General features: G+C 63.8%; 48 protein-coding genes and 4 pseudogenes (1 of these 52 running past the window's edge). 25 read left to right on the top strand and 27 right to left on the bottom strand.

All coding sequences use genetic code 11. The features are described from left to right. Window positions 1–926, top strand: partial view of a MobF family relaxase gene (gene mobF / locus ACH0AE_RS15710; RefSeq protein ID WP_406875903.1) — the 3' portion only. 2,122 nt of this gene lie to the left of the window's left edge; only the last 926 of its 3,048 coding nucleotides appear in the window; its start codon lies beyond the left edge, outside the window; the stop codon is at window positions 924–926. Between the two features lie 54 nt (window positions 927–980). Here the strand turns inward: mobF and ACH0AE_RS15705 are convergent. Further along, window positions 981–1,829: pseudogene (locus ACH0AE_RS15705) on the bottom strand (IS3 family transposase); the annotation flags it as partial. Window positions 1,830–2,108: 279 nt separating this feature from the next. Between ACH0AE_RS15705 and ACH0AE_RS15700 the strand changes: the two are divergent. The 11 genes and pseudogenes from ACH0AE_RS15700 (at window position 2,109) to zwf (ending at window position 16,872) form a co-directional block, all read left to right on the top strand. Further along, complete coding sequence (locus ACH0AE_RS15700; protein WP_125990341.1) at window positions 2,109–3,137, top strand: IS110 family transposase; 1,029 nt, start codon at window positions 2,109–2,111, stop codon at window positions 3,135–3,137. A 203-nt stretch (window positions 3,138–3,340) separates the two neighbouring features. Beyond that, a pseudogene (locus tag ACH0AE_RS15695) lies at window positions 3,341–3,979 on the top strand (IS3 family transposase); the annotation flags it as partial. Between the two features lie 70 nt (window positions 3,980–4,049). Further along, window positions 4,050–5,192, top strand: a complete 1,143-nt coding sequence (locus tag ACH0AE_RS15690; RefSeq protein ID WP_047867147.1) for a hypothetical protein — start codon at window positions 4,050–4,052, stop codon at window positions 5,190–5,192. A gap of 25 nt (window positions 5,193–5,217) precedes the next feature. Beyond that, window positions 5,218–5,865, top strand: coding sequence for an HdeD family acid-resistance protein (locus tag ACH0AE_RS15685; protein WP_047100254.1), 648 nt, complete (start codon window positions 5,218–5,220; stop codon window positions 5,863–5,865). A gap of 208 nt (window positions 5,866–6,073) precedes the next feature. After that, a complete protein-coding gene (locus tag ACH0AE_RS15680) occupies window positions 6,074–6,706 on the top strand; it encodes a hypothetical protein (RefSeq protein ID WP_047100255.1) in 633 nt (210 codons plus the stop codon). Between the two features lie 153 nt (window positions 6,707–6,859). Continuing rightward, on the top strand, window positions 6,860–7,876 hold the full coding sequence (locus tag ACH0AE_RS15675) for an IS110 family transposase (protein WP_047100256.1): 1,017 nt from the start codon (window positions 6,860–6,862) through the stop codon (window positions 7,874–7,876). Window positions 7,877–8,506: 630 nt separating this feature from the next. After that, window positions 8,507–9,439, top strand: a complete 933-nt coding sequence (locus ACH0AE_RS15670; RefSeq protein ID WP_084718397.1) for a YfdX family protein — start codon at window positions 8,507–8,509, stop codon at window positions 9,437–9,439. Between the two features lie 93 nt (window positions 9,440–9,532). Then, window positions 9,533–11,605 (top strand): transketolase, encoded by a 2,073-nt coding sequence (gene tkt, locus ACH0AE_RS15665; protein WP_047100257.1) that lies wholly within the window; start codon window positions 9,533–9,535, stop codon window positions 11,603–11,605. A 2-nt stretch (window positions 11,606–11,607) separates the two neighbouring features. Beyond that, on the top strand, window positions 11,608–14,412 hold the full coding sequence (locus ACH0AE_RS15660) for a bifunctional transaldolase/phosoglucose isomerase (protein WP_406875902.1): 2,805 nt from the start codon (window positions 11,608–11,610) through the stop codon (window positions 14,410–14,412). 16 nt (window positions 14,413–14,428) lie between these two features. After that, window positions 14,429–15,415 carry a phosphogluconate dehydrogenase (NAD(+)-dependent, decarboxylating) gene (gnd, locus tag ACH0AE_RS15655; RefSeq protein ID WP_037486173.1) on the top strand — a complete coding sequence of 329 codons (987 nt, stop codon included), beginning with the start codon at window positions 14,429–14,431 and terminating at the stop codon, window positions 15,413–15,415. A gap of 11 nt (window positions 15,416–15,426) precedes the next feature. Next, window positions 15,427–16,872, top strand: coding sequence for a glucose-6-phosphate dehydrogenase (gene zwf, locus ACH0AE_RS15650; protein WP_406875901.1), 1,446 nt, complete (start codon window positions 15,427–15,429; stop codon window positions 16,870–16,872). Window positions 16,873–17,030: 158 nt separating this feature from the next. Here the strand turns inward: zwf and gpmA are convergent. From gpmA to ACH0AE_RS15625, 5 genes and pseudogenes are all read right to left on the bottom strand, one after another. Further along, window positions 17,031–17,716 (bottom strand): annotated as a pseudogene (gene gpmA / locus ACH0AE_RS15645) (2,3-diphosphoglycerate-dependent phosphoglycerate mutase). A 70-nt stretch (window positions 17,717–17,786) separates the two neighbouring features. Continuing rightward, the gene (locus ACH0AE_RS15640) at window positions 17,787–18,908 is read right to left on the bottom strand and encodes a putative zinc-binding metallopeptidase (RefSeq protein WP_406875900.1); all 1,122 of its coding nucleotides are present in this window, start codon (window positions 18,906–18,908) and stop codon (window positions 17,787–17,789) included. Window positions 18,909–18,947: 39 nt separating this feature from the next. Further along, on the bottom strand, window positions 18,948–19,481 hold the full coding sequence (locus ACH0AE_RS15635) for an NADH dehydrogenase ubiquinone Fe-S protein 4 (protein WP_406875899.1): 534 nt from the start codon (window positions 19,479–19,481) through the stop codon (window positions 18,948–18,950). A gap of 49 nt (window positions 19,482–19,530) precedes the next feature. Then, window positions 19,531–20,037 carry an Hsp20/alpha crystallin family protein gene (locus ACH0AE_RS15630; RefSeq protein ID WP_125964350.1) on the bottom strand — a complete coding sequence of 169 codons (507 nt, stop codon included), beginning with the start codon at window positions 20,035–20,037 and terminating at the stop codon, window positions 19,531–19,533. Window positions 20,038–20,130: 93 nt separating this feature from the next. Next, window positions 20,131–20,604, bottom strand: a complete 474-nt coding sequence (locus ACH0AE_RS15625; RefSeq protein ID WP_047100262.1) for an Hsp20 family protein — start codon at window positions 20,602–20,604, stop codon at window positions 20,131–20,133. A gap of 357 nt (window positions 20,605–20,961) precedes the next feature. Here ACH0AE_RS15625 and ACH0AE_RS15620 point away from each other — a divergent pair, with 357 nt between their 5' ends. The 5 genes from ACH0AE_RS15620 to ACH0AE_RS15600 all read left to right on the top strand — a co-directional run bounded on the left by ACH0AE_RS15620 (window position 20,962) and on the right by ACH0AE_RS15600 (window position 27,967). Then, a complete protein-coding gene (locus ACH0AE_RS15620; protein WP_047100263.1) occupies window positions 20,962–21,684 on the top strand; it encodes a Bax inhibitor-1/YccA family protein in 723 nt (240 codons plus the stop codon). 279 nt (window positions 21,685–21,963) lie between these two features. After that, on the top strand, window positions 21,964–22,938 hold the full coding sequence (locus tag ACH0AE_RS15615) for a tyrosine-type recombinase/integrase (RefSeq protein ID WP_075153413.1): 975 nt from the start codon (window positions 21,964–21,966) through the stop codon (window positions 22,936–22,938). Window positions 22,939–23,155: 217 nt separating this feature from the next. Continuing rightward, window positions 23,156–24,268 carry a mannose-1-phosphate guanylyltransferase/mannose-6-phosphate isomerase gene (locus tag ACH0AE_RS15610; protein ID WP_406875898.1) on the top strand — a complete coding sequence of 371 codons (1,113 nt, stop codon included), beginning with the start codon at window positions 23,156–23,158 and terminating at the stop codon, window positions 24,266–24,268. Window positions 24,269–24,323: 55 nt separating this feature from the next. Continuing rightward, a complete protein-coding gene (locus tag ACH0AE_RS15605) occupies window positions 24,324–26,633 on the top strand; it encodes a glycosyltransferase (protein WP_406875897.1) in 2,310 nt (769 codons plus the stop codon). Then, on the top strand, window positions 26,624–27,967 hold the full coding sequence (locus ACH0AE_RS15600; protein ID WP_075153416.1) for a glycoside hydrolase family 130 protein: 1,344 nt from the start codon (window positions 26,624–26,626) through the stop codon (window positions 27,965–27,967). The genes ACH0AE_RS15605 and ACH0AE_RS15600 overlap by 10 nt, the downstream gene beginning before the upstream one ends. A gap of 57 nt (window positions 27,968–28,024) precedes the next feature. On the opposite strand, the gene ACH0AE_RS15595 is transcribed toward ACH0AE_RS15600, so the two are convergent. The 8 genes from ACH0AE_RS15595 to ACH0AE_RS15560 form a co-directional block, all read right to left on the bottom strand. After that, a complete protein-coding gene (locus ACH0AE_RS15595) occupies window positions 28,025–28,264 on the bottom strand; it encodes a hypothetical protein (protein ID WP_047867096.1) in 240 nt (79 codons plus the stop codon). 693 nt (window positions 28,265–28,957) lie between these two features. After that, window positions 28,958–29,497, bottom strand: a complete 540-nt coding sequence (locus ACH0AE_RS15590; protein WP_075153418.1) for a nucleotide exchange factor GrpE — start codon at window positions 29,495–29,497, stop codon at window positions 28,958–28,960. A gap of 75 nt (window positions 29,498–29,572) precedes the next feature. Next, entirely contained in the window at window positions 29,573–31,447 is a 1,875-nt protein-coding gene (dnaK, locus tag ACH0AE_RS15585; protein WP_047867094.1) for a molecular chaperone DnaK, read from the bottom strand. 91 nt (window positions 31,448–31,538) lie between these two features. Beyond that, the gene (locus ACH0AE_RS15580; RefSeq protein ID WP_010339436.1) at window positions 31,539–32,483 is read right to left on the bottom strand and encodes a DnaJ C-terminal domain-containing protein; all 945 of its coding nucleotides are present in this window, start codon (window positions 32,481–32,483) and stop codon (window positions 31,539–31,541) included. A gap of 150 nt (window positions 32,484–32,633) precedes the next feature. Next, window positions 32,634–33,380, bottom strand: a complete 747-nt coding sequence (locus tag ACH0AE_RS15575; RefSeq protein ID WP_126053274.1) for an HAD-IIB family hydrolase — start codon at window positions 33,378–33,380, stop codon at window positions 32,634–32,636. A 46-nt stretch (window positions 33,381–33,426) separates the two neighbouring features. Further along, complete coding sequence (locus tag ACH0AE_RS15570; protein ID WP_125458957.1) at window positions 33,427–33,636, bottom strand: hypothetical protein; 210 nt, start codon at window positions 33,634–33,636, stop codon at window positions 33,427–33,429. Between the two features lie 137 nt (window positions 33,637–33,773). Next, window positions 33,774–34,586: a universal stress protein gene (locus ACH0AE_RS15565; protein ID WP_126053275.1), complete on the bottom strand. Its 813-nt coding sequence runs from the start codon at window positions 34,584–34,586 to the stop codon at window positions 33,774–33,776. Between the two features lie 149 nt (window positions 34,587–34,735). Beyond that, on the bottom strand, window positions 34,736–35,209 hold the full coding sequence (locus tag ACH0AE_RS15560; RefSeq protein WP_406875896.1) for a Dps family protein: 474 nt from the start codon (window positions 35,207–35,209) through the stop codon (window positions 34,736–34,738). A 292-nt stretch (window positions 35,210–35,501) separates the two neighbouring features. Here ACH0AE_RS15560 and ACH0AE_RS15555 point away from each other — a divergent pair, with 292 nt between their 5' ends. Then, a complete protein-coding gene (locus tag ACH0AE_RS15555) occupies window positions 35,502–36,164 on the top strand; it encodes a BON domain-containing protein (RefSeq protein WP_010339440.1) in 663 nt (220 codons plus the stop codon). A 115-nt stretch (window positions 36,165–36,279) separates the two neighbouring features. Here the strand turns inward: ACH0AE_RS15555 and ACH0AE_RS15550 are convergent, their stop codons facing one another. Beyond that, window positions 36,280–36,603, bottom strand: a complete 324-nt coding sequence (locus tag ACH0AE_RS15550) for a hypothetical protein (RefSeq protein ID WP_237241406.1) — start codon at window positions 36,601–36,603, stop codon at window positions 36,280–36,282. Between the two features lie 385 nt (window positions 36,604–36,988). On the opposite strand from ACH0AE_RS15550, the gene ACH0AE_RS15545 reads away from it, so the two are divergent. Both ACH0AE_RS15545 and ACH0AE_RS15540 read left to right on the top strand, forming a co-directional pair. Beyond that, a complete protein-coding gene (locus ACH0AE_RS15545) occupies window positions 36,989–37,735 on the top strand; it encodes a redoxin domain-containing protein (protein WP_126053278.1) in 747 nt (248 codons plus the stop codon). Next, the gene (locus ACH0AE_RS15540; RefSeq protein WP_047867088.1) at window positions 37,735–38,016 is read left to right on the top strand and encodes a glutaredoxin family protein; all 282 of its coding nucleotides are present in this window, start codon (window positions 37,735–37,737) and stop codon (window positions 38,014–38,016) included. The genes ACH0AE_RS15545 and ACH0AE_RS15540 overlap by 1 nt, the downstream gene beginning before the upstream one ends. 282 nt (window positions 38,017–38,298) lie before the next feature. Here ACH0AE_RS15540 and ACH0AE_RS15535 read toward each other — a convergent pair whose 3' ends face one another. Continuing rightward, complete coding sequence (locus ACH0AE_RS15535) at window positions 38,299–38,949, bottom strand: hypothetical protein (RefSeq protein WP_062770711.1); 651 nt, start codon at window positions 38,947–38,949, stop codon at window positions 38,299–38,301. Between the two features lie 113 nt (window positions 38,950–39,062). Between ACH0AE_RS15535 and ACH0AE_RS15530 the strand changes: the two genes are divergently transcribed. Then, window positions 39,063–39,569 (top strand): NADH dehydrogenase ubiquinone Fe-S protein 4, encoded by a 507-nt coding sequence (locus ACH0AE_RS15530; protein WP_082132073.1) that lies wholly within the window; start codon window positions 39,063–39,065, stop codon window positions 39,567–39,569. Between the two features lie 92 nt (window positions 39,570–39,661). On the opposite strand, the gene trxC is transcribed toward ACH0AE_RS15530, so the two are convergent. The 9 genes and pseudogenes from trxC to ACH0AE_RS15485 form a co-directional block, all read right to left on the bottom strand. Continuing rightward, complete coding sequence (gene trxC, locus ACH0AE_RS15525) at window positions 39,662–40,099, bottom strand: thioredoxin TrxC (protein ID WP_010339445.1); 438 nt, start codon at window positions 40,097–40,099, stop codon at window positions 39,662–39,664. Between the two features lie 60 nt (window positions 40,100–40,159). Further along, window positions 40,160–42,769 carry an ATP-dependent chaperone ClpB gene (gene clpB, locus ACH0AE_RS15520; RefSeq protein ID WP_075153425.1) on the bottom strand — a complete coding sequence of 870 codons (2,610 nt, stop codon included), beginning with the start codon at window positions 42,767–42,769 and terminating at the stop codon, window positions 40,160–40,162. Beyond that, window positions 42,766–43,200 (bottom strand): S1C family serine protease, encoded by a 435-nt coding sequence (locus ACH0AE_RS15515; RefSeq protein WP_406875895.1) that lies wholly within the window; start codon window positions 43,198–43,200, stop codon window positions 42,766–42,768. The genes clpB and ACH0AE_RS15515 overlap by 4 nt, the downstream gene beginning before the upstream one ends. Before the next feature lie 457 nt (window positions 43,201–43,657). After that, window positions 43,658–44,320, bottom strand: a complete 663-nt coding sequence (locus ACH0AE_RS15510; RefSeq protein ID WP_232252453.1) for a 6-phosphogluconolactonase — start codon at window positions 44,318–44,320, stop codon at window positions 43,658–43,660. Window positions 44,321–44,389: 69 nt separating this feature from the next. Beyond that, window positions 44,390–44,815 carry a glycine zipper 2TM domain-containing protein gene (locus tag ACH0AE_RS15505; protein ID WP_047867081.1) on the bottom strand — a complete coding sequence of 142 codons (426 nt, stop codon included), beginning with the start codon at window positions 44,813–44,815 and terminating at the stop codon, window positions 44,390–44,392. A 322-nt stretch (window positions 44,816–45,137) separates the two neighbouring features. Then, the gene (locus ACH0AE_RS15500; protein WP_075153426.1) at window positions 45,138–45,989 is read right to left on the bottom strand and encodes a class I mannose-6-phosphate isomerase; all 852 of its coding nucleotides are present in this window, start codon (window positions 45,987–45,989) and stop codon (window positions 45,138–45,140) included. A gap of 486 nt (window positions 45,990–46,475) precedes the next feature. Further along, on the bottom strand, window positions 46,476–47,384 hold the full coding sequence (locus ACH0AE_RS15495) for a YfdX family protein (RefSeq protein ID WP_047867079.1): 909 nt from the start codon (window positions 47,382–47,384) through the stop codon (window positions 46,476–46,478). 31 nt (window positions 47,385–47,415) lie between these two features. Further along, on the bottom strand, window positions 47,416–47,751 hold the full coding sequence (locus tag ACH0AE_RS15490) for a DUF5335 domain-containing protein (RefSeq protein ID WP_010339455.1): 336 nt from the start codon (window positions 47,749–47,751) through the stop codon (window positions 47,416–47,418). Window positions 47,752–48,401: 650 nt separating this feature from the next. Beyond that, window positions 48,402–48,579, bottom strand: a pseudogene (locus ACH0AE_RS15485) (transposase); the annotation flags it as partial. A 195-nt stretch (window positions 48,580–48,774) separates the two neighbouring features. Here ACH0AE_RS15485 and ACH0AE_RS15480 point away from each other — a divergent pair. Then, the gene (locus tag ACH0AE_RS15480) at window positions 48,775–49,506 is read left to right on the top strand and encodes a helix-turn-helix domain-containing protein (protein ID WP_100206990.1); all 732 of its coding nucleotides are present in this window, start codon (window positions 48,775–48,777) and stop codon (window positions 49,504–49,506) included. Window positions 49,507–49,618: 112 nt separating this feature from the next. On the opposite strand, the gene ACH0AE_RS15475 is transcribed toward ACH0AE_RS15480, so the two are convergent. After that, window positions 49,619–50,131, bottom strand: a complete 513-nt coding sequence (locus ACH0AE_RS15475) for an Hsp20/alpha crystallin family protein (RefSeq protein ID WP_406875894.1) — start codon at window positions 50,129–50,131, stop codon at window positions 49,619–49,621. A gap of 323 nt (window positions 50,132–50,454) precedes the next feature. Here ACH0AE_RS15475 and ACH0AE_RS15470 point away from each other — a divergent pair, with 323 nt between their 5' ends. Next, the gene (locus ACH0AE_RS15470) at window positions 50,455–51,195 is read left to right on the top strand and encodes a sensor histidine kinase (protein WP_406875893.1); all 741 of its coding nucleotides are present in this window, start codon (window positions 50,455–50,457) and stop codon (window positions 51,193–51,195) included. Window positions 51,196–51,284: 89 nt separating this feature from the next. Here ACH0AE_RS15470 and ACH0AE_RS15465 read toward each other — a convergent pair whose 3' ends face one another. Then, window positions 51,285–53,744 (bottom strand): NAD-dependent epimerase/dehydratase family protein, encoded by a 2,460-nt coding sequence (locus ACH0AE_RS15465; protein ID WP_406875892.1) that lies wholly within the window; start codon window positions 53,742–53,744, stop codon window positions 51,285–51,287. Window positions 53,745–54,287: 543 nt separating this feature from the next. Between ACH0AE_RS15465 and cls the strand changes: the two genes are divergently transcribed. Both cls and ybaL read left to right on the top strand, forming a co-directional pair. Then, entirely contained in the window at window positions 54,288–55,811 is a 1,524-nt protein-coding gene (cls, locus tag ACH0AE_RS15460) for a cardiolipin synthase (protein WP_406875891.1), read from the top strand. A 58-nt stretch (window positions 55,812–55,869) separates the two neighbouring features. Continuing rightward, a complete protein-coding gene (gene ybaL, locus ACH0AE_RS15455; RefSeq protein WP_406875890.1) occupies window positions 55,870–57,369 on the top strand; it encodes a YbaL family putative K(+) efflux transporter in 1,500 nt (499 codons plus the stop codon). Window positions 57,370–57,428: the final 59 nt, after the last annotated feature.

Here is a 57,428-nt window from a genome sequence, read left to right as displayed (position 1 = left end):
GCAGCGTGCGAGGGGAGGGCATCCACCTCACGGTGTACGAGCGCGTCAACACCACGCGCGAGGAGCTGCGCTATGCGGCCACCTATCAGGCCGGGCAGACGCTCGAGGTCGGCCGCGGCGGCGGCCAGGACGTCGGCCTGGCCGCTGGCCGCTATGACGTCGCCAGGGTCCACCCGAACGGCAAGGTCGACCTGAAGCTCGGCAACCGGTCCATACGCTTTGATCCGCAGAAGCTGTCGCCGACCGAAAAGCGCGACCGGCTGCAGCTCAGCGAGAAAAAGGATCTCCACCTGCGTGAGGGCGACCGCATCCGCTGGACCGCCAACGACAAGGAACGCGGGCTCCACAACTCGGCGCTGGCGCGGGTGCTCGCGGTCGACGCCGGCGGCGTGACCGTCGAGACCGCCGGCAAGGAGCGGCTGACGCTCGATCTCGGCGACCCGATGCTGTCGCGGCTCGACCTTGCCTACTCACTTAACATGCACATGGCGCAGGGCATCACGACCGACAAGGCGATCACCGTCATGTCGAGCCAGGAGCGCAATCTCTCCAACCAGCGCCTGTTCAATGTCGGAGTCACGCGCGTGCGCGATGAGCTCACGATGGTGGTCGACGACAAGGAGAAGCTCGAGCGCCAGCTCGACAACAATCCGGGCAACAAGACGTCGGCACTCGAAACCGTCGGTCGCCTCGACGTTGATCACGAACGCACACGCGGCAAGAGCAGCGGACCCCGCGAGAAGCTTCATGTCGGTCCGGTCGACCTGGCGGACCTGCCGCCGTTGCCGGGTGAGCTGCCGTCCCCGGCCCACACGCAAGGCGCCGCCGCCGCTGCCGGCGCTTCCAAGTCACCGCCCGACCTCAAGCCGGACCGTGGCGACGCTCTGCCGCCGCTGCCGGAACGGAGCCTGGGGCTCGACCTGTGAAGACCGGCCGGCTGGACGCCGGAGCTTGATGATGGATGACCTGCCACGGGACTTTCATCCAGCTCTGATTAGAGCCTCGGCGATAGTGGTTATGCCTTTCGGTGGCTTGTTTGCAATGGGGTCAGGCATGCCTGACCCCATTGCAAAGATCGTTTCGGCGTAGCCGGCCGGGGTCTGGTATCCGATCGAGGAGTGAGGTCGGCAGGTGTTGTAATCCTCTGCCCACTCCCGGATCACGGCGCGGGCGTGGTCGAGGCCATGGAACAACGTCTCGTTCAACAGCTCGTCGCGCATCCGCCCGTTGAAGGATTCCACGTAGCCGTTCTGCATCGGCTTTCCCGGAGCGATGTAGTGCCACTCGATCCCGTAATCCTTGCACCAAGTCAGGATCGCATTGGCGGTGAACTCGGTCCCATTGTCGCTGACGATCAGCCCCGGCTTGCCGCGCCAGGCGATGATGTCGGTCAGCTCGCGCGCCACGCGGCGTCCCGAGATCGATGTGTCGGGGATCGCTGCAAGGCACTCCCGGGTCACGTCATCGACGATGTTGAGCACCCGGAACCGCCTGCCGCAGGCGAACTGGTCGTGGATGAAGTCCAGGCTCCAGCGGGCATTAGGCCGAGCCTCCACGAGGAGCGGTGCTCGTGTGCCAACGGCCCGGCGCCGGGCCCGACGCTTGCGCACGCCGAGCCCCTCTTCCCGATAGAGACGGTAGACGCGGTTGATGCCCGAAGGCTCGCCCTCCCGCCGCAACAGGATGTGCAGCCGGCGACAACCGAAACGGCGCCGCTCGTTGGCAAGCTCGCGCAAGCGGGCGCGCAGCTCCACCTCCGGCGGTCGCCGGGACTGGTAGTGAACGCTCTTGCGATCCGCTTCGATGACACGGCACGCCCGCCGCTCAGCGGAAGGCTGTTGAGAATGCTCGGCAGCTGTTCGGCATCAGCGAGCGTCGGGCATGTACCATCTTTGGCGTGGATAGGACGTCGGTGCGCTACGCGCCCCGGCGTAGTGATGATGGCGACCTGCGGTCGCGGTTACGGGAGATCGCGGCCGAGCGTCGGCGCTTTGGCTACCGTCGGCTTGGGATCATGCTGGCCCGCGAGGGGCTGGTCATGAACCACATGGCGTAAACGGGAGCGGTGCTTCTGAGATAGCCTGTTGTCCCCTGAAGGAGGACGGAAGATGACTTGCTATGTTGGCCTGGACGTGTCGATGAAGGAAACTGCGATCTGCGTTGTGGACGAGATGGGCAATCGCGTATGGGACGGGAAGACGCGAACGGATCCGGATGCCATTGCGGCCGTGCTGGCGCGGAGGGCAGCCGGAGCCGTGAAGATCGGCATCGAGACGGGGCCGATGACAGTGTGGCTGTGGCATGCGCTGACTGAGCGAGAGCTGCCGGTCGTGTGCCTTCATGCCAGGCATGCTGCGGCAGCGCTGAAACTGCAGATGAACAAGACGGACCGCAACGACGCTTTTGGGCTGGCAAGGCTGGTCCGCTCAGGCTGGTACCGGCCGGTCGCTGTTCGCTCGATGGAGACGCACCGTTTGCGTGCGCTCCTGATCACGCGAGATCAGCTGGTCGGTATGAGCACCGCTCTCATCAACAAGATACGCGGTCTAGCGAAGACTTTCGGTATTTTGGTCGGACCTGGCAAGGGGGGCACCTTCGAGCGCCAGGTCCGGGCGACCCTACCGGACGATCCGGTCGTCGCCGCCTTGTTCGAGAGCCTGCTGGCGATGCTGGGGACGTTGCGGGAGCGACAGCATGCCATCGCCAAACAGCTCGGCCGGGTTGCTCGACAGAGTGGCGCCTGCCGCTTGATGATGACGATGCCGGGAGTTGGTCCACTGACGGCCGTCAGCTTCATGACCACCATCGAGGATCCTCACCGGTTCCGGCGCTCGCAGGATGTCGGCGCCTATCTTGGTCTTACCCCGCGTCGCTATCAGTCGGGCGAGGTCGACATCAACGGCCGCATCTCCAAGTGCGGAGATCGCCTCACCCGCAAACTGCTGTTCGAAGCGGCCAATGTCATGCTGTCGCGGACCTCGCAGGCGTTAGCGTTGAAGGACTGGGGGGCCGCCGTTGGCCGCAGATCGGGCTTCTGGAAGGCGCGCGTTGCGCTGGCCCGCAAGCTGGCGGTGATCCTGCACCGGATGTGGATCGACGGCCGGGACTTTGAGCCGAAGGTAACTGCCATGGCCTGATATCAGCTTTTCTAGGTGCCGCCCCGCCAAGGTGCGGCCACGGCCATCTCGTGACCCGCTTCGTGACCATTTGGAACACGGGAACCACATCGAGAGGCCGGCGATCTAGCGCCATACTGAGGCTGCACCCGTGCTGACCTCGAAGACGACAACGATGCGCAAAGCAGATCGACTACGAGCACCTTGGCAAACGGCTTGACCGATTAGACGACAAGAAGCTGCTGCGGCTGTACCGCGAGGAGAACCTGCGGGTCAGGCGCCGGCGTGGCCGCAAGCGAGCGATGGGCACCCGAGCGCCTATGACGCTGCCCCAGGGACCGAACCAGCGGTGGAGCCTCGACTTCGTCAGCGACACGCTGATCAGCGGCCGGCGCATCCGCACCCTGGCGGTGGTCGACGACTTCACGCGCGAGTGCCTGGCGCTGGTGGTCGACACCTCGCTGTCAGGTGCGCGGGTCGCCCGCGAGCTCGACGCCGTCATCGCTGTGCGCGGTGTGCCGCCGCTGATGATCGTCAGCGACAACGGCACCGAGCTGACCAGCCTGGCGATCCTGAGATGGACGCAGGAGCGACCTGTCGAGTGGCACTACATCGCGCCGGGCAAGCCGCAGCAGAACGGCTACGTCGAGAGCTTCAACGGTCGTCTGCGCGACGAATGCCTCAACGAGACGCTGTTCGTGTCGCTCGGCCACGCCCGCTCGGTGCTGCGGCTCTGGCGAGACGACTACAACCATGTGCGCCCGCATAGCGGTGTTGGCGGGCTGACGCCCGCCGATGCTGCCAGGCGGGTTGCGCAACCCCGCCCCGAGGGGCACCATAACAACCCCGGACTCCAGTTATGACTGGTAGAGCTTTGGGGAGCATGTCACACTCAACTTAATTTCGGATCAGACTCTAAAGAAAATGACGAAAATGAAGATACGAACCGCATTGCGCAATCTGGACAAGCATGGCCAGCAGCGCGCGCCGGAGGTGATTGCAGAAGAGGGCCGGCAACTTGAAAACCATCTTAAGCGGTTTCGTTCTGAGTTGGTCCGGCTTGAGGTCGTCGCCTCGCAGACGAAGGGCAAGACGCGAATCCAGGTCAGACTGCGGCTGCAACTGCCCTCAAGCGTGATCGCGGCGCAGGAAGAGGGGTTCGAGATCGAGCCTACCTTGCGCAAGGCCTTTGCCGACCTGCGCCACCGCGTCGACCGGCATGTGGCGCGCCTCAAGCACGAGTCGGAGTTCAAGCGTCCCGCCCGCCGGCGCCGGATTGGCGCCCCACTCCCGCCCGCGCGGGATGCGGCGGAGGCGGGGCGGCGCCAGCTTTTCTTCGGCCTGATCGAGGACCACCTCGATACGGTCTATGACGCGGTCCGGCGCGAATTGACCTATTTCGAATGCAGTGGATCGGTGCCCCAAGGATACCTGAGTGTTCGCGATCTCGTCGATGCGACGATCCTCAAGGGGCTCGAGCGGTTCGAGCGGCGGCCGATGCGGTTCTCGGTGGGCGACTGGCTCACCCAACTCGCCTTCGAGACCATCGGCGAAGAGGCCCGCGCCGCCCGCCGGGTTGTGCCGGAAAACGCCGCCTCGCTCGATGCCGCGCCCGAACAGCCGGCACAGGATCCGACTGAGACTGATCAGGAGCTGTTCGAATTTCACCAGCCTGACGAAGTGCTGCGGCTGGAGGATCTGGTCGGCGACGGCACGGCGACCGATCCCGAATCGGCCCTCGACCGCCACGAAACGGCGCTGTGCCTGCACCGCGCACTTTCCGCACTGCCCGCGCTCTGGCGACAGGTCCTCTATCGGACCTGCATCGAGGACGAGGCGGCGGCAGACACGGCGGCGCTTATCGGCATACGAGAGGACGAGGTGGCGACCATCGCCGCGGCCGCCCGCGGTTTCCTGCGCGCGAGACTGCGCGAAGCGGGGCTGGCGGTCCCGATCGCAGAGGATGATTGCGTTGACTCCGAGATCGCCCGCGCAATGCGCCTGCCCCTGCCGATCGACGAGCGCCGCCGCGTGGCTGCCGCCCTGAGCGAAGGCTCCACCGGCACAACGGCCTGACGAAACCTGTAGGGGAGATGAGACGATGACGACAACCTCGGAAACTGCTTCGAACTCGATACAGGACATGCTGTTCACCCTTTCGCGCAACTGGTGGCTGTTCGGTCTGCGTGGGGTGCTGGCGCTGATGATTGCTGGGCTCGCTTTCCTGATGCCGGCCGAGTCGCTTCTGGCCCTGACGCTGGTGTTCGGCGCCTTCTCTTTTGCCGACGGAGTGTTCGGTCTGGTCGCCGGGATACGCAACATCCGCAAGGGCGAACGCTGGGGCTGGCTGATGTTCAGCGGCCTCCTGGGGATCGCCACGGGCGTGGTCGTGGTCGTCTCGCCCTTCGTCGCAACGCTGGTCCTCGCTACATTCCTCTGGGCCAGCATCGCGTTCTGGTCGGTGTTTTCGGGCGTCCTAGAAATCGCGGCGGCGATCCGCCTGCGCAAGGAAATCAAGGGAGAGGTCTGGCTCATCCTGAGCGGCCTCATCTCGGTCGTGCTGGGTATCATCGTGACCTGGATGCTGCTGACGCGCCCGCTCGAAAGCTTCCTTGCCCTCGGCTGGCTGCTCGGCTTCTACGCCGCCCTTTTCGGAGCAATGATGATCCTGCTGGGCCTGCGGCTGCAGCGCGCAAATCAGGCAGGGCACGACAAAACTCCCGGCGTCAACCTGGCGGCTGGCACATGACGCGCGTGGGGAAAGCCGGGCGGCCTGTCGGCGATGAAGACGATCTCACCCATTGGGACGAGACGATCTTCGAACGCTGCTTAAGGACCGGCTTCAATCCCTTCGGCAGCGGACCGACACCGGTCTTTCTTCGACAGGAAGACCAAGGACAATGCTCCGGGAAGCCCAACGTTCGGCGGAAGGACGGTTGCGACGGGACAATTCGTCAATGACTTACAGGTCGCGCGATCTTGCCTATCTAGTTGTCGCCGTCGTGTGCGGGATCGGTATCTACTTCATGTTCCGCACCATGTATATGGCGGAAGAGCCCCTGCCCTTCGCCCAGGAGATGACGCTGGTCTTTCTGGGTGGCGCCGTCACGATCGCACTGACGGCCGCTCTCCTCAATCGTCAGACAGAACTCGAACTTCGGAAAGAAGGAAGAGTGATCATCCTTCAGCAGCAATGTGCCATATACATGGCTTGCATAGAAAAGGTGGCGAAAATTGTCGAAAATATCAGACATGATGCCGTGCTGATCGATGATTTGAGGGTTCTAAATCATCAGCTTGCGGTAGTAGCCAGCGAAGAGGTTGTGGTCCGCTTTGAGGCTGTTCTCGACGCACTGTTGTCCGGCTTTGCGGATGGCGCGCTTTCCGGGGCTGACGGCGAGAAGGTGATGCAATCCGTCGCCGATCTAACGACGGCGATGCGATCTGATGTCCTCCAGAACACGGCATTGACTTCGACGAATGCGGCGAGCGCCATTCGCCAAAACTCGAGACGAATGGAGCAATTAGACGATCTCAGTTTCGAGGCGGAGGTTGCGACGAATAAGGAGAACAGCAATGCGCGCTCATAACCGTCCGCCCTTTCCGCCGAAAATTCCCAGGACTGATATGAGATCGTGGGAGGTTCCCACGGCGGTTATTGACGTGATGTCGTGGACGACCTCCGCACCAGCGTAGCTGTGCGATGATGTGGTCGTTGTAGGTCCACGTCTAGGAGTCGTTCCATGGAGCAGGAGGTTGTCACCGTCGGATTGGATCTGGCGAAGAATGTGTTTCAGGTTCACGCTATCGGCGCCGATGGCGCAGTGCTGATCCGGCGCAAGCTGCGCAGGACCGAAGTCATCCGCTTCTTCGCTGAGTTGCCGCGTTGCCTGGTCGGCATGGAAGCGTGTGCCTCGGCGCATCACTGGGCGCGTGAGTTGATGGCGATCGGCCATGAGGTGCGCCTCATGCCGCCAGCCTATGTTAAGCCGTATGTGAAGCGCGGGAAAACCGATGCAGCGGATGCTGAAGCGATTTGCGAAGCGGTCACCCGGCCGACGATGCGTTTTGTCGCAGTGAAGTCGGTCGAGCAGCAAGCGGTGCTGATGCTCCACAAAAGTCGCGACCTGATGGTCCGGCAGCGCACCATGCTGATCAACGCGCTTCGCGGCCACTTAGCTGAGTACGGGATCGTGACGGGTCTGGGCGCCGCCGGCGTAGTGGCTTCCCTGAAGGCGCTGCACGAAGAGCAGGACAGGTTTCCCGCACACGCACGTTCGGCCCTTCATGGCATTGCCGCTCAGTTGAGGGCACTAGCGAGCGAGATCGAGCGGCTTGAGGCGCAAATCCTCGATTGGCACCGTAACGACGAGACGAGCCGCAGGCTGGCTACGATCCCGGGGATCGGCCCGATTACAGCGTCGGCTATCGCGGCTGCGGTGCCGGACGCATCTCTGTTCCGATCAGGCCGTCAGTTCGCCGCCTGGCTTGGGCTCACACCTCGTGCGAACAGCTCGGGCGGCAAAGAGCGGCTCGGGGGAATAACCAAGCAGGGCGATGGCTATCTTCGCCGGCTTCTGGTCGTCGGTTCGACTGCTGTTATGCGAATGACGCGTAAGAGTCCGGCTCGCCAACCCTGGATGGCGGGCCTGCTTGAGCGCAAGCCAACCAAGATCGCGACAGTGGCGCTCGCCAACAAAACAGCACGGATTGCTTGGGCCGTGATGACGCGGAAGGAGGTGTACGCTCCCGCCGCATAAGGAGATCTCCGTCACACGATAATCGCGTGATGTGATGGGATGCGTTGGAGCAGCTCAGTAGTGATGACGAACCGGTCAGACGGGGGTTGGTGAAACCCAGGGGGTCACAGAGCTTCGAGCGCGATGACGTGATTAGGGAGCCAGCCTGCGGACTTCATCAGGGCCAGCAGCCATGCGGTGCTGCGCGAACAGGCCGAACACATGGATGCACCCGACCGAGGTCATCAATGCCGAAAAGCTCTTGCGCCGCGGAGGTCGTCCACACATGGACTCCATCCCTCTGACGGGTGCGATCGCGCCCTACGCCGTGCGGCAAATCGGCCAGGTCGCCGGCTGAACCCTGGAGCTCCGCAGCGCCGAAAACAAGGCGCGCGCCGGCTTCCTGACGACGGCGAGATTGCCGAAATCAGGCTGAGATATGTCAGCGCAGCTAGCAGACGGCGTCTCCATAGCAATGCTCGCGCGATGCTTTGCAAACAAGAGCAGGTGCCGAGTGACGACGATAGGCCGCAACAACTTGCCAGTTCGAAGGGGCAGCGAAGCACTGCTGTCCCGTCCGAAAGCACTTCGCCGTACTCGGCAGCACGCGTTGTGAAATGCGAACTTTAACTCACAAACGGAGGATGGACGATGCGGAAACACCTAATCATCTCGACAGCCCTCGGCGCCCTCGCCATTTCGGCGTGGTCGAGCGCCGCAGCGGCCCAGGCTTCTGCACCCAGTCAGCAAGCGCAGCCGCAGACTTCGACTCAAGCGGCTCCGCCGGGCGGAGCCCAAGCGCAGTCGAGTCCCACCAACCCACCCGAGGCGCAGCGGGACAAGCTCGTCGACGAGGCGGTCGCCGCGGTGCGCGAGACGCAGAACGCTTTGACCGCAATCGACCAGAACAAGAACGACGACGCGATCGCGGCGCTGGAGCGCGCGACCGGCAAGCTCGAGATCGTCCTCGCCCGCACGCCGACGCTTGCGCTCGCTCCGGTCGACGTGAGCGTCGTGACGCACGACGTGATCGGAACCCCGGCCGACGTCGAGAAAATCCGCGGAGAGGTGGGCGCCGCGATCGCGCAGGGTCGCCTGCAGCTGGCGCGCAAGCTCCTCTCCGACCTGGGTTCCGAAACGGTCGTGAACATCAGCAAGCTCCCGCTCGGCACCTACCCCGCCGCACTCAAGCAGGCGGCCGCGTTGCTGCACCAGGGCAAGCCGCAGGAGGCCAAGGCGGTCCTTCAGACCGCACTGGGCACGATCGTGATCGACCAGATCGTGATCCCGCTCCCTCTCGTTCGCGCGCAGCTCGCGCTCGAGGACGCGCGCAGCCTGCTCGAGAAAAGGAAGCGGACCGACGCGGAAAGCGCCCGCATGCGCCAGCTGTTGGGAACGGCCCGCACGCAGCTCCAGCTCGGCAAAGCGCTGGGCTATGCCACTGACAGCGAGATGACCGACCTGATCGCCTCGGTCGACGATCTCGAGCGTAAGACCGCCGGCTCGCAATCCGCGAAGGGGTTGCTCGATCCCTTTGGTCCCAAGTTCGACGAGGCCAGGCGGTCGAGCCAGCGCCCGCGCTAGGCAGCACTCGGCGTTCGATCGTCTCCCGCGCGGGGGCTGGTCAACACAAGCACAAGGGGCGTTCAATCTGGCGAACGCCCCACGGGAGGTAACATGTTGCGCCAGCCCGCCACCGCACGCGGCGCGTTCGAGGCCCTCGATCGTCTAGCCATCAACACGATCCGTACGCTCGCCATGGATGCCGTCGAGAAGGCGCAGTCCGGCCATCCCGGCACCCCGATGGCGCTTGCGCCGGTGGGCTACACGCTGTGGTCGCAGTTCCTCCGGATCGATCCCGACGTGCCGGACTGGCCCAATCGAGACCGTTTTGTGCTCTCGGTCGGGCACGCCTCCATGCTTCTCTACGCGCTTATCCACCTCGCCGGCATCAAGGAGGTCGATGCGGAAGGCAGGGCCACTGGCCTGCCTGCGGTTAGCCTCGACGACATCAAGAACTTTCGCCAGATGGGCTCCAGGACGCCGGGCCACCCCGAGTATCGGGTGACGACCGGCGTCGAGACCACGACGGGCCCGCTCGGTCAGGGCTGCGGCAATTCCGTCGGTATGGCGGTCGCCGAACGCTGGCTCGCCCAGCACTTCAATCGCGATGGCTTCACCCTCTTTGACCATGACGTCTACGTGCTGTGCGGCGACGGCGACATGATGGAGGGCGTGTCGGGCGAGGCGGCAAGTCTCGCCGGACATCTCAAGCTTTCCAACCTCTGCTGGATTTACGATTCAAACCGTATCAGCATCGAGGGCCATACCGACCTCGCCTTCACCGAGGATGTGGGCAAGCGCTTCGAGTCCTATGGTTGGAACGTGCTCCACGTCGACGACGCCAACGATACTGAGGCGTTCGCGCGGGCAATCGAAAGCTTCAAGGCGACCGACGACCGACCCACCTTCGTCGTCGTCCACTCTATCATCGGCTGGGGCAGCCCCAAGGCGGACAGCGAGAAGGCTCACGGCGAACCGCTTGGTGCCGACGCGATCGTCGCCACCAAGAAGGCGTATGGCTGGCCGGAGGACAAGACCTTCTACGTGCCCGACGGCGTCGCCAAGCACTTCAACGAGGCGATCGCCTCGCGCGGGCGCCGGCTGCGCGAGGAGTGGGAGGCGACCTTCGCCGGCTATCGTGAGACCTATCCCGGCATGGCGGCCGAGCTGGACGCGATGCGCAAGGGCGCGCTGCCGCCGGGCTGGGAGTCGGGCCTGCCGAGTTTCGACCCGGATCCCAAGGGCGTCGCCTCGCGCGATTCCGCCGGCAAAGTGCTGAATGCGCTTGCCGGCAACGTCCCCTGGCTGGTGGGCGGATCGGCCGACCTGTCGCCATCCACCAAGACCGACCTAAAGAATTTCGGCTCGTTCCAGGCGGACAACCCTGGCGGGCGCACGATTCACTTCGGCGTGCGCGAGCATGCGATGGGCGCGATCGCCAACGGAATGGCGCTGTCCTACCTCAAGCCCTTCACCGCCACCTTCCTCGTCTTCGCCGACTATATGCGCGCGCCGGTCCGGCTTGCGGCGATCATGGAGCTGCCGGTCACCTTTGTCTTTACGCACGATTCGATCGGGGTCGGCGAGGACGGCCCGACCCACCAGCCGATCGAGCATCTGGCAACACTGCGCGCGATGCCCGGGCTCGACACCATCCGCCCGGGAGATGCGAACGAGGCGGCCGAGGCGTGGAAACTTGCCGTCCGCCAGACCCGTCGGCCGAGCGCGCTGATCCTCTCGCGCCAAGCGCTGCCGACGCTCGACCGGAGCCGCTATGCGGCCGCCGCCGGGGTCGCGAGGGGCGCGTACATCCTTGCCAGCGCCGATGATCCGGAGCTCATCCTGATCGGCACCGGGAGCGAGCTGAGCCTTGTGGTCGGCGCCTATGAGAAGCTGGCAGCGGAGGGCGTACGGGCACGCGTCGTGTCGATGCCGAGCTGGTCCCGCTTCGAGGAGCAGGACGACGCCTACAAGCAGTTGGTCCTAACCCCCGGCATAGAGGCGCGCCTGGCGGTGGAGCAGGGCGGCGCAATCGGGTGGGACCGCTATGTCGGCGCTCGCGGCCGAACGATCACGATGTCGACGTTCGGGGCGTCTGCCCCGCTTGCCAAACTCCAGGAGAAGTTCGGCTTCACCGTCGACCATGTGGTCGAGGCAGCGCGCTCAATGATCTTGCAGGAGGCGTGACGATGGCGAGCCGGGTCAGGAAGCTGCACGATTTTGGCCAGGCCCCCTGGCTGGACTTTGTCGACCGCCGCTTCCTCAAGGAAGGTGGGCTGCAAAGGCTCGTCGAGGAAGACGGCGTCACCGGCGTGACCTCCAATCCGTCCATCTTCGAGAAGGCGATCGCGCATGGCGATGCCTACGACGCGCAGCTCCTGGCTCTTCTCCAGAACCGACCCGGCACGAGCATCACCCAAGCCTATGAGGCGCTCGCGGTTCAGGACATCCAAGACGCGGCCGACACGCTGCAGCCGGTCTATGAGCGGCTGAACCGGACGGACGGCTACGTCAGTCTGGAGGTCTCCCCCTATCTCGCTGAGAGCACCGAGGAGACGGTCGCGGAAGCACAGCGGCTGTGGCGACAGATCGACCGTCCCAACCTGATGATCAAAGTGCCCGGTACCCAGGCGGGTGTCCCTGCCATCCGCCAGCTGATCGAAGATGGCATTAACATCAACGTGACGCTGCTGTTCGGCCAGCAGAGCTATGCCGCGGTTGCGATGGCCTTCGTGGAGGGGTTGGAAGCACGGCTCGCCCAAGGCCAGCCGATCGACCGTATCGCAAGCGTGGCGAGCTTCTTCGTCAGTCGGATCGATGCCGCGATCGACAGGAAAATTGCCGAACGCCTGAAAAGCGCTGACGCGGAGGCCGAGGCGCTTACGGGACTGCGCGGACAGGTCGCCATCGCCAACGCCAAGCTCGCCTATCAATGGTATCTCGGCTTGGTAGCTTCGGAACGCTGGCAGGCGCTCGTGGAGCGCAGGGCGATGCCGCAGAGGCTCCTCTGGGCCTCCACCGGCACCAAGGATCCGAGCTACCCCGACACCCTTTACGTAGACAACCTGATCGGGCCTGAAACCGTCAACACGTTGCCGCCCAAGACGATGGACGCCTTCCGTGATCATGGCACGCTCGCGCCGTCCCTGACCGCCGAAGTGGAAAGCGCGCGTCGGATTCTCCGCGAGGTAGACCGTCTCGGGCTCGACTTGCCAGCGGTCGCGGACGAGCTCGTGCGAGACGGCGTGAAGCAGTTCGCCGACGCAGCCGATGCGCTCCTTGGTGCCGTTGCTGCCAAGCGCTCCGCCATTGTCGGAGACGGGCTGAACAGCATGCACGAGGCACTGCCGCGGGAGCTCGACGAGGCGGTAGAGGCGCGGCTCGAGCGAATGCGTCAGGAAAGCTGGTCCAGACGGCTATGGGCAGGCGATGCCACGCTATGGACCGGCGGCGAGGAAGCCAAGTGGCTCGGGTGGCTTGCCGCAGGTAAGGGCGAGCAGATCGACCCCGAGGCATTGAAAGCTCTCGGCGCTCAGGCAGCCCAGTATCGGTCCGCGGTGCTCCTCGGCATGGGCGGGTCGAGCCTCGGCCCGGAGGTCTTGGCCGAGATCGTGGGGCCGCGGAGCGGCAGCCCGATGATCCATGTGCTCGATACCACCGATCCGAAGCAAATCGCCGCAGTGGCGGCGGCGATCGACCCCGAGCACACGCTGTTCATCGTTGCCTCCAAGTCGGGCTCGACGATGGAGCCGGAACTGCTGCGCGCCTATTTCTGGAATCTGGCGGGCCAGGACGGCAGTCGCTTCATCGCCATCACCGACCCGGGATCGCGCCTGGCAAAGATCGCGCACGATCATGGCTACGCGGGCGTCTTCCTGGGCGATCCAACGATTGGCGGCCGCTATTCGGTTCTCAGCGTCTTCGGGATGGTGCCCGCGGCCGTGATGGGTATGGACGTGGCCGAGTTCTTCACCAGGGTTGCGCCGATGGTGCAGAGCTGCGCGCCCGACGCGCCGCCCGCCTTCAATCCTGGCGTGCGGCTCGGTGCGATCCTGGGGGAAGCGGCGAACCGCGGGCGCGACAAGGTGACGGTGCTGACCTCGCCCGCGCTTCGGGCATTCGGAGCGTGGCTCGAACAGCTGTTGGCCGAGTCCACCGGCAAGCAGGGCAGGGGCATCGTTCCCGTCGACCTGGAACCGCCGGTACCGCCGGCGCACTATGGATCGGACCGCCTCTTCGTACTGCTGTCGCTCACGGGCGACGATCACGCCAGGCTCGACGCCCATGCCGATGCGCTCGTTACCGCCGGCCAGCCGGTCGTGCGGATAGCGCTCTCGTCAAAGGAGATGATCGGGCAGGAGTTCTTTCGCTGGGAGATCGCTACCGCGGTAGCCGGCGCGGTGATCGGGATCGACCCTTTCGACCAGCCCGACGTCGAGGATGCCAAGATCAGGACGCGGGTGCTGATCGACGCCTACGAAGCCACCGGTAGCCTGGCGCCCGAGACACCATTTTTCGAGGATGGCAGGGTGGCCTTCTTCGGGCCCGCCGACCGAGGCCATTCCGGCGACAACGCGGTCCAGATCCTGCGCACCCATTTAGCGCGTCCCGGCCCCGGCGATTATGTAGGGTTCCTTCTTTACGTCGAACGCAACCCGGCGAACGAGGCTCTCGTCGCACGCATGCGCGAACGGGTCGTGAAGGCGCGACACGTCGCCACCGTCGCGGGCTTCGGGCCGCGTTTCCTCCACTCGACTGGTCAGGCGTACAAGGGAGGGCCGCGCTCGGGAGTGTTTCTCGAGATCACCCGCACGCCCGATCCCGACGTCCCGATCCCAGGACGTAAAGCCAGCTTCGGCACGGTCCAGCTCGCCCAAGCGCGAGGCGATCTCGACGTGCTCGCCAGCCGGGGCCAGCGCGTCCTGCGGGTCCACCTCCAAAGCGCCAGTCTGAGCGACCTTGAAGAATTGCTCGACGAAGCACTCCGGAATTGAGCGGGAGCCTGGAAATATGCGGATCGGAATGATCGGCCTCGGCCGGATGGGAGGCAACATCGCCCGTCGGCTTCAACGCTCCGGACATCAGCCAGTGGTCTTCGACCGCAATCCTGAGGCGGTGGCGGAACTCGAGCTTGAAGGATTCGAGCCGGCTGACTCGCTTGAGGAAATCAAGAAGAAGCTGGGCACGGAGGCAGTCTTCTGGGTCATGCTGCCCGCGGGCGAGCCGACCGAGAAGACGATCCAGATCCTCCGCACGATCGCCGAACCTGGCGACGTCGTCATCGATGGCGGCAACAGCTTCTACAAGGACGATATTCGCCGGGCGAAGCTGCTGGCCGACAAGGGCATCCACTATATTGATGTCGGTACCTCGGGAGGCGTGTGGGGCCTCGAGCGCGGCTATTGCATGATGATCGGCGGACCGAAGGAGGCCGTCGACCATCTCGATCCGATCTTCGACGCGCTCGCGCCGGGCATCGGCACCATTCCGCGGACGCCGAACCGGATGGAGCATGAGGGAGAGGATGCGCGCGCGGAGAAGGGCTATATCCACGCCGGGCCCGCCGGCGCGGGTCACTTCGTCAAGATGGTGCACAACGGCATCGAATACGGCCTGATGCAGGCATATGCCGAAGGCTTCGACATTCTGAAGTCGAAGCAGTCCAGCAAGCTTCCCGAGGATGAGCGCTACGTTCTCAATCTCACCGACATCGCCGAGGTGTGGCGGCGCGGCTCTGTCATATCCTCTTGGCTTCTGGACCTCACTGCGGCGGCGCTCGCCAAGGATCAGATGCTCTCGCAGTTCTCCGGGCGGGTTGCGGATTCGGGCGAGGGGCGCTGGACCGTCGAGGCGGCCATGGAAGAGGCGGTTCCCGCTGTGGTCCTTACCGCTGCGCTGTTTGCCCGGTATCGGAGCCGGGTCGAGCACACCTTCGCCGACCAGGTGCTTTCCGCGATGCGCTTCGGGTTCGGCGGGCATGTCGAGATCCCGCAGTGAATGGAGTGACCGTGCCGGGGCGCCCGGCGACGATCGTCATCTTCGGCGCGACAGGAGACCTCACCCGCAGGCTGCTGGTTCCGGCGCTGGCCAACCTCTGCTTCGACGGACTCCTGAGCGAAGAGCTCAACGTCATCGGCATAGCCCTTCGGGATGGCGATGATGAAAGTCTGCGCGTAAGCCTCGATGAGTTCGCGCCGCAGACACAGTGCTGGCAACGATTGCGCCAAAGGACCAGCTACCTCCCCGGGGACTTCACGCTTGAGGCTGTCTACGACAGGCTCAAGCAGCGGTTGGGCGAAGGCGACGCCGCATTCTATCTGGCTACGCCGCCGCAGTTCTTCGGGGTCATCGTGGACAGACTCGCCGACGCTGGCCTCACCGAGGAACATGACGGCGGCTTTCGGCGGGTGGTGATCGAGAAACCCTTCGGTCACGACCTCGAATCAGCACGGGCTCTCAACCAGCAGATCCTGGCGCGGGTGAACGAGAGCCAAGTTTACCGGATCGATCATTTCCTGGGGAAGGAGACCGTCCAGAACATCCTGGTTTCCCGGTTCGGCAACGCCTGGGTGGAGGCGGTATGGAACCACCGCTACATCGACCACATCCAGATTTCAGCCGCCGAAGCGATTGGCGTCGGCACCCGCGGGGCGTTCTACGACACAACCGGTGCGCTCCGGGACATGGTTCCTAACCACCTGATGCAGCTTTTGTCGATGATCGCAATGGAGCCGCCAAACAGTTTCGATGCCGAGGTCATCCGAGACGAAAAGGCAAAGCTGCTTCAGGCCGTCCGCCGCTTTACCCCGGATGAGGCGCGAAGCCAAGCGGTGCGGGGCATGTACGCAGCCGGCCAGGTCGACGGCCAGATGATCCCCGCCTATCGCGAGACGCCGCACGTGGACCCGAACACCGCCACGGAAACTTATGTGGCGCTCAAGCTCCTGGTCGACACTTGGCGCTGGACCGGCGTGCCCTTCTATCTGCGCACGGGGAAGGCGCTCGCCGCACGGGACACCGAGATCGTGGTCACCTTCAACCCGGTGCCCTATGCGACGTTTCGGGAGGCCCCGGTCGCTCATCTCCCGGCCAATCAGCTCGTGTTCCAGATCCAGCCGCACGAAGGGATCAGTCTTGATTTTCTGGTCAAACGCCCGGGCCCGCAAGTGGAGGCGGTCCCCGTAGCGCTCGATTTTGCTTATGCAGAGAAGTTTTCCATCGCGCATCGGACAGGGTACGAAACCCTCCTGTATGACATGATGATGGGCGATCAGACGCTATTCCAGCGTGCCGACCAGATCGAGGCGGGATGGGCCGTTGTGCAGCCGATCCTGGACGCCTGGGCTCGTGGCGAGGGAGTGCTGGAGGAATATATGCCAGGCACTTCCGGACCTCGCGCCGCCGACGCACTGATCGCCCGCGATGGCCGACAATGGCACGCATTAGGTCGATAGATGGAGCGAACGAACTCCGGTCAGAAAGGGAGGCGGGACAAGGCCGGCACCTTTTTCCGCGAAGGTTCGGATCGCCCCAAGCCGCGCTGACGCTGGATCGGCTGCCGCGCTGGACTCCACGCGACAGGCGGGCTCCGAGTGGCATTTCAGTAGTCGCCCTACCGCTCGTACAGATAATAGCGGTCTGTTGCCGTAAATCGTGCGCGAGCTCATACACGATCGGCTCACCAGTCGGGATCTCGATCGTGGGGATCTCATCGTCGGGGAGGCCAGACAGATGCTTCACCAGAGCGCGCAGCGAATTGCCGTGCGCCGAGATCACGACTCTTCTGCCGGCCTTGAGCTCCGGCGCGATCCTTGCCTCCCAATAGGGCAGCACGCGCCCTATCGTCTCCTTCAGGCTCTCGGCGTTCGGAATTGCGATGCCGGCGTAGCGGCGATCGCCGGTGACATCATAGGGTCCCCCTGGCTGCTGCGGCGGCGGCGGGATGTCAAACGATCGGCGCCAGATCTTCACTTGCTCCGCTCCGTGCCTGGCTGCGGTCGCTGCCTTGTCGAGGCCGGTGAGCCCGCCATAATGGCGCTCGTTCAGACGCCAGTCCTTTTCGACGGGCAACCACAACCGCCCCATCGCCTTGAGCGCAAGGTTGAGCGTCTTGATCGCACGCGCCTGGAGGCTCGTGAAGCAGAGGTCGAAGTCCAGCCCCTTTGCCGCCATCAGCTCGCCGGCCGCTTTCGCCTCAATCTCGCCCTGCCGCGTCAGGTCCACGTCCCACCAGCCCGTGAAGCGGTTCTCGAGGTTCCAGACCGACTGGCCGTGGCGGATCAGCACGAGCGTGGGCAAGGGGTTCTCCAACGGACATTGCGAGCTGAACGGACGTCTCTCCGCTCCGCGATCCGGCGTCCTGCAGGTTTCACACGCCGTGCCCGAGGCTTGCGATCATTGCGGCCAGCTCAGACCCCTCCGGGATTTCCTCACGGCCCGCGGCCCGCGCGATCAGGCGGCTAACGAAATCGAGCTTGAGCATGACGCCGGGACTGAGACGAAAGGGATAGAGATCCGGTTGCCCCATTGCCCGGTTTACCGCGTTGAGAGCGAAGGAGATCGGTATCCAGCGCTCAACGAGCGTCGCCGTTGCAACACGATACGCATCGATGTCCGGGTGCGGTGCGCGATTGCCTTCCAGCCCCACACCGAAGTCCGCCATCGCTCCGAGCGTGTCGACGATGTGCAGGTAATGAGCGAACGTCTCGGCGAAATCTTCCCAGGGATGCGCAGTTGCATACGCGCTGACATGGTCATCAGCCCAGCCGAGTGCCGGACGGCCGGCATAGTAGCGCTGGACCGCTGCAGCATAATCGATGCGCTCGTCACCGAACAGTGCGCGAAAGGGATCGTGCATGTCGGTCACAGCGACGAGCCGGTACCAATAGTAGTGGCCGATCTCGTGTCGGAAATGGCCTAGAAGAGTGCGGTAGGGCTCGCCCATTTGATGGCGTATGCGCTCCCGCGCCGCGTCGTCCGCCTCGATCACGTTCAGCGTGATGACACCCCCGGCATGGCCGGTGAGAAGCTGTGGGACATAGCCGTTCTCGGCGGCGGCATCGTACAAGAAATCGAAGGCGAGCCCGTCTCCGCGCTCGGCCTTGGTCTCGAGGGGCAGGCCGAGCTTGATCGCACCGCGAATCATGCGCCGCTTGGCCTCCTCGATCCGCCGCCAGCGTTGAAGGACGCCGCGCACCGCGAGATCGGGGATCATGCGATTGTGCCGGCAGGCGCGGCACATTGCTCGGGTCGGACCGAGCGCTTCAGCGCCCGTCTCATCTGCCAGCCAGTTGCACGCGCCGTAATGAACATTGGCGCAAGGCTTTACCGCGGCGGCTGATCCCTCTGCATCGTGCCACTCGCGCGCCCTGGGGTCGAGATGACGAAAGGCGTCTATGCGCCAGTCATAGCCAACGGCGTGTGCGCAGCTCGGGCAGGCGCTTTCCTCCAAGTGAAGCTGGTGGCGGCAGTTGGGGCAGGGGAATGCCAAGCGTTGGGTCCCTGTTACCTGCGCGACGGCAAGCCTTGTTCAGGTGTCCGCATGGGCAGCCTCGATCGACTCCGACGTCGTGTTGCCGCAGCACACGGGATGAGGACCCGCAGGCATGCAGCAGGTAGGCGCTCCGACCGGGATGAAAGCCATCTCGTCCCGTGGCCGAGGTCCCGACCCTCGCGGTGCGCCCCGGCTCTCGTAGGAGAGGCCGTACCGCCGGCAATAAGCCTCGGCGGCTTCACGCGAAGGGAAGCCGAGCTCCAGATGGGCGAGGGGGTCGCTTCCTCCCGTCCAGCCGGTGAGCGGATCGACGAACGGGCGCGACCGCGGGCGGAAACGCAGCCGCCATCGACCCTCACGGGCGCGGCCGCCGGACCGACCGGCGAGCGGATCGGGTTCGATGATGGCGAATGCGTCCGTCGGCAGGGCGCTTGCGTAGCGTCGCCACGCCGTATCAAACGGCGAAGACACCTCGGTCGCGACGTTATCGTTGGCAAACTCCGCAAGGCGCGGAGCCAGCACGCGCGGCGTCGCAATGCAGGGTGGAAGAGAATCAGCTCGTGTTGCCATTTGCGCCTCCGAAACGGGCAGCCGCCGACGGCGGCTGGCCGACGTCTCATCAGCCTGCGTTGATCGGAATGCTGCGCCGGCTCTCGATCGCCTCGGCGGACTTGGGCAGGACGATCGTCAGCACGCCCTTGTTGAACGTCGCGCTTGCCCGGTCCTGCTCGACCCCACGCGGCAGCCCGATATGCCGCTCGAACCGACCATAGCTCCGCTCCGAATAGCCACGCTCCTTGTCCTCGGTTTCGGAACGCTTCTCGCCGCGGATCGACAAGACATTGTCGTCGACGCTGATGTTGACGTCCTTCTCATCCATCCCGGGCAGTTCGGCGGTGACGCGGATCTCCTTGTCGGTCTCTGAAAGCTCGATCGTCGGCCACTCGAGGCTGCGCCCCCAGCCGCTCGTAGCCGGTACGCCGAAGCCTCGGAAGACGTCGTCGAACAGGCGGTTCACGTCGCGGTGCAGGGACGCAAGCGGGTGCTGCTGGTCGGACGCCTCTTCGGTCCGTTCTGGAGCGCGGCTTTCCTGCCGGCCCCAGGGAATGAGATCACGAATTGCCATGATGATTATCCTCCTTTCCTGGCAGGCGTTGGACATGGTCCGTCGGCCGCGCCGCCAAAGCGGCGCGCCGACGGAGCCTCTCCTAACGGGGTATCAGGCCGCTGCGCTGTCTTCGGTCTTGGGCGCTTCGAGCCGATCGTTGTCGCCAGACCCGCCAGCGATCTCGATCTTGCGCGGCTTCATGGCCTCCGGGACAACGCGCTTCAGCGCGATCGACAGAAGGCCATTCTCGAACCGGGCGTCTCCGGCCTCGATGAAGTCCGCCAACTGGAAGCGCCGCTCGAACGAACGGGCAGCGATGCCGCGGTGCAGAAACTCGCCCTTGCCGTCATCCTCGGCACGCTTGCCGGTGACGTTGAGTAGATTCTGCTGCGCGACGATCTCGATGTCCTCGGGACGGAAGCCGGCTACTGCAAGCGTGATGCGATAGCTGTCTTCGCCGTCCTTCACGATGTCGAAGGGCGGATAGCCATCGTCGTCGCGGGCACCTGCCTCGAGCAGGTTAAAGAGACGGTCAAAACCGACCGTCGATCGCCGATACGGCGAAAAGTCGAAGTTGGTTCTCATTGCCAAATCCTCCTGTGAGCAATCTGGGCATGAGAAGCGTCGGTACGGGAGAGCCGACGCCCTCTATGTCCACCGGACCCGAACGGCGTCCGGCACTGCAAAAACTAGTTCGGAGCCAACAGGTTTCAAGGGCTAGTGAACGAAATCATCAAAGCACTTGGACAGCCTTTCAGCCCCTTGAAAGGCGCGCGGGCGAATACAACATTTGTCTTGCGGACCGGGCCCCTCTGGCGGCGGCGCTACGCTACCGTCATGTCGGACCGCATCGAGTGCGCTCGGTGCAGGATCGCGGCTTCCGAAGCGAAGCCGGCCGAGTGCCTCATTGACATTGAAGCAATGGAGTGAGGCATGAACAGAATGTTCGAACCGAATACCTATCGGCCTATCCCGTCGGCCCGAGCCACGAGCACGGCCGTCTATGATGAAGGCCTGCGCCGGCACATGCTCGGCGTCTATCGCAACATGGCGCTCGGCCTCGGCATCACCGCGCTGGTGGCGTCTCTCGTCGCCAGCGTGCCGGCGCTCTACCAGCCGATCTTCGGCACACCGCTCAAGTGGGTCGCTATTTTCGCGCCCCTGGCGTTCGTCCTGTTCTTCTCGTTCAGGGTCGAGCGCATGACGACGGCACAGGCACGAACGGCGTTCTTCGCCTTCGCTGCCGTGATGGGCGTATCGATGGCCAGCATCTTCCTGGTGTTCACCGGTACCAGCATCGCGCTGGCCTTTTTCAGCGCGGCGGCCGTATTCGCTGCCATGAGCCTGTGGGGCTACACGACAAATGTTGACTTGTCGCGCTGGTCCACCTTCCTGATGGTTGGCCTGATCGGCGTTGTGATCGCGAGCATAGTCAACCTGTTCGTCGGCTCGTCGACGCTGCAGCTCGTCTTCTCGATTGTCGGCGTGCTCGTGTTCACCGGTCTGACGGCTTGGGACACGCAGCGCCTTAAGAGCGAATATCTCGCCTACGCCGGATCGGAGCAGGCCGAAAAGCTCGCTGTGATGGGTGCGCTTTCGCTCTATCTGAATCTGGTGAACCTCTTCCAGCTGCTGCTCAGCCTGTTCGGGCAGCGGGAGGAATGACCGGCCCCTGGACACCTGGGGTCCGGAAAGCGGAGCAGCGCCGTTCTGGACGGACGGCGCTGCTCTTATTCGCGAGTCCGGCGATCTCACGACCATTCCCCAACGTGACCAAGTCTGTCCGATAATCTTTCTTATCGGACAGACTTGAGCTTGCCGGGCGGGGGTGGCAAACCGGCTCGGACAGTCCATCGAAGCGCGGCATTGATCTTGCAAGACCCAAGTCCCGACGAACTCAAACCCGAGCCAGTAACGCTACCGGCCCTGGCGCCCGATTCCGCCATGCTTGCCGTGCTCCACGAGGATCTCGAACGCGCGGCCGCCTACAAGAAAGCCGCGCGCGCCGCCGCGACCCATCGCGCCTATAACTCCGACTGGATCATCTACACCGACTGGTGTCGCACGCGCGGCCTCGAGGCGATGCCGGCACATCCGGAACAGATTGCCGCGTTCGTCGCCAACCAGGCCGCGTCCGGTCTTAAGCCAAGCACCATCGAACGGCGCGTGGCCGCGATCGGTCACCATCATCGCACAAGCAACTATCCAGCGCCGGCCGCGCACCCGGAAGCGGGCGGCCTGCGCGAGGCGCTTGCCGGCATCCGCAACGAAAAGCGGGCCAAGAAAACCCGCAAGGAGCCCGCTGACGCCACCGCGCTCCGCGACATGCTGGCGCAGATCAAGGGCGATGGTCTGCGCGCCCGTCGCGATCGTGCCGCGCTCGCGATCGGCATGGCCGCCGCGTTGCGCCGTTCCGAGCTGGTGGCGTTGACGCTCGAGAATGTCGGCATCCTCGAGCACGGGATCGAACTCTACCTCGGCGCCACCAAAACGGACCAGGCCGGCGAGGGCACGACGATCGCGATCCCCGAAGGTACCCGGCTGCGCCCGAAGGCGCTGCTGCTCGACTGGATCAGCGCCGTGCGGGTGCTGGAGGCCGGAGTTGTCCGCACGCCCGCGCAGGAAGCGGCGGTCCCGCTGTTCCGCCGCCTCACCCGCAGCGACCAGCTTACCGGCGAGCCGATGTCCGACAAGGCAGTCGCGCGCTTGGTCAAGCGCTATGCCGGCGCCGCCGGCTACGACGCCGCCAAATTCTCCGGTCACTCGCTGCGCGCGGGGTTCCTGACCGAAGCAGCCAATCAGGGCGCGACGATCTTCAAGATGCAGGAGGTCAGCCGCCACAAGACGGTGCAAGTCCTCTCGGACTATGTCCGCTCGGCCGACCGGTTCCGCGATCATGCCGGCGAGCGGTTTCTCTGATCAGAGCGCTGCCGCTCACGACAGCCGGCGTGATGAGCAGGCAGTGATGTTGCGACTGATCTAGCGCAGGGCGGGGCAGCCGCCCCCTCCTTACCCTCACGTAGCCTTGGCGGCGGATGCAGCCTTCAGGATTGCGCCCGACGCTGAAAGGAAACCGGAAAAGTGTCCCTGGAGCGCGCTGCTCCCATGGCGGGACTTCGCGACAAGGGCCTGATTCATGCAGCTCATCTCCGTCATCCTTTCCGGCGGCGCAGGGACGAGACTGTGGCCACTCTCCACAGAGCAAACGCCGAAGCAGTTCCTTCCACTGGCAGGCGAAGAAAGCCTCCTTCAGCAGACGGCTTTGCGCGCCAAGAGCATCGCGCAATCAAGCTCCCCCATCGTCGTCGCCAGCCAGGACCATGAGCGGCAGATCCTCGGAGAGCTCGAAGCGGTGGGATGCCCACCCTCCCGGCTGCTCCTCGAGCCGATCGGGCGCAATACCGCCCCCGCCCTCGCCATGGCGGCGCTCGAGTGCACGGACGAGAACGCCTTGTTGCTGGTCATGCCGAGCGATCATGTGATCAGGGACGTGGAGTCCTTCGGCGACGCCGTGCATCGGGCTCTTCCCCTGGCCCAGGATGGCAGGCTGGTGACGTTCGGCATCACTCCAGACCGCCCCGCGACCGGTTACGGCTATATCGACATGGGAGAGCCGCTCTCCGGCGAAATTTGCCGGGTGAACTGCTTCGTCGAGAAGCCGGAGGCGGCACGCGCGGAACGCATGCTTGCCGATGGCCGCTATGTTTGGAACGCAGGCATCTTCCTCCTCCGCTCGGACCGCCTCATCGAGGAACTCGCGGTTCACGCGCCGGGGCTTCTCGGATCGGTTCGCAAGGCTTTGGCGACCGCCGATCGCGAGGGCAATCGAGTGATTCCCGATAGAGCCACCTTCGCATCCGTGGAGGCGAAATCGATCGACTATGTCGTGATGGAGCACGCCGCGCGCATGGCGGTGGTTCCCGTCGACGTGGGATGGTCCGACATCGGGAGCTGGGATGCGCTTCATGAGATCGAAGCCCAGGACGACAGCGGAAATGCGCTGCACGGCGATGTCCTGGCGCTGGAAAGCCACGGATGCCTCATTCGGACAAGCGGGCCCCGCGTTGCCGCGCTGGGCGTGTCCGATCTCGTTATCGATGCCACAGATGACGTCGTGCTGGTGATCCCGCGGGAGCGTGCTCAGGAGGTGCGCCGACTGGTTCAACGGGCCGGCCAAGCGACGCCTCCGCCACCGCGACGACCGCAGCGAACCGCCGCCCTGTCGATCGCCACGCCCGCCGCCTCCTGAGCAGGAAATGGGATCGGCAACACGAATCTCGAAGACTCCCGGAATGGAGAGTAAGATGAACGGCTATGCTCTGACGCCGCCGGTTCGCCACATCGCGCTGATCGGCAATTTCCCTCCTCGACGCTGCGGCATCGCGACTTTCACCGCCGATCTGCACGACGCGCTGCGCCAGATATCGCCCGACGCCAGTCTCTCCACTGTCGCGATGAGCGATCCTGGGACGCGGCACCGATACCCGGAGGAAGTAGGTTACGAGATCGCGCAGGACGATCCCGACGCCTACCTGGCGGCCGCGGACCACCTCAATGCGCTCAATCCGGACGTCATCTGCGTTCAGCATGAATTTGGCATCTTCGGTGGGAAGGCAGGCGGCTACTTGCTGCCGATGCTCGAGAGGCTTCGAGCGCCGGTCGTGACGACGCTTCATACGGTCCTGACGCAGCCCGACCCGGATCAACGACGCGCGATGCGCGCCCTCGCCGAGCGGTCATCTCGCCTGGTCGTCATGACCGAGATGGGCCGAACCATCCTCACCCGTGACATGGAGGTGGCGGCCGGCAAGATCGCCGTGATCCCGCATGGCATTCCCGATTTGCCCTTTCTGGACCCAGCCTTCCACAAGCACCGCTTCGGGCTCGACGGCCATCGCGTCGTTTCGACCTTCGGCCTGCTTTCCCCAAACAAGGGCATCGAGGTGATGATCGAAGCGCTGTCTCGCCTCGTCAAGGATCATCCGGATCTCGTATACATCGTCCTCGGCGCGACACACCCTCATCTGGCGGCGCGCGAGGGCGAACGCTACCGCGACGAGCTGGCAAGTCGCGTCCGCCGCCTCGGTCTCGAGAGCCATGTGCGCTTCGTGAACGAGTATGTCGACGCGCCAACCTTGCAGGCATGGCTCTCGGCCTGCGACATCTATGTGACGCCCTATCTCTCCGAGGCGCAGATCACGAGTGGAACGCTCGCCTACGCTGTCGGCTTGGGCAAGGCGGTGATCTCTACGCCCTATTGGCACGCGCTGGAGTTGCTCGACGGGTGTCGCGGTCATCTCGTCCCCTTCGGTTCGCCCGAGGCGCTCGCCGGATCCGTGGGCGCCGTTCTATCCGACAGGAACCTTCGCGACGAGATGCGGCGCAACGCTTATCAAGCCGGCCGTGACATGATCTGGCCGGTGGTGGCGGAGCGCTATGCGACGCTTTTTCAGCGGGCGCGCATCGAGGTTTTCGGAAAGACGGGCATCGTGCAGCTCCACGCCTCCAAGTCGAAGCCGCCGAAGCCAAGCCTTAGCGCCGTGGCGCGGATGAGCGATGGGTGCGGTATGCTGCAGCATAGCCGGTCCACCGTCCCCGACCGGCGCCATGGCTATTGCCTCGATGATAACGCCCGCGCGCTGATGCTCGCCGCGCAGTTCGAAGCGGAGCGAATCGAGGCCAAGCGCGCGCTCGCCCTGGCGCCTACCTACGCTTCGTTCGTCGACCTTGCCTGGAACGAGCAGTCACAGCGCTTTCGCAACTTCATGGGTTTTGACCGGAACTGGCTCGAACAGGAAGGTTCACAGGACAGCTTCGGCCGCGCCGTCTGGGCGATCGGCCGTACGGCCGAGCTCACCCGAAATCACGGTCTCAAGCTCTGGGCAACGGTGTTCGCAGACAAGGTGATCCCGGCAAGCGCGTTCCTCACCAGCCCCCGTGCCCGCGCCTTCGCCATTCTCGGCCTAGCCGCGCATCTCAGCGTCTACCCGGGCCACCGACCGGCGAGGCTTCAACTTGAATCGTTCGCCGGCGAGCTGCTCGACCTGCTTCGTACAGTAAGGCGGGACGCCTGGACGTGGTTCGAGCCGGTCCTTGCCTATGACAATGCCCGCCTGCCGGAAGCATTGCTGGTGGCGAGTACCGTTCTTGGCCGCACGGAGATGCGACAGGACGCCCTGGAGGCGCTGGACTGGCTCCGGCGCCAGCAGACCGCTCCGGAAGGCCATTTCCGGCCGGTCGGCACGCAAAGCTTCGGCGCGGCCTTTCAACCGCCGCGTGCCTTCGATCAGCAGCCGCTCGAGGCCTGGGCGACCATCGATGCCTTCACGCTCGCATTCGCGCAGGACGGCGATCGCCGCTGGCGGGATCATGCCGAAGCCGCGTTCGCCTGGTATCTTGGCGCAAATGACCTCGGCGTGCGGATCGCGAGCCCCGATGGCGGTTGCTACGATGGGCTGCAGGTCGATCGGGTGAACCTCAACCAAGGCGCGGAATCCATCCTCGCCTACCAGTTTGCTGCCCTGGCGATCGCGCGCTTGCGCAACAAGGCGGCCGCTTCGAACACAAGCGAAGAGCGCCCGGTGGCCGCGTCTGGAGGTAAGGCATGCCGCTGATCCAATCCAGCCTGCACCTCCTTCCAAACCCAGCCAGAGTGGTCATTCGGCCGCTGAAACTCGCCTCAGAGCCGAGAGAACTCAATCCGGTAGACGACTGGCGCATGCATCGTATCATCGCTGCCGTGCGCGCGATGGACACGCGCACGGTGAAGGCGGAGCTTGTTTTGGTCTTAAACGACTTCGAAAATCGGCATTATGATATCAGGAAAGTCTTCGAGGAGCGTTATGAGCAGGTTGCGAGGGACATTGGCTTCGCTGCTCCCCTAGACCAGGCTCAGCGCCAACTTATTGGTGCCTGTTTCTGCCACGAGTATTCGGTTGGCGCTGCCGCGCTAATGAACCCGAGCATCGTGCCGCACCCGGATCAAACAAATCTTTCGCAGGGCGCGTTACGTTTTATCTTGTCGCTCCGAGCAGTGGGCGAGGGCCACATCTCGTCGGTCACATTCCGCCAGGGCGTCGTTCTCTCAGACGGCTCGCTCGAACTCGAGCCGGAACCGGATCTCGCGATCGCGGCCAGAGCCGAGAGCCATGACGATGGCAGCGTTACCTTCCGGCGCCATGACTGCAGCAGCCGTCTCGACGAGATGGTGTTGTTTCCCTATACGCCCGCGCAGCGCAACGGCTTGGAGGATCTGCGCCTGGTAAGGTTCGAGAACGGTGACGGCAGTACGGTCTATTACGGCACCTACACTGCTTACAGCGGCGCGACGATCGCGTCTGAGATCCTGGAAACTCGCGATTTCGAAAGTTTCGAGCTTCGCCCACTCCAAGGCAGCGCCGCGCGCAACAAGGGCATGGCGCTCTTCCCTCGCAAGTTTGGCAAAGACTATGTGATGCTCGGGAGACAGGACGGCGAGAGCCTTTATCTACTGCGCTCCACCGATCTCCTTTCCTGGGAGCATGGCGAAATTCTTGCGCGTCCGGAATATGCCTGGGAACTTATCCAGATCGGCAACTGCGGAGCGCCTATCGAACTGGAAGAAGGATGGCTCGTGCTCACCCACGGCGTCGGCGCCATGCGCAAATATTCCATCGGGGCGCTGCTGCTCGATCGGGATGACCCGAGCCGCGTCATCGGCCGAACCGCAGTCCCGCTCCTCTCGCCCTCGGATGAAGCACGCGAAGGCTATGTCCCCAACGTCGTCTACACCTGCGGTGCGTTGGCGCACGCCGGCCGCCTGATCATGCCGTATGGCGTGGCGGACAGTTCCGTGAGCTTCGCGTCGATGGACCTGGCGGAATTGCTGGCGATGCTGTCGCCGCCAGCTGCCGCCCGGTCCCCAATCGCCCAGGATGTGGAGCCGATCCGGGACCGAACGGACGCGTGATCCTTCCTTCGCTATGACGGCGCAGCGGACGTCAGTCGCGCACCAGCAGGCACTTCCCTAATGCAGCGTCGTGTCGGTCTCGACGTCCGCTTCCGCGATGACATACTCGTCCCCCTCCCCCACGAAGAACATCGTGACGCGTTCTTCCTCGTTTTCTGGAGGCGGCCGGTCGGGGAAACGTTCAGCCCAGGTGCCGTTCACGTAGGACAAAAGCGTGGACCAGGCGATTGCATGATTCGGATGCGTCGAAAGGAAGACCTTTCCGAGGTGCTCGATCATCAGGACGACAACGGACATACGCCTACTCCGCCACCTTGCCTCGCGAGAACATCTGCAAAGACGAGGTCGCGGAGAGAGGATCAGACCATCAACGGCTTCCGGCTGGGTCGGAAGTGCGAATGCCTGACAAAATCTGTTCCACTTCGAAGAGATCGCCCGACGTCTCGATACCAGGTCCGCAGAGACGAATGATCATTCGCCCCTCGACTACCTTGCTTCCTATTCGAGGTGCGGATCCGAGGCCAAAATGAACGCCTGGCTTATCGAGCACATGCCGATAGAGCCGCCAATAGCGGCGCCATTCAGCCGCGCTTCCGCTCGTCGAAATGGTCATATGACCGGATCGGAGCGGCACATACGACACATCGCGGCTTAACTGTGCGCGTTCGATCGCAAAGCAGCGCGCCCCACGGCCTGCAGCGACTTGCGCCGCTTTCCTCAACAACCCCGTCCGCACCGACCGGTCAGGCCAGCGTGTCGGGGCGAGGATGGCGATTTCATAGCTCGGCCGATCGCCGCTCCCGACCTCGTGGACTTCGAAAATCGGGAGCTGGGGCCCGCTCTTCGCAGGCGCCGAGTCGGCATGCGCGGCCGAGACGAGGGCGAGCACGCCGCACCACCAGTAGCCCCTTGTGGACCGGGCCGAGCATTGCCGTGGTCCGAAGGCGTCAGCGGCCGAGGCGAACCGTACCATTGGATCCGCCTCCCCGCTCAGCTCGCCTTTGCAATCACGACGCGCGCGGGCCGAACAAGCCGGCTTGCAACCCTGTATCCGGGCTGGAGGGTCTCGAGGACCAGGCCGTCACCTGTCTCGTCATCAGATCGCGATGAGATCGCATCATGGATGTTGGGGTCGAACGCTTCGCCCGTGCCGGGGCATATTCGCTCGACGCCCACCTTGATCAGCGCATCGAGAAACGCGCGACTGGTCGCCCGGAGCCCGTTTAGCAGGGCATCGACACTCGGCTGGGTTCCTTCCTCGGTTCGGCTGGCCGCCTCGATGGCGAGATCGAGGCTGTCGAGAGCCGGAACGATTTTCGAGACCAGTTCTGCAATCCCGGTCTCGCGCCCCTCGGCACGCGCGCGATCGGCTCGCTTTCTGGCATTCTCGGCATCGGCCAGCGCACGCAGGAGCCGCTCCCGCAGCTCGTCGGCGTCCGACGCGGCCGCCTGCGTGGACTCGGGCTTCTCCAGCCCTTGCTCCTGCGGCTCCGGAGACTGCCCTCCTTCAGCGATGTCGTCCTGGTTCATTTGACCGAGCCTTCATTCATCCGTGCAAGCGGCAGGCGCCACTTCACCAAATTGTGATCAGCGGAACGGACCGGATCACTTCTTCGCGTCGTCCGCCTCCTCGAACTCGGCGTCCACGATCCCGTCATCAGCCGACGATGTGCTGCCCGGCTCGGCGCGCTGGGCGCTGGCGACCTTCTGGGTCGCAGACTGCAGATCCTCGCCGCGCGCGCGAATGTCCTCAATCTGGTCGCCCTGCATGGCCGTCTTCAGGTTCGAAACCGCGTCTTCGACGGCTTGCCGATCCGCGGCCGCAACGCGATCCCCTGCATCCGCAAGCGTCTTTTCGGAGAGGAAGATCAAAGCGTCGGACTGGTTCTTCGCTTCCGCCAGTTCGCGCCGCTTCCTGTCCTCGCTGGCATGCTCTTCGGCGTCCCTGACCGCACGCTTGATGTCCTCTTCGCTCAGTCCGCCCGACGACTGGATGGTGATCTTCTGCTCGCGCCCGGTCCCCTTGTCTGTCGCGGAAACGTTCACGATGCCGTTTGCATCGATATCGAACGTCACCTCGATCTGCGGCACGCCTCGGGGCGCCGGTGCGATGTTCTCGAGATTGAACTGGCCGAGGAGCTTGTTGTCCTCGGCCATTTCCCGCTCGCCCTGGAAGACCCTGATGGTCACAGCGGGCTGGTTGTCCTCCGCCGTCGAGAAGGTCTGGCTCTTCTTGGTAGGTATCGTCGTGTTCCGGTCGATGAGCTTGGTCATCACGCCGCCGAGCGTCTCGATGCCCAACGACAATGGCGTGACGTCGAGAAGCAGCACGTCTTCGACCTGGCCCTTCAGCACGCCCGCCTGGATCGCTGCGCCAAGTGCCACGACCTCGTCAGGGTTGACGCCCTGGTGCGGCTCGCGCCCGAAGATAGTCTTCACCGCCTCGACGACCTTCGGCATGCGGGTCATCCCGCCGACCAGCACAACTTCGTCGAGCTGATCGGCATTAAGCCCTGCATCCTCCAGCGCCGCCTTGCACGGCCCCATGGTGCGGGAGATGAGATCATCGACCAGCGCCTCGAGCTTGGCGCGCGTGAGGCTGATGTCGAGATGCTTCGGACCGGATTGATCCGCGGTAATGAAAGGCAGGTTGACACTCGTCTGCGATGCCGAACTGAGCTCGATCTTCGCCTTCTCGGCCGCCTCTTTCAGGCGCTGGAGCGCGAGCCGGTCCTGGCGCAGATCGATCCCCTGCTCCTTGCGGAACTCGTCCGCGAGAAAGTCGATGATCCGCTTGTCGAAATCCTCGCCGCCGAGAAAGGTGTCGCCGTTGGTCGACTTCACTTCGAACACGCCATCGCCGAGTTCGAGAATGGATACGTCGAACGTGCCGCCGCCAAGATCATAAACCGCGATCGTGCCTGCCTTCTTCTTTTCCAGCCCATAGGCAAGGGCGGCAGCCGTTGGCTCATTGATGATGCGCAGAACCTCGAGACCGGCGATGGTCCCCGCATCCTTGGTCGCCTGCCGCTGGGCGTCGTTGAAATAGGCCGGAACGGTGATGACGGCTTCGGTGACCGGCTCGCCCAGATATTTCTCGGCAGTCTCCTTCATCTTGCGCAGGATGTGCGCGGAGATCTCGCTGGGGCTCGACTTCTTCCCGTTCACCTCCACCCAGGCGTCACCATTGGCGCCGGGAACGATCTTGTAGGGCACCATGCCCTTGTCCTTCTGGACGATAGGGTCATCGTAGCGGCGTCCGATCAGGCGCTTGATCGCAAAGAGCGTCTGCTCGGGATTGGTAATGGCCTGACGCTTCGCGGCGGCTCCCACCAGTACCTCGCCATCGGGGCGGAAGGCCACCATGGATGGGGTGGTCCGGGCACCTTCGGCATTCTCGATGACCTTGGGCTCTTTGCCCTCCATCACCGCGACGCAGGAATTGGTGGTGCCGAGATCGATGCCGATTGCTTTCGCCATGCTAGCCTCCGAATTAGAAAATCGAACAACGACGATGAAGGGTCTCGCGCTCGTGAGTCCTGACCTGGATCAGTTGTCGCGTAAGGCCGCCTCAGACTCCCAAGGAGGCACGCGGATTTTCGTCATGACGCTGAGCCCAGGTCCGGGCGAACTCCTCAAGCTCAGCGTCGCCGGAAGGCAGATGCACCATCAGGCGGACCAACTGATTGCCGCGTGAACCGTCCCGCCGGTGGAATCCCTTGCCCTTGATCCGCAGCGTGCGCCCCGAGCTCGATCCCTTAGGGATCGTCAGCAACACCGGCCCGTCGACGGTCGGAACCCGCACTTTGGCGCCGAGCACGGCTTCGTCCCAGCGCACCGGCAACTCCAAACGGACATCGTCTCCATCCCTCGTGAAGAAGCGGTGCGGCTCTATCTCGAGAATCACGATGGCATCGCCGGGTCCGCCAGGGCCTTCCTCCCCCTGGCCACGCAGGCGCACTTGCGTCCCCGACTCGAAGCCAGCCGGCAGCTTCAGGTCGACCGCCTTCCCCCTTCTGAGCTCGACATGTTGCGGACGCAGCGCCGCTGCATCTTCGAAGCTGACGTTCAGGCGATAGGCGACATCAGCTCCCCGAGAGCGATATGATCGGCGCTGACCGCCCCCGGCGGTCTCCGCGCGGCCGAACATATCGCCAAATATGCTCGCGAAATCGGCTTCGTCCCCGCTGAATTCAAATGTCGTCCCGCCACCATCGGTACCGGCACGAAAGCCGCCACGGCGGGCAAAGGGTCCGGCACCATCGAAGTCGGAAAAACCATAGGGAGCCTTCGGATTGCCATTCTCATCGATTTCACCGCGATCATAGCGCGCGCGCTTTTCCTTGTCGGTAAGGAGGTCATAGGCGGCTGTAATCGCAGAAAAGCGTTCCGCCGCTCCCGGCTTATCCGCGTTGCGGTCCGGATGATATTCCTTGGCGAGCTTTCGATAGGCCTTCTTGATCGTGGCGTCGTCAGCATCGCGCGGCACGTTCAAGGCCTGGTATGGATCGGCCATTCTGTTTCAGTCCCTATGTCGGTTGTTCATTATCTGCCGTTACGCCTCGGCGAAAATGAGATAACCAATCCTGTTACCGGAAGCATCTTGCAAGGTGCGCGACTCCGAACTCCCCATCGGCATCCCGCTCCACGGCGCGTTCCAGCGAGATCATGCACCAAACCATAGGGTGAGAGCATGCAGGATGCTCTTTGTTTCCTGCACGTCGCGAACAGCGACTGTGTCGACGCCGGTCACAACCGCAGGGTAGTCGTTGCCACCAGGGAATACTGCGTCGCCGAGGAACATCATGTCCTTCAAGGCGACGCCGCTAACCTCTGCCAGCTTGCGCAGTCCAAATCCCTTGTCGATCCCTTCCCGCGTAATGTCGACCGATGTGGTTCCTCCGATGTTGATCGACCAGCCAGGCAAGGATTGTTCTAGCATGGCTTGCAACTGCAGCCGCTTGCGACGATCCGGGTCCCAGGCCCGCTTGGCATCCAGCGGCGCTTTCTGCCCGATGCCTGAATAGGTTATCTGCGTTCCGCGATCCTCGACCGGTGGTCCCCACGCAGGATCGTCATTGAGGCCCGCCGCCGGTATCGCCCGTTCCAGTGCGCCCAGGATATGCGACTTCTCATCCGGCGTGATTGCCTGCGAGTAGACCAGCTGCCAGTCTTTGGTGAAGCGGAACAGCTTCGCGCCGGCAGTGGGCAATATCCAGAGCATGGCCAGCTCTGCATTGCTTGGCAGGCGATCAATCACCTGCTTCTTCAGTTGGGGCCAGTCACCCCCGGAAATCACTGCCACCTGGGCAAAGGTGAGGAGCGTTGCCAGCAGCCCGGCGATCTCGTCGTCGAGCGGGGCTTTGCTTTCGGCTAAGGTGCCGTCGAGATCGAAAGCGATCAGCTGCTTCACACCGTCACCGTTGGCTTTGGGTCGACACAAGAGTTATAAGAAGGGATCACCGAGTTCGGCTGACCACATTGGCCGTGCCATCGGCTTGAACGATGACGAGATGATAGGACTTGTCTTCGCACTGCGCCCGCCAAACCGGTCCTTCCTTCTCGTCCGGCAGCCGCTCAGCCTGAATGACATTCTGGCACGCCAGACCGGCATCTCGGATCGCGCGGAAGAGCGCAGACCGCCTAGATGCGTCGTTCAGGTTGATCACCGCCTGTTGGTAGTTGTTGATCGAGGCGCTATGCGCGGTGATCGCCGCTAGGCTGCTCCGCCTTCTGCGTCCCACATCCAGCTAGAGCGACGCACAGCACTGCTGCGATGATGCCGCGCATCGATCGTTCTCCCTGCTTAATGGGCCAGCAGCAGCGGCTTCGGGGACCGCAGCAACATCTCGCGCGTGACCCCACCGAGGATACGTTCGCGAATGCGCGAATGCCCATAGGCGCCGAGAACCGCGAAGCTCGACCGCGAGTCGATGATGACGTTCAGCAGTTCCTCTCCCACGCTGAGCTCACCGCGGGGCACCGAGAGCAACTCCGATTGGATGCCATGATGCGAGAGATAGGCGGCGGCGCCGGCGGCGGGAAACTCGGGAGCGTCGTCCCCGATCGTCACGATCTGGACGCGCGCCGCCCGGCTCAGGAGCGGAACCGCGAAACGCAGCGCCTGCGCGGCCTCGAACGAAGCGTTCCACGCGACGAGCGCAGTGCCCTCGAGGTCAAGCGTTCCGTTGTCATAAGGCACCGAGAGGATCGGAGCACGCGAATGGACTGCGACATCGCCGACGAGGTCGAGTTCCGCGTCCCAGCCGCCTTCGTCGCTTTCGAGATGACTGAGGATGATCACGTCGCTCAGCCGCGATTGATCGAGAAGCACCGTCGCGGGAGAACCAGCTCCGCGGAGCCAGTCGAACGCCACGCCCTCGTCGCGCAGTCTGGCCTCCACGGCCGCGCGCGTGGCATCCTGTCGTTTCTCATGCTCCGTGAAGAGCTTCACCGATGGGTAAACCCCGCCGAAGGGGTCGGCCATTGCGTAGGCCGACAGCGGCGCAGCCTGCGCGCCCGTCAGATGAAGGTCGAATGCCCGGGCAAGCTGGACTGCCGCGTCAAGCCGCGCGTCTCCGCCCCTGTCCTCGGCCACGTGGAGCAATCCTGTTTTCATCTACCGATCCTTTCGATTGCGTGGTCGGCCGAAAGGCAATGGCCGCAGCAGCAGAAGGGTAAGCAGCGGAAGGATCGCCGACGCTGACATAGGTCAGACGCGGCGCCCGCCGATCATTGCCGCCGAAAGCGTGGGCTGTGGAGGTAAGTTCACTCGTCGAGGAGCGCGCGGAGCATCCAGGCCGCCTTTTCGTGAACCGCCACGCGTTGCGTCGCGAGATCAGCGGTCGCCTGGTCGCCCGCTTCATCCGCCACAGGAAAGAGGCTGCGAGCCGATCGGGCAGTCGCCTGGTGTCCGTCGACCAGAATCTGGATCATCGCCTCGGCTCTGGGGGGACTTTCGGGCGCGTCAGCGAGCGAGCTCAGCCTCGCAAACTGCGCATATGAACCAGGTGCTGGCTCAGCGAGCGAGCGAATTCTTTCGGCGATCGGATCAACCGCATTCCACAATTCAGTATACTGGACCATGAACATCGCATGGAGGCTGTTGAACATCCGCCCAGTGACGTTCCAGTGGAAATTATGAGACGTCAGATATAGCGTGTAGGTGTCGGCCAACAGGCGCGACAGACCCTCGGCTATTTCTTTCCTCTTGGTATCGTCAATTCCGATCTCGATGGCCATTCCTGTCATCCTGTTAAACCGCCGCGCTAGGCGGGCGGAGGTCTGGTCGCGGGTTGCGCCTCGGCCGCAAGCGCGGTTGGTGAAGCACTGCGGAGGATAGCGCGGCACCGCGGCGATGAACTGACCCACATCAGACGGCAATGTAACGGTCGCAGACCGCGACCGGGCGGGGAACGGTCCCACCGGTTTTCGCCTGACCTAAGTCAGCGCGCATCGGCGACTCGCTGAATAGGAAAGCTGCGGCGGAGTGCCAACCTGGGCTGCTGGCCCGCAATGACTAGGAGGATCCACCATGGTTTCCCTTTTTCGCACCGATTCCACCATCAAGAGGGACGTCGAGGACGAGATCAAATACGACCCGTCGATCCAGCATGACGAGACGATCGCCGTCGCCGTGAAGGACGGGATCGTGACGCTGAGCGGCGTGACCAAGAGCTATATGGACTCTTATTATGCCGAGAAGGCGGCGAAACGCGTCTCGGGGGTTAAGGCGGTCGCCAACGAGATCCAGGTCAAGCTGTCGACCGAGCGCCTTGATCCCGAGATTGCCGAAGACGCGGTAAAATCGCTGAAGCGCGAACTGCCCAGCAGCGCCGAAAAGGTCAAGGTCGTCGTCAAAAATGGCTGGCTTACGCTCGAGGGCCATGTCGAATGGAATTTTCAGAAGGAATGGGCCGAACGCGCCGTCCGGTCGATCAGCGGCGTAAAGGGCGTCACCAATTTGATCACGGTAGAGCCCAGGGTCAACCCTGGCGACGTCAAGAAGAAGATCGAGGACGCCCTCGTCCGCAGCGCCCAGGTCGACGCGCAACGCGTCGAGGTCATAGCCGACGGCGGCAAGGTCACGCTCAAGGGTACGGTCAGGAGCTGGGCCGAACGTCAGGAGGCCGAAAGATCGGCATGGGCCGCACCTGGCGTGACGAGCGTTGACAATCAAATCAGGATCCTGCCCTGATGCGATCGGCGGGGATGGCGATGGCTATCCCCGCCTTCGCCGGCTGCACAACATCCACCCGCACGAACCCATCGCCGACCGGCGTAACCTTGCCGACCGAATTGAGCAAGAGCCGTCAGGTCGGCGGAAAGGTCGCGTCGATGATCGTCCCGCCCGGCAATTGGCAGCGTCCCTGCCCACCGCCAGCCATCCCTGCACTCGGCCGCATCAGCCGGAAATGGCACCGCATCTGCCCGTCTGCGCCGGTAAGGTTGGCGAGCACCCTCCCGCTGTAATGGGTGAGCGTGCTCTGGCTTGGTCCCCAATACGTCCAACCACGCCACCTCCACCGATCGCCCCACCCGGTCCATAGCGGAGTAAGCTCCTCGATGGTTGTCTCGCTCGTGATCTGGAAGAACGGGCCTGCATAGGTGGCGCCCGTGCTAAGCTTTGCGGTCATAATGCCCGATCGGGCACCGCTCGATTTCCACACGAACGTCGCTGTCGTCGTCCCGCTCCTCGCAACGCCGATGCCGGACCCCGTAGTGGTGCACCCGGCTATGCCAAGAAGCATTGCCGGCAGGAGAGCAAAACTGAATCCCATTTTCTTCATCTCAACCTAAGCCTCCACGGTTTTGATCGTTGCTCCTTCGTCGATGGTGCCCCGACCTCCTGCGGCCGGGGCACCTTGAGCGGCGGTCTCGGGTTAGTCGCAGGGCCGAGCCAAGCTCTGATCTATCTCAGCCCGCCGCCAAGCAACCCGATTAGGTTGGGTCGGCGACATCAGGAAGGTTCGTCGCGCCATTCCTCGCGAAGGCGGACCACGTGCAGCAAGGAGTCCCAACTTGGATAGAAACGCAGGCACACTGGCCCCCCAGCCAAGTCGATTGGAACAGCTCAGCACCGACTTTGCGGCGCTGGCGCCCAAGCTTCCGGACGGCCCGGAAAAGCAGGCTCTATCGCTGCTCCACGGCCTGATTCAGGAATTGTGGCGCTCCGCCGGCTCGGCCCGCCCTGCCTTCGAGGCACCGGCCGGCGCGACTCTGGATGATCTGAAAAGCCTCCACGAGCATGCGCCTGCGATGGAGGGGGATGCGGTCAATGCTCCTCTCAGCGTGGGAGCGAAAGCGCCAGAGTTCGCCCTGCTGGACGCCAACGGCCGGGAAGTCACCCTCTCATCCTATGCGGGACGAACAATCGTCGTCGCCTTCTATCCGCTCGACTGGAGCCCAGGCTGCAGCAAGCAGTTGGACCTTTATCAGCAGGAATGGAGCGAGTTCGAGAAGCGCGACGTGCAGATCGTCGGGATTTCGGTAGATAGCCTTTACAGCCACGGCGCCTGGGCAGCCGCTCGCGGACTCTCGATGCCGCTCCTCGCGGATTTCAATCCCAAGGGAGAAGTCGCGCGCCGCTATAACGTATGGCGCGACGCTGATGGCTTTTCCGAGCGCGCGCTCTACGTCATCGATGGAGCGGGCGTCATCCGCTACGCCCACATCTCGCCGAAGCTCCAGCATGTCCCCGACATCTATGAGCTCTTCGCCAAGCTCGACGAGATTGTTGGAACGCCAGCGAATGCGGGACGCGAATAATGGCGTCCGCGTATCGAGCACGCGGCCCAGCTCCCGCTCCGATCGTCATCTACGGAAGCCGTTGGTGCGGCATCACCATGATGATTCGGCGGTATCTCGACCGAGCCGGGATCCCGTATCGCTTCGTCGACTGGGAAGCCCATCCAGAAGTGCGGTCGGAGCTCGAATGGCTCGCCGGAGGCAGGCTTGCCAGTCCCACGATCAAGCTCGGGGGACAGGTTCTCGTGCAGCCCTCGATGCGCGAACTCGAATGGGCGCTGGCCCGCGCCGGATACGGTTAGCTTTAGGAATACGGCTCGGACGGACCACTCGCCCCCCCCCCCGGCCGCCGAGCCGTTGCACCGGGCAGCGTGATACTATTACTCCGCCCGTCACGCTGTCCGGTGCCCTTACCTACCAACGAATCTACGGTGTACCGGTATCTCACACGCGATTGAGCATGATGCCGCGGCCGACACGCGAATGTTTATTGCAAAACGCCCGAGAAGCCACGCAATGGGATCAGGGTTAGATCGCGACCTGTTCTAACTTCTCGGCGTGCCGGGCCGCCAAGCCCGCGCTGATCAGGTGGCGAGCCATGGATCAGGTTGGATTGTGGCAAGCGGCAACTCGTCCAGCGTCTTCTTCAGCTCGATTTCGTGCACGTGCACGTTCAGCGCGCCGGATTTTCGCATGATGTCCTGAATCTGGGATTCGGGGGTGTCATCCCGCACTCGAACAAAGACGACTAATCCACCGGAACGAATATCGCGCTCAAGAGTATCGGCCCCGACGCCACCCAGGATGGCCCTGCGCACGACCTTCGCGATACCCGCTCCAATCGTTCCGCCTGCCGCAGTTGCGGCGAGTACCGCTGCCAGGGCGCCACCTGATGCCACGACGGGCAGGGCTGCGCCAAGCGCAGCCAGCGAGATTAGCGTTCCGAAAACAACCCCGGTGACCGTCGCCCCTTCATCTCGGGTAACCAGCTCGCGCCGCGGCAGGTCGGGAATTTCCGCAAGATTTATCGGGTCGCCATAGATTGCGGGAAGTTTCGCAAGTACCGCCTCGCGGCTCGCCATCAAGTCGATGTCGCCCTTGTCGACTCCTGCCGCTCCGAGCGCAACAACCAATTCCTCGAGCATTTCGAGGTTGTGCACGGTGCCGACAACCTCCCTCACTCGTACCTGCTCGAGGACGTTCTGCTCGAATTTTTCTGGCACGTTGATCTCCATCAAGGGCTGGACGAACAGAATATCCGCAATTCAAGAAGCAGCATCCTGACATAGCTCAGTCCTATCGCCGATGAAATACCGCAAGCTCCGCATCGGCAAGGACAGATGTCAATATGGGCTCGCGTCTCTATAAAAAGCGATCATGCTCGGCCGGTTATATCCGGAGCCGCCTGCGTCGCATTCGCTTGCGCAACATGCGACAGCAGAAGCTCGATCATAGGCATGCCACAATCTGTCGCGTCGCGCAGGATGGGCGATGGTGGCGCCGCTACCTAACTTCGCTGCCTGATGATGCTCGTGCAATCATCGAGCCTTATCCCAGCGCCTCCAACCATGGGCGAGGCGGCCGCGCGCATAAGAATGAGTGGAGGCTCAGGTTTGAGCCGAGAAAAAGGCCTTTTGTCGATTGGCTAACAGGTTGGACCGGCGGAGAAGATCCCCTGCTTCAGATCGATCTTCGCTTCGACAGTCGTGATGCTGCGGTGCGTTATTGCGAGCGGATTGACTTGCCGTATGAGGTACACGAGCCCCCCCGGGAAAGGGCTGCCCCCCTTAACAAGCAGCGTTTTCAATTCGACGATGCTCCTATCCGGGGTTGGCCAGGCGACGCCTCGGGATAGAAAGGCTCGTGACATGGGGTCGGCCGGCATTCGATGCGCCGGCCGCTAACATTGCCACACCCGAGGCACCGATCAAGCTGCGATGCCGGTATTCAAGCACCGAACCGTTCGGCCCACCCTCTCAGCGTGCCTAGATCAGTGACGCCAGCCTGGCGCGCGACGACATTGCCATTCTTGAAGGCAAGCAACGCGGGGATCCCCTGGACGCCGTACTCGGATGCGATGTCGGGATTTGCGTCGACATCGACCTTGATGAAGCGCGCTTTCGGCTCGATCGAGCGCGCTGCCTGTTCGAAGATCGGCGCCATCGTCCGGCACGGGCCGCACCAGCTCGCCCAGAAATCGACGATCACCGGCAGATCCGAATTGCGGATATGCTTGCGCGCTCGCGCAGCGTCGAGAGCGGCAGGGACGCCCTCGAACAGCTTCTGATGACAACGACCGCATCTGGCGACCAGCGGCTCACGGTCGGTCGGCACCGCGTTCGTGGCATCGCAGTGGGGGCAGACGACCCCTCGCTTTTCAGCCATCGATAAATCCTCGTTCGCTGCAGGTCCTCGCGGCAGCGGATCGCCGCCGCGAAGTGCCTTTCAATCAGCCTGCCCTTCGGCGGGCCCCTTCATCCGGATCGTGAATGCCAGTTCGCCGTCCCCTTCATCAATGGTGACAGTGGAGCCATCCGGGACCTCGCCCCGCAGGAGGAGGTCCGCCAAAGGATCCTGAAGATACCGCTGTATTGCGCGCTTAAGCGGACGTGCGCCGTAGACCGGGTCATACCCCACGCGGCCGAGCCAGGCACGCGCGCGCTCGGTGAGGTCAAGGATGATCTTCCGATCCTGGAGGAGGTTCTGGACGCGCGAGACCTGAATGTCGACGATCGGACCCATGTCGGCCTGGCCGAGGCGGTGGAACAGAATGATCTCATCGAGCCGGTTGAGGAATTCCGGCCGGAAATGCGCGCGCACCACCTCCATCACCTGCGGCTCGACGCTCTCGACCGTCTCCCCTTCCGCCAGGTTGGATAGGTACTGGCTACCGAGATTGGACGTGAGGATGATCAGCGTGTTCTTGAAATCGACCGTGCGGCCCTGTCCGTCCGTCAGCCGGCCGTCGTCGAGCACCTGCAGGAGCACGTTGAAGACGTCGTTGTGCGCCTTTTCCACCTCGTCGAAGAGGATCACCTGATAGGGCCGCCGCCGCACCGCCTCAGTCAGCACGCCGCCTTCCTCATAGCCGACATAGCCCGGCGGGGCGCCGATAAGCCGCGCGACCGAGTGCTTCTCCATGAACTCCGACATGTCGATTCGGACCATCGCGCTGTCGTCGTCGAACAGGAAGCCCGCGAGCGCCTTGGTGAGCTCGGTCTTGCCGACGCCGGTCGGGCCGAGGAACAGGAACGAGCCCATCGGCCGGTCCGGATCCTGCAGGCCCGCGCGGGCACGGCGGATGGCGCGGCTGACCGCCGTGACCGCCTGCCGCTGGCCGATGACCCGCTTGCCGAGCGCCTCCTCCATATGGAGCAACTTTTCGCGCTCGCCTTCGAGCATCTTGTCCACCGGGATGCCCGTCCAGCGCGAGACGACCGCCGCGATGTCCTGGGCGGTGACCTCCTCGCGCAGCATCGCGCCCTGGCTCGCCGTCTGAGCGTCGGCCAGCTGCTTCTCCAAACCCGGTATGACGCCATAGCTCAGCTCGCCAGCGCGGGCGAGGTCGCCGCGTCGCTGCGCCTGGTCAAGCTCGAGGCGAGCCTGGTCGAGCTGCTCCTTGAGCTTGGCCTCGGCCTGGATCTTCTCCCGCTCCGCCTGCCAGCGCTGTGTAAGTTCCGCCGACTGCTGCTCAAGCTGCGCGAGATCATGCTCGAGGTGCGTCAGGCGATCCCTGGATGCGGCATCCGACTCCTTTCTGAGCGCTTCCCGCTCGATCTTCAGCTGGATGATGCGCCGGTCAAGCGTCTCGATCTCTTCCGGCTTGGATTCGACCTCCATGCGGATCCGGCTTGCCGCCTCATCCATCAGGTCGATCGCCTTGTCGGGCAGGAACCGGTCGGTGATGTAGCGGTTGGAGAGCGTCGCCGCCGCGACGATCGCCCCATCCGTGATCCGCACGCCGTGGTGCAGCTCGTACTTTTCCTTGAGACCCCGGAGGATGGAGATCGTGTCCTCCACCGTCGGCTCGCCGACGAACACTGGCTGGAACCGGCGCTGGAGCGCCGCGTCCTTCTCGACATACTTACGGTATTCGTCGAGCGTGGTCGCGCCGATACAGTGCAGCTCGCCGCGGGCAAGCGCGGGCTTCAAGAGGTTGCCCGCATCCATCGCGCCTTCCGTCTTACCTGCGCCGATCAGCGTGTGCATCTCGTCTATGAAGAGGATGATGTTGCCCTCGGCCCCCTTCACTTCGTCGAGCACGCCCTTGAGACGCTCCTCGAACTCGCCGCGATATTTCGCGCCGGCGATGAGCGCCCCCATGTCGAGCGCCATCAGCTTGCGATCCTTGAGCGTGTCGGGAACGTCGCCATTGGCGATGCGGAGCGCCAACCCTTCCACGATCGCGGTCTTACCAACGCCGGGATCGCCGATGAGCACGGGATTGTTCTTGGTCCGACGCGCCAGAATCTGAACCGTGCGTCGGATCTCCTCGTCCCGGCCGATCACCGGATCGAGCTTCCCGTCCCTCGCGGCCTGGGTGAGGTCGCGGGCGAATTTCTTCAGCGCATCGTAGCGATCCTCGGCGCTTGCCGTGTCCGCGGCGCGCCCGCCGCGAAGCTGGTTGATCGCTTCGTTCAGCGCCTCGGGCTTCACGCCCGCTCGCGCCAGAGCCTTGCCAGCCGCCGCGCCTGTCGCGAGGGTGAGCGCCAGCAGTAGCCGTTCGACCGTCACATAGCTGTCCCCGGACTTCTGGGCGATCTGCTCGGCTTGATCGAGGAGCCGGACGGCATCGTTGTCGAGTCCGGGAGGCTGGGACGCCCCGCTTCCGGTGACTGAAGGCAGCTTGGCAAGCGCAGCGTCCACTTCGCTAGCCGCCAGATCCGGATTGCCGCCGGCAGCGCGAATCAGGCCGGCTGCCATGCCCTGCTCGTCCTCGAGCAGGGCTTTGAGAATATGCTCCGTCGTGATGCGCTGATGATTAAGTCTTATCGCCACGGTCTGCGCGGCCTGAAGAAAGCCCTTTGCGCGGTCCGTATATTTCTCGAGGTTCATTCGAATTCCTCTCGTTCAACAGCCGGAGTCGACAAGTGGCGGCCGATCCCGGCCGTCACCGTGCCGCCAAGGCCATAGGGATTCCCGATTGCGAGGACCCAGTCGCCGGTGCGCGCGCCCGGCGAGTTACCAAAGCGCACAAAGGGCAAGTTATTAGCCTCGATTCTGAGGACAGCAAGGTCTGAGGCTTCGTCACGCCCGACCACGCGAGCTGGATATTCCTTCCCGCCGGTCAGCGTGACCTTGATCGCTTGGACCTGCACGCCCGAGCCGCGACCCGCGACGACGTGGTTGTTCGTGACGACGTAGCCATCTGTCGAAATGAGGAATCCGGATCCGAGCGACGTGGCATTAAGGGGAGCGGGCGGCCGGCCCAGTTCCGGAAAGGGAAACAGGCCGCCGAACGGAAGGCCGCCCGGAAAGTCGGGCATTCTCCGCACCCTTACACGCGACGTTGTCGAGCTGTTCACCACAGCCGGGGAGAGACGGGCGGCAAGATCGGCGAAGCTCGGGGGCGCGCCACGGGCCGACTCCAGGCGACCGGAACCGTCCGCATTCAGCGGTGCCGTCGGGCGTGACTACGCGTATCGCAAGCGACTGCCAGCAGCAACGCGGGAACGAAAACGAGCCTCCGCATCCAGGATCTCCCGTCGTTCAGCTCGACCAGCCTTCCGGCGAGCCGATCGAGCACCAAAGACCTGGGCAAGCTAAGCGTGGCGGCTCGGCGAAACGCTGATCTTTGTCAGTGCTCTGAAGGAGCGGGCTCGCTCCTGCATCTTCTACGCGTTTGCCAGCCTTCGCTCCCATGCCCCTTCGCAAAGAGCTTGCTGCGTCGGCCCTGCCCGAGAGACGTCGCGAAGCGAGCCGATCCAGCGACAAAGTTCGAAGCTATCGGCTCCAGAATAGTTCGGGCTGGCACTTTGCTTTAGCTAAGACGATGCCGAGCGGCATCTGCGACTCCGCACCCTCTTCCAGAGCCCGTTCGACGACCTTCAGCTTGTCCTGGCCGCTGCCGAAAATAAGCAGTCGCTTTGCCGAGAGAATGGCGCTCAGCGTCAACGTCACTCTGGGCACCGGCGCCTCGGCCGGAAGCGGCACGGGCCTGACGCCGGCGATGCGCCTCCAGTCAGGATAACGCATCGCAACGGCAAGGTCCGGTCCCGGGAGGAGCGAGGCAACATGACCGTCCAGGCCGAAGCCAAGCCAGACCAGATCCAGCGGCCAAGCCAGGTCCGATAGTCTCAGCTCGGCTGCGTCTGCCGCCGCGGCAGGATCATCGAATGGTGGTCTTGCGAGAGGGATGAGCTGTGCTTGCCCCGCCGCGAAATATCTCTCCAGCAGACCATAGTTGGACAGCCGGTCGCCCGGCGGCACGAGGCGGTCGTCGGTGGGGATGATCGTGACCCCACGCCACCCGCTCGCTCGCGGGGCAAGGAATTCGAACGCGCGCACAGGCGACCGGCCACCTGGAAAGGCGACGAAGGCGGCGCCTTCCGTTTCCAGACGATCGGTGATGATGCCCGACACCTCTCGGACCAGGCTCTCGGCCAAATGCTCCGGAGTGGCAAACCCATGCCATAGCGGCTCAGGCACACCAAGGACTTCCGGCTCCTCCGGCACTTAGCGGCGTCGCCAGTGGCGCTTGTACCAGTATCGGTGATAGGGATAGGGCCTGTAGATCCAGTGGCCCCCGTACCATACCCAGGGATCATACCACGGCGGCGCCACATAGACGTGCGGATAGACGGGTGGCGGATAGAAAGGCTCGGGCGCTGCCTTGACCACGAACCCGGGCGGACAGTCGGGGCTGGCGTTCCTCGCGATGGCGCTGCCCGCGACCGCGCCTGCACCCGCGCCAAGGACGGTGGCCGGGGCTCTATCGTAGCGACCGGCGAGCCCTGAACCGGCAAGCGCTCCAATCAGCCCGCCGATCACCGCGCCTGCAGCGATGTTGCTCCGACGGTCCGCTATGCAATTTTCTGCCGCCCACCGTTCGGCTTCGCGGCTGTAGCGATCATCCTCCTCGCGCTCGCGATCCGACTGCACGAACCGGCCAGGAGGCGGCTTGTAGCCAGGCGGCGGCGGTACGTTGTACTGCTCGCTGCGGCCTTCGGTTGGGCTTGAAGACGAAGGGGTGGAAGTTTGCGCAATCGCGGGATTCCCGCAGGCCAGAAGCAATGTCAGGATTGTGGTGCAGCGAACCGGGCTAGCAGGCATTTCAAGGCCCATCCTTGGAGAAGCCCACCGAGGCGGGATCATCGGCTTCGCTATGCGCAGCACCTCCGTCCGGCACTGATCTAGCTCACTTCAACAAGCCATTTTCGGTTCGATCGGGAGCCCGCTTCAGGACTGCCGGTCCACTTCAAGATCAGCCGATGAGCGCCTCGTGCACCGCTCGGCCCGAATAGGCGACGAGAAGATCGCACGAGCCGGTGAAGTTGACGCCGGCATCGCCAGCGACGATCCACACGCCGCCGGGCTCAATCGGCTCCGATCCCACGACCGCTTCGCCCCGGAGGGGTATCAGCCAAACCGGCTCGCCTCGCCGCGGCGCCAGAATGCCGGTAAAAGCGTCGGCCCAGCGTTCCACCACGAACGGCCCTCCGGCGGCAAGCACCCGCCTGCCCCGCGCCAACTCGAATGGGGCGAATGGAGCCTCGTAGGGCGCCGGGCGGGCAGCCTCCACCGCCTCGTCCAGATGGAGCTCGCGATTGCTACCATAGTCATAGAGCCGATAGGTGACGTCCACATTCTGCTGGATTTCGATCAGGCTGAGACCGGCGCCTATGGCGTGGATCGTGCCTGCCGGCGCGTACCAGAAGTCACCCGCCCGCGCTGGCTTCCAGTCGAGCAGGCCGACGATCGAGCCATCCCTGGCCGCGGCGCGCAACCGCTCCCTGGTAACCCATGTCCGCAGTCCCAGCGCGACGCTCGCCCCCGGCTCGGCCTCGAGGATCTGCCAGGCTTCGCTCTTGCCCCGGGGGAGCCCATACGCCTTCGCGGTAGCGTCGTCAGGATGAACCTGGACCGAGAGCCGTCTGCTCGTGAACAGGTACTTGACCAGCAGCTCGGGGTCATCAAGCCCGCTTCCCGGCGGCAGCTCGAACCAGATCTCGCCGACGGGCTCCTCACGCGCGGCCACGTCATCGAACCAGGGTCCAGTCGACCATCGGCCCCAGGGTTTGGCGACCGTTTTGGTTTCCAATCGTATGACCGGCATGTCGCCCTCCTCTTGGATGCTCGAACGGTCAGGTCAGACATAATGCGGCCCTCCGAGGAGGCATCGCCACCATCGGAAGCATCGATGACGAACATCACTCGCACGGCGTGGGCCCGCCTGCGAATCCCGCACTCCTCCGCAGCCCGGCAAGACGCGACCGTGAGCGGGAGAGCGCTCCGGCTGGCTGACTCATGTCATTTGCGGTGCGGCGGACCGCGGCATTGTCCGCCTCGGCTTCCGTCTATTCCATCGCCGAACCCGTCCGACAATCCGTTCGGCCCGCCCCGGATCCCACCCCGATGCGTTTGGCGAGCGAGGGGCATGAACGATCATATAACCGTCCTTCGGCAGTCGGGCTTGAGGAGTGCGGACTTTGCAGGATCGCAAAGTCCGCACTCCTCGTCCTATGGTCTCAGTAGCTATCCACCCGCAGCCACATCGAACCCGCGCGCGCCGGCACTGGCAGTGTTGTCAGATTGCGCTGACTCACTTCTTCTGAGCAGGCTGGCTCGATTGAGTTGCTTTCTTGAAGAAATCGCGAATCTTGTCGAAAATGCTCGTTGCCGCGCCCTTGTTCTTGGTGCCCTCCTCGATCTCGTCGACCGTTTTCAGCAGCTCCTTCATTTGGTCCTTGGTCGCATAGCCCAACGCCTGACCGAGCCGGAGCTGTTCACGCGCAGTGTTCAGAAGTTGCTTGATTCTCGCCTCATCCCCGGCGCCGCGCTGGGCATTCGCAGCCAGGTTGCGCGCCTCTTCGATCGCCGCGCTTGCCCGGATGAGCGGGAGCGGGTGGATCACGTCGCGGATCACGATCGTGCCGAGCGCAGCTTCGAGCGCCGCCTTTGCTGCGTCCAGCTTGCCTTGGGCGATGAGAGCCGCGGCGGCCTTGATCGCGTCCGGGTAGGTCGCGAGCGGGAGATTACTGGTCCGAACAACGGTTTCGCTCGCCAGCCCGTCGATGAGATGGCGCGCCTCCTGCAACCGTCCATCTTCGAGCGCCTCCTCGGCCGACTTCCGCAGTGCCTTCACGGCATCCACAGAACCCAGGACGTCGTAGCTGATCACACTGACATCGACCGGAGCGAGAGCAAGGCTGGGGTTGCGCGCGAGCACGATTTCCAGCTTGCCGGTGGCGCGCTCGAGCGCGGCGGTCGCGGCTTTGCCGTCCTTGTTGTCGAGCGCGGCAAGCGCATTCTGCGTCTCCTGCAGCGCCGAAACGGCGTCCTGGAGCAGTTCTGCGCGGTCGACGGGCGGGGCCGGCGTCGCCGCCACCGGGGCGCTGGCCGCCCCGGTGGCGGCATTCGTGGCGGCCTCGTTGTTGGCGTCCTGCTTGGAACAGCCCGCCGTCAGAATGAGGGCCGAGGCCGCGGTCGCGGCTAAAAAACTGCGTTTCATGATCTTCCCCTTGGTTGTTGAAGGTACGAGTTCATTGGTCGGGAGCGGGCAGCGCAAGCGGCCGCCTCAGCTTTACGAGGTGATTCGTCCCGTCGCCATCGATCACGGCGATCGCCGCAACGCCGTCGCCGCTTTCTTCGACGTAGATCGATTGCGGGTGGCGGATCATGTGATCCAGTCCCTCGAGCGTCACACCCACCAAGTCGTCCTTGTGGTCATAGAAGATGCCGGCAATCGGCAGGTATTGCGCCTCGATCTGATCGCCGAGTTCGAGCGAGGCGACCTCAATCTCAGCTCGCAACCCAACCATGCCCCGGGAAACCCGATCGAGATACTTTCCCCACTCTGGCTTAGGAACCAGATTCATCAGTCGACTCCTTTGAAAAGGCATCGCGGCCCAAGGTTCATAGTCCACAAAAACATCGACCGTCCACATTGCGTCGCCGGTCCGCGGAGCACGATTCTGCCAAAGGCCTCTGCTCTTCGAAGGCAGGCGAGTGTTCGAACGCCTTGGTAAAGGCTGGTGCACGGACTCCCCCGGCGCGGCCCACCCGCCCGAACGCCCAATCTTGAAGCGCCCCGCCGCCTTCCGACTTGGCTGCCACGGGCGGCGGTACTGCGATCTTTGCCGATGTCCTGATCAATGTGGGCATCAACATTCTCCGGTCGGCCGTGGAATTGCAGGCCCGCGCCCCTGCCGCCCTGACATAGCTCAGCTTTCAGCTGGTCAAACCATGCGTCGGAACGGTCATCTTCGGGCACTGAGGAGCAAAGTTCCGTCACGCTCGGCGTAACCCGGGATGGATGCATGTTCCCGTGGCGCGCCGATGCAAGGCGATGCAAGGCGATGCAAGGCGATGGAGGCGGAAACGCGAAGCCGACAATGGTATTTTCGCTCTGCTCGCCCTGAGCCTCGAAGCCTGCGTCGTCCCGAATGACATCGCGGATGCGCTACTCCTTGCTTCGATGGCGATCACGATGCTCTTGCGGAGTGACGCGTTAAGGGCCGAGTTCGACGGTGTCGTCGCCGTAGCACTCGGGCACCTCGGCCCATGGGCAGCCGGTCCGAAGCCGCCAGAGGATGCTGTTCAGAACCCAACGATCATCTACACGGGCAACCCCACGCGGCTTGTTCAGCAGCAGCGGCTCGATGATCGAATTTAGTGTCTGTCAGTTCGTTTCGCCGCTGCCTCATCCAGCTTCTATCGCAATGGAGAGCCTGAATCACACAAGCAGGCAAACCTCAAGCCGATTAATGAGTTTACCGCCTAGCACTACTGTGGCATCTCGATGCCGTCGGGAGGTGTCCCCCCCATGAGTCGACGGAAATAGTGCAGGGAACTTAGGGATGCTCAGTCCAGTCTAGCGGAGAGCTATGAGGGAGGTTCCAATGGTGGAAGCGCTTTCGCAATATACGCAACGTCAGAAATCGACATTTGCGGATCGCCTTGGACTTGATGAACCCACGCGCCGTCCAGCGATAAACCATCTGCGAGACGTTTCTGCTTCAACCCTCAGCGGTTGCCGCAACGGCAAGACGCTAGAGCTGAAGGACCGCCAGGAGCTCCCGATGGGGCCCGAGGCGGACGGTCTTTATCAGGTAGTCTCTGGCATGCTGCAATGCGGCGTCATTTCCGAAGATGGCCGCAGGTGGATAAGCGGTTTTATCCTGCCGAGAGAAGTCATGCTGTTCGAACATGGCGAGATCCAGAGCGAGATTGCGCAGGCGCTGTGCCCGACCACGCTCATCAAGATTCCTCGCAGTGTGTTCGTTAATCCGTCGTGCATGGATCCCCACCTGTACGCTATGATCACTTCCTCGCTTTTGCGCACACACAATGTGGCGCTCCGCTTCGGGTTGATGCTCGGCCGGGCGAATGCCGCGGAGCGTCTGGCCTTCTTCCTGCTCGACCTGATGAAGAGACTGGGCGGGCGCAGCAACGCCCGCCTGCTCATGTCCAGGGCGGATATCGGCGATCATCTGGGGCTGACGAGCGAGACGGTAACCCGGACCTTCACGCTACTGCAGCGGCACAATTATGCGCGGGTGAGCGGTAGGGATGTGGAGATCCTGAATCCGACCGCGCTGGAGCATCTTGCGGCTGCGATCCTAACCGCCTGACGGCATAACAGCCCTCCAGGCTGCCGCCCTGCCTGCCGCTGTCCATCTGGATCGCGCACGAGGCGGTAGCAATGGCTCCGCCCGTGGGCAGGCAGCCCACGGGCGGACGCCGTCATGCCTGCCCTGGATTGATGGCGATGCGACGGGTGCTCTCGGCGGCAGACGCCGACTTCGGCACCGTGATGGTGAGAACGCCGTTCTTGAACGTGGCACCTGCCTTGTCCCGCTCGATCCCCTTGGGAAGGCCGATGCGGCGCTCGAATCGCCCGTAGCTCCGCTCGGAATAGCCCCGGTCCTTGTCCTCGACCTCCGACTTCTTCTCGCCACGGAGCGTGAGGACGCCTTCCTCGACGGTCACTTCCACGTCCTTTTCGTCGAGTCCGGGGAGTTCGGCCGTGACTCGGATTTCCTTGTCGGTTTCGGCAAGCTCGACACTCGGGGCGAGGAGCCCTCGCTCGACGCCGGCGAGCGCCGGCACACCGAAGCCGCGGAAGAAATCCTCGAACAGGCGGTTCACTTCCCGGTGCAGCGAGAGCACCGGGTCGCTCGCAGCGCCCGCAGCGCTGACCTGAGCAGGAACCTTGTTCTCCTGACGGCTCCAGGGGATCAGATCACGAATGGACATGGCATCTAACTCCTTCTTCGAACAGCGTCATCGCGGAGCCGCCGACATGCCTGGCACGCTGACTAGAAGCTGGGTGGCCGGTCGCCTCAGGCCGAACGCGCCGGTGCGTGATTGCGCCGTTTCGCCAGCCAAGGCACAAAGCTCTCCACGCTACTTTGGTACTTCCAGTCATTCCGCCGAGGCGGCCGGTGGCGAGCTTCATCGGTAAGCGCTCCGGGCAGGCTAACACTGATTTAGCTCAGCCCCCGATTGGCGCCGGTCGCGATATGCTCCGGCATGGCATGGCGACCGAAGCTTGGCATCCGGCGACCGAAGGAGTGGTCATGGACATCACGACTGTGTTGAGCAGCCCGGCCGATCGGGTCGTTCGCCAACCCGACATGCTGATGCGTGGAATGGCGCACGACCTCGACAATATGCTGGCGGTGATCGCCTCAGGTCTGGTCTCGATCGAGCGCGGAGCGGATCAGCAGCAGCTGGCGCGCCTCGTAGCCGGAATGAAGCACGCGATCCGGAATGCCGCCGCCCTGGCCGACGATATCGCGGAGCTCAGCACCGATCGCGGCGTAACGACCGAGCGGGTTTCGGTTGAAGCGCTGATCCGCGGGCTGGAGGCGCGGGCCAGCACCATTCTGGGAGACGGCGTGGACTTTCGGACAGAGATCGCGCGTGACCTCTGGCCGGTCCGCGTCCTACCCAATTATCTCCAGTTTGCGCTCTTCAATCTCCTGGCGAACGCCGCCGACGCGATGCCAAAGGGTGGCGTGCTGGTCCTGCGAGCCTTCAACACGTTCCGAAGCACGGCGAGCCCCATAGGCGCAGCGGGCGACTTCGTTCGGCTTGAAATGATCGATTCCGGTGAAGGAATCGCACCCGACGTTCTGACCCGTGTTTTCGAGCCGTTCTTCACGACGAGGCAGTCGCTCAAGAGAACCGGACTCGGGTTGGGCCAGGTCCGAAGGTTCGCGACCCAATTTGGCGGTGATATCGCGGTCGAGAGCGACCAAGGCGCGGGAACCCGAGTCATCCTGCACCTGCCGCGAGCAGCGCCGGGCAGGTCCTGACCCGATATCACCGCCAAAGAACGCGGCCGCCCTTCCCGTCTCAGCCGCGCTGCGGCCGCGTGTCACGAGCCCTGCCGCGCCTGCCCTGGTCAGGCAATCAGGCGGTTCCACGACCCGTACTGCGCTGACACCTCGCCTCTCAGGATGGCGAGACCGACCAACGCAAGGCCTAGCAGCACATTATATGCGGTGTGCAGAGCCTCCGCGCCGAAGGCAAATGGCGTAACACAGAGCGCCGCGCCAATGGGAATGAGCAGGAAGCGGACGGAGCGCGCGACCTCGGCGGCGGCTATCGAGATCACGGTCAGCGCCAGTGACCCGAGCAGGTGATCCCAATCCGCGATCGGCGGCGCTGCGCCGAACGTGACCCGCGTGAACAAGAGCGATGCCGCCAGCGCGGCCGCAATGGCCAGGTTCCAGGGCAGGCTCACGCCACCGATCGCCACGTCCTTCACGATCGCGCGGGCCGGTCGGTCGAACTCGTCAGGTACATTACCAGCCCCGCCCTCGTCCGTGTCCCCGAACAGGAAGACCCGAAGCACATTCTTGCCTGCCCGTGCACGGCGGCGAAGGAACTGGCCGACCGCCACCAGTTCGTCCAGCGAGTAGGGTATCTGGATCAGCATCGCCGCGGCTCCGATCAGCGCCAGCGTGCTCCAGGTGCCGATCCAGATCGGTTGGATGATGATGAAGAAGATCGAGACAATGCCGAGCGGGGCGATCATCAGTCCGAACAGAAGCACGAGCCACGGCATGGTCCGCCAGCGCGCGCGCGACCCGACGATCCCCGTAAGGATCTCGAGGCCGTAGGTGTAGCCGCCGAGCGCGGCATCGGAAACAGGCCATGCTTCCGAGACTTCGCTGGTGATGATCTCCTCGGTGCCGTTGCGCGGGTCTTCGACGCTTCCCTGAAAGAAGGGCTCCCAGACGTCGGACACATAGCCGAGCTGATATGCTGCGAGGTAACGGGAGACATAGAGGCCGATCAGTGCAAGGGCGATGATCGGGATGCGCTGGGTCCAGCTCGACGGATTATACGTCCACCCCTGAGGCACCTGCGGACCGGTCACTCGCGCCAGAGGTGACGGCCCCACTTCGGGCTTTGTCCCGACGGCAAAGCCGAAGATCAACATACCCACCAGCGTGTCGGAAAGGTATGCTGTTGGATTGTCGGTCCAAAAGACAAACGGCGCTGCCATCACGATAGCGCCTATCGCGGCTGATATCCATCGCGCCCAGGGCGCGTGCCAGCTCAGCGACAGCGATGCGAAGACGATCAGCAGCGCGCCGGAGACGATCTCGGTCCATCGGAGCAGAGGCTCGACTACTCCGATCAGCGGCGGCTGAGTGAGCAGCCAGGTTCCGAGCATGAAGTTTACGAAATGCGCCCAGCGCGTCTCGGAATGCTCCATCCGGTAGCGCTCGTCGCTCGCCCTCCTGACCTCCTCAGGATGTTTGCCCAGCGCGGCGGCCTCGGCGAGATCGTGCGGCGGCCGGAGACCGTTTCTCTTGTACCAAGCCAGAGGATCGCGCTTCAGCGCCGCGATCATCTTCGGGAGCTCATCCTTGAGGCGATGATGGGGTCGCCAGCCCAGCAGTTTCTCGGCGCGGCCGATATCCAGCGCGTAATGGTCATCCGCAAGCCGGATCATGAAGGGCTTGATGAACGGCTTCTCACCCTCGTCGATTGCGTCGGGGACGACGGGCTCGAGCTTATCCTGAGCCCAGACACCGACTGCCGCCACCGGCTTTGGTACTCGCAACGTCGGCCAGTCCTCGATGCCGTGGATGAGATATCCGATCTCGTCTTGCAGCGCATCATACCCCAGCGCTTCGGGCTCGCCGACCAGGATCTCCCCATCGGGCGGCAGCGTATCCCGGCGTTGAACGGCGAGACGGACAGCTTCTACAAGATCCTCGCGATGGACCATGGACTGGCCCACTAGCGGCGAGCCCGAATAGAAGAAGCTCTCGAACTCGCGCTCGTAAATCCGGGCTATCTGATTGGACAGCGTGGGCACCGCCGACTCCTCGTCGTACACGCCGGCGAAGCGCAAGATCGCATAGGGGATGGAGCCGTGTTCTTCGCGGATTACCTCTTCGGCCAGCGCCTTTGACTTCGGATAGGCCCAACGGGGATCGATCGGCCAGCTTTCGTCGATTTGTTCGCCCGGCGCGCACGGCGCGTGCACGAGCATCGTGCTTGAATAGACGAACTGTTCTACTTCGAAGTCCTGCAACGCTCGCAGGAGCCGGCGCGTGCCCTCTACATTGACCGACCGGTAGAGCGGATGTTCCTTGCCCGTGAAGTCGAAGTAGGCCGCCAGGTGGATCACCGACGCCACGCGTCCGCCATGGCTTGCGCGAATCTGCGCCAGGGCATCGAGCACAGATTGGTCCGAAGCAAGATCGACCTTGATCACCGGGAAGGTCAGCGCCTCTGCTTTGAGATCGAGGCCGACGATCCGGTAATCCGCTGAAAGCACAGCCGCCACCGAACGTCCAAGATTGCCCGTCGCGCCGGTGATGATGACAAGTGGCTTATCCATGTGTGCTCACCCCGATCTGTCTCGTGTTGGCCTCACGGCCACGCCGACCTGATCCCAAACGCGACGCCGGCGCATGGCGCGAGCACATCTGCCGCACGAGCTGAACGTCGGGGCGACGCAAGGCGCCGAGCCCGAGCGCCCACCTGGCCCTTCGGCCGTCACGCACGGCGGCACGCGCTACGCCATTCTACCCTTCGTCTGGGCATCACCTGGTTCCGGAAGGTCCGGCGCGCAGCTCATACCTTAACTCTCGTCGAGCTCGTCCTGAGCTATGTCAGGGCCGCGCCACCTTGCCGGTGGGAAGCTCGCTCCTTCGAGGAGGTGATTATGTGCGAGTTGATCTTAACGGGCGCGGCTCGCGTCATCCGGAAGCGGCAGCAGCGGTTCGTGTACGAGGACGCCGGCCCGCCGGCATGAGGCGGCACCGTGCGCAACGCGCCAAGTGGTCTCCCAGCCCAGCATGCTGATCGACCAAACGCCCATGGACCGAACCGAGCCGATCGCCTCCCACACGACTTTAGCCTCTCTGGACCTCCACAAAGAATGCGTCGGGAGGCACGCTCCACAAAAGGCGTTCACCCGCGGCCGCGATGTCAGGATCGGATCACTTCGCAACACGGCTTCCTCATCGCCAAAGGCGATGAGGTGAGCTTGGGCGTCGCTCTCGAGTGGCTGGCCGTCGCAGCGCCTTGGGCGATCCGTATCGGCGCGCTGATCGTTGTTCCCTTCCGCCGGTCGCCGGCTGCGACGCAAAGCTGGCTGCTCCTCTTCTTCGTGGCGCCGTGGCTCGGCCTCGTCCTCTATCTGGCGATCGGCCGGCCATCCCACCCTCGATGGCGTCGCCGGCGCGTCGCGCAACTCTGGCCGATCATTGACCGGGCGGTTTCCAGCATCGACCGGGTCGCCCGGCCGGCCGAGCTGCCGCTCGTCCAGGCGTCAGCGGCTTCCCTCGTTAGCGGGATCGGCCGCATGCCGCTCTTACAAGGCAATGAGGTCGACTTCCTGACGGACTACGACGCGACGATCGATCTCCTCGTTGAGGATATCGGGCACGCCGAGGACCATGTCCACCTTCTCTTCTACATCTTCGCCACGGACGCCACCGGCCAGAAAGTGATCGCCGCGCTGCGCCAGGCGGCGCTGCGTGGCGTCAGGTGCAGGGTGCTGGTCGATGCGATCGGATCGCGCACGTGGGCCGCCCGCATCGAGCGGGAGCTGCGGCCCGCAGGCGTCGAGGTTCACGAAATGCTGCCGATCCGCGTCCTCGGCCGCACCACGCGCTTCGACCTGCGCAATCACCGCAAGATCGCCATAATCGACGGACGGACCGGTTACACCGGGTCCCAGAACATCATCGACTCCGATCAGGGATGGGGCTGGCCAAACCGAGAGGTGATGGTTCGGGTCCGAGGGCCGGTTGTCGGCGAATTGCAGGCGGTCTTCGTGGCGGACTGGTTCCTCGAGACGGAGAAGGAGCTCACCGACGGACATCTCTACCCCCCGGCGGAGGACGCGGGCAGCAGCCTCGGGCAAGTTCTGCCGAGCGGGCCCGATCTCGAGCATGGGGGCATCGACGAGCTTTTCGTTGCCCTCATCCACTCAGCTCGAGAGCGTGTCCTGATCTCCACGCCCTACTTCGTCCCGAGCGAGCCCCTCTTGCAAGCGTTGCAGGTGGCGATCCTTAAGGGAGCCGAGGTCCACCTGCTGTTGTCCGGCCGCTCTGATCATCCGTTCGTACACCTCGCCCAGCAGTCCTATTATTCCGAGCTGCTGTCGGCCGGTGCGGTGATCCACCTGTTCCAGCCGGGCTTCCTGCACGCCAAGCATATGAGCATCGATGAGGCAGTCGCCGTCGTCGGATCGAGCAACGTCGACATGCGATCATTTGCCCTGAATTCGGAGATCAACCTCGTCCTTTACGACCGCGAGGCGACACTTACCTTGCGCCAGATCGAGCGCTCAAGGCTGGAACAATCCGTCCCACTGAGAGCAAGCGACTGGGAGCGCCGCAATCTCGCGCGCAAGTGTGCCGAGAACGTAGCGCGGCTCTTCAGCCCGTTGTTGTGATCTGCTCGGACCAGCTGAGCCGGAGTGAGAACGAGACTTTGCTATTGATGGAATGACCATGCACCATGACGCACCATTAATCGCCACGATTGTCGCCGGCCTGGTCGCTGCTTTCATCGCAGGGACCGTGGCGCACCGGCTCAAGATATCCCCGATCGCGGGCTATCTGCTCGCTGGCGCCTTCGTCGGGCCGTCGATGCCCGGCTTCGCGGCGGACCCGGAAATCGCATCGCAACTTGCCGAGATCGGTGTCATTCTCCTGATGTTCGGCGTCGGCCTGCACTTCTCGCTGCGGGATCTCCTGTCAGTGAAAAAGATCGCGGTCCCTGGAGCGTTGATCCAGATCGTTGTCGCAACGCTATTCGGCATGGCGCTGGCCTGGGCGCTCGGGTGGCGCGCTGGCCAGGGCCTAGTCTTCGGTCTCGCGCTATCCGTTGCGAGCACTGTCGTCCTAGTGCGGGCTCTTCAGGTGCACAACCTCGTCCAGACCGATCAAGGCCGCATCGCGGTGGGCTGGCTGGTAGTCGAGGACCTGGTGATGGTGCTGGCGCTGGTGCTTCTGCCGTCCGTAGCCGCCATCCTGTCGGGCACATCGGCGAACGCGGGCGCCGCTGCCGCGAGCGCCGTGACCACTACGCTGATGAAGGTGGCGGGCTTCATTGCGCTGATGCTCCTCGTGGGCCGCCGCGCGATGCCGGCAATCCTTCACTGGGTGGCCGATACCGGTTCCCGCGAGTTGTTCCGTCTGGCAGTACTCGCGATCGCCCTTGGGGTTGCCTTCGGCGCCGCGCTCGTCTTCGACGTCTCGTTCGCTCTCGGCGCCTTCTTCGCCGGCATGATCCTGGGTGAAACCCAGCTCAGTCGGCTCGCGACCGAGGAGATCCTCCCGTTCCGAGACGCCTTTTCCGTCCTGTTCTTCGTTTCGGCCGGCATGCTGTTCGACCCAGCGGTGATCCTCAATCAGCCGATTGCGCTTCTGGCGACGCTCGCCATCATCCTGGTCGGCAAGTCCGCGGCTGCCTATGCCATCGTCCGATCGTTCGGATATCGTGACCAAACCGCGATCACGATCTCGGCAAGCCTGGCACAGATCGGCGAATTCTCGTTCATTCTTGCCGGCCTTGGCGTCAGCGCCGGCCTTCTGCCTCCCCAAGGCCGGGACCTGATCCTCGCGGCCGCTATCATCTCGATCTTCCTTAATCCCCTGCTCTTTTCATTCGTAACCAGGCAGGGGGTTCGTCCACTTCGGCACGCCGGCCCTGCGGAAGGATCTTCAGAAGAGCCGGCGCCCGAGCAGGGCCCGCCCCCTGGGCATGTGATTATCGTGGGCTATGGCCGAGTCGGCCGCTTCATCGCTGCAACGCTCGGGGCCTCGGGATACGCGCTGAGCATAGTCGAGGACAGCAGAGAGGCCGTGCAAGCAGCGCAAGCGGAAGGGCTGCGCGCCGTCCAGGGTAACGCCACCGAAGCTTCCATCCTCACGCGGGCCGGCATCACCGGGGCATCGACGCTGCTGATCGCGATCCCTGAGGGGTTCGAAGGGGTCGGTTCCGGCTGAGGGCGGAATGACACCCTAAGCGCCGGCGTCCTTGGGCCAAAGGTACTCGCCAGTGAGGA

Origin of the sequence: Sphingomonas sp. 179-A 2A2 NHS, from assembly GCF_045371305.1 — a bacterium.
Lineage (GTDB): Bacteria > Pseudomonadota > Alphaproteobacteria > Sphingomonadales > Sphingomonadaceae > Sphingomonas.
Note: the sequence above shows the minus strand (reverse complement) of the source record. Positions and strands in the feature narration are given on the sequence as shown.

Bases quoted from the DNA above. Each gene is read 5' to 3' on its own strand.
- tkt (WP_047100257.1), top strand. From the start codon at position 9,533: ATGTTGCGCCAGCCCGCCACCGCACGCGGCGCGTTCGAGGCCCTCGAT.
- ACH0AE_RS15670 (WP_084718397.1), top strand. From the start codon at position 8,507: ATGCGGAAACACCTAATCATCTCGACAGCCCTCGGCGCCCTCGCCATT.
- ACH0AE_RS15615 (WP_075153413.1), top strand. From the start codon at position 21,964: ATGCTTGCCGTGCTCCACGAGGATCTCGAACGCGCGGCCGCCTACAAG.
- ACH0AE_RS15690 (WP_047867147.1), top strand. From the start codon at position 4,050: ATGAAGATACGAACCGCATTGCGCAATCTGGACAAGCATGGCCAGCAG.
- ACH0AE_RS15555 (WP_010339440.1), top strand. From the start codon at position 35,502: ATGGTTTCCCTTTTTCGCACCGATTCCACCATCAAGAGGGACGTCGAG.
- ACH0AE_RS15480 (WP_100206990.1), top strand. From the start codon at position 48,775: ATGGTGGAAGCGCTTTCGCAATATACGCAACGTCAGAAATCGACATTT.
- ACH0AE_RS15685 (WP_047100254.1), top strand. From the start codon at position 5,218: ATGACGACAACCTCGGAAACTGCTTCGAACTCGATACAGGACATGCTG.
- ACH0AE_RS15620 (WP_047100263.1), top strand. From the start codon at position 20,962: ATGTTCGAACCGAATACCTATCGGCCTATCCCGTCGGCCCGAGCCACG.
- ACH0AE_RS15680 (WP_047100255.1), top strand. From the start codon at position 6,074: ATGACTTACAGGTCGCGCGATCTTGCCTATCTAGTTGTCGCCGTCGTG.
- cls (WP_406875891.1), top strand. From the start codon at position 54,288: ATGCGTCGGGAGGCACGCTCCACAAAAGGCGTTCACCCGCGGCCGCGA.
- ACH0AE_RS15490 (WP_010339455.1), bottom strand. From the start codon at position 47,751: ATGAATCTGGTTCCTAAGCCAGAGTGGGGAAAGTATCTCGATCGGGTT.
- ACH0AE_RS15465 (WP_406875892.1), bottom strand. From the start codon at position 53,744: ATGGATAAGCCACTTGTCATCATCACCGGCGCGACGGGCAATCTTGGA.
- ACH0AE_RS15495 (WP_047867079.1), bottom strand. From the start codon at position 47,384: ATGAAACGCAGTTTTTTAGCCGCGACCGCGGCCTCGGCCCTCATTCTG.
- ACH0AE_RS15625 (WP_047100262.1), bottom strand. From the start codon at position 20,604: ATGAGAACCAACTTCGACTTTTCGCCGTATCGGCGATCGACGGTCGGT.
- clpB (WP_075153425.1), bottom strand. From the start codon at position 42,769: ATGAACCTCGAGAAATATACGGACCGCGCAAAGGGCTTTCTTCAGGCC.
- ACH0AE_RS15600 (WP_075153416.1), top strand. From the start codon at position 26,624: ATGCCGCTGATCCAATCCAGCCTGCACCTCCTTCCAAACCCAGCCAGA.
- ACH0AE_RS15605 (WP_406875897.1), top strand. From the start codon at position 24,324: ATGAACGGCTATGCTCTGACGCCGCCGGTTCGCCACATCGCGCTGATC.
- ACH0AE_RS15675 (WP_047100256.1), top strand. From the start codon at position 6,860: ATGGAGCAGGAGGTTGTCACCGTCGGATTGGATCTGGCGAAGAATGTG.
- ybaL (WP_406875890.1), top strand. From the start codon at position 55,870: ATGCACCATGACGCACCATTAATCGCCACGATTGTCGCCGGCCTGGTC.
- ACH0AE_RS15535 (WP_062770711.1), bottom strand. From the start codon at position 38,949: ATGGAGATCAACGTGCCAGAAAAATTCGAGCAGAACGTCCTCGAGCAG.
- ACH0AE_RS15580 (WP_010339436.1), bottom strand. From the start codon at position 32,483: ATGGCCGATCCATACCAGGCCTTGAACGTGCCGCGCGATGCTGACGAC.
- dnaK (WP_047867094.1), bottom strand. From the start codon at position 31,447: ATGGCGAAAGCAATCGGCATCGATCTCGGCACCACCAATTCCTGCGTC.
- ACH0AE_RS15500 (WP_075153426.1), bottom strand. From the start codon at position 45,989: ATGCCGGTCATACGATTGGAAACCAAAACGGTCGCCAAACCCTGGGGC.
- ACH0AE_RS15470 (WP_406875893.1), top strand. From the start codon at position 50,455: ATGGACATCACGACTGTGTTGAGCAGCCCGGCCGATCGGGTCGTTCGC.
- ACH0AE_RS15595 (WP_047867096.1), bottom strand. From the start codon at position 28,264: ATGTCCGTTGTCGTCCTGATGATCGAGCACCTCGGAAAGGTCTTCCTT.
- ACH0AE_RS15530 (WP_082132073.1), top strand. From the start codon at position 39,063: ATGGGCTCGCGTCTCTATAAAAAGCGATCATGCTCGGCCGGTTATATC.
- ACH0AE_RS15540 (WP_047867088.1), top strand. From the start codon at position 37,735: ATGGCGTCCGCGTATCGAGCACGCGGCCCAGCTCCCGCTCCGATCGTC.
- ACH0AE_RS15550 (WP_237241406.1), bottom strand. From the start codon at position 36,603: ATGACCGCAAAGCTTAGCACGGGCGCCACCTATGCAGGCCCGTTCTTC.
- gnd (WP_037486173.1), top strand. From the start codon at position 14,429: ATGCGGATCGGAATGATCGGCCTCGGCCGGATGGGAGGCAACATCGCC.
- ACH0AE_RS15590 (WP_075153418.1), bottom strand. From the start codon at position 29,497: ATGAACCAGGACGACATCGCTGAAGGAGGGCAGTCTCCGGAGCCGCAG.
- ACH0AE_RS15660 (WP_406875902.1), top strand. From the start codon at position 11,608: ATGGCGAGCCGGGTCAGGAAGCTGCACGATTTTGGCCAGGCCCCCTGG.
- ACH0AE_RS15560 (WP_406875896.1), bottom strand. From the start codon at position 35,209: ATGGCCATCGAGATCGGAATTGACGATACCAAGAGGAAAGAAATAGCC.
- trxC (WP_010339445.1), bottom strand. From the start codon at position 40,099: ATGGCTGAAAAGCGAGGGGTCGTCTGCCCCCACTGCGATGCCACGAAC.
- ACH0AE_RS15700 (WP_125990341.1), top strand. From the start codon at position 2,109: ATGACTTGCTATGTTGGCCTGGACGTGTCGATGAAGGAAACTGCGATC.
- ACH0AE_RS15630 (WP_125964350.1), bottom strand. From the start codon at position 20,037: ATGGCAATTCGTGATCTCATTCCCTGGGGCCGGCAGGAAAGCCGCGCT.
- ACH0AE_RS15475 (WP_406875894.1), bottom strand. From the start codon at position 50,131: ATGTCCATTCGTGATCTGATCCCCTGGAGCCGTCAGGAGAACAAGGTT.
- ACH0AE_RS15610 (WP_406875898.1), top strand. From the start codon at position 23,156: ATGCAGCTCATCTCCGTCATCCTTTCCGGCGGCGCAGGGACGAGACTG.
- ACH0AE_RS15565 (WP_126053275.1), bottom strand. From the start codon at position 34,586: ATGAAAACAGGATTGCTCCACGTGGCCGAGGACAGGGGCGGAGACGCG.
- ACH0AE_RS15635 (WP_406875899.1), bottom strand. From the start codon at position 19,481: ATGGCAACACGAGCTGATTCTCTTCCACCCTGCATTGCGACGCCGCGC.
- ACH0AE_RS15515 (WP_406875895.1), bottom strand. From the start codon at position 43,200: ATGCCCGACTTTCCGGGCGGCCTTCCGTTCGGCGGCCTGTTTCCCTTT.